Source organism: Stenotrophomonas sp. ATs4 (assembly GCF_051861585.1).
Classification (GTDB): Bacteria; Pseudomonadota; Gammaproteobacteria; order Xanthomonadales; family Xanthomonadaceae; genus Stenotrophomonas; species Stenotrophomonas maltophilia_AS.
Genome location: NZ_JBLYPK010000014.1, coordinates 57,672 through 111,841, shown reverse-complemented (window position 1 = coordinate 111,841; position 54,170 = coordinate 57,672). Strand labels below are relative to the sequence as shown.

Annotated in this window: 47 protein-coding genes, 1 tRNA gene and 1 pseudogene (1 of these 49 only partly in view); 20 read left to right on the top strand and 29 right to left on the bottom strand. The window is 66.0% G+C overall.

Features of this window, described 5'->3' with window-relative positions:
* Positions 1–131 precede the first annotated feature (131 nt).
* Positions 132–506 (top strand): hypothetical protein, encoded by a 375-nt coding sequence (locus ABR323_RS20650; protein WP_005411574.1) that lies wholly within the window; start codon positions 132–134, stop codon positions 504–506.
* A gap of 93 nt (positions 507–599) precedes the next feature.
* Here ABR323_RS20650 and ABR323_RS20645 read toward each other — a convergent pair whose 3' ends face one another.
* From ABR323_RS20645 to ABR323_RS20635, 3 genes are all read right to left on the bottom strand, one after another.
* The gene (locus ABR323_RS20645) at positions 600–1,139 is read right to left on the bottom strand and encodes a pseudouridine synthase (RefSeq protein ID WP_135275599.1); all 540 of its coding nucleotides are present in this window, start codon (positions 1,137–1,139) and stop codon (positions 600–602) included.
* A 187-nt stretch (positions 1,140–1,326) separates the two neighbouring features.
* A complete protein-coding gene (locus ABR323_RS20640) occupies positions 1,327–1,578 on the bottom strand; it encodes a hypothetical protein (protein WP_439450648.1) in 252 nt (83 codons plus the stop codon).
* Between the two features lie 147 nt (positions 1,579–1,725).
* The gene (locus tag ABR323_RS20635; protein WP_439450645.1) at positions 1,726–2,583 is read right to left on the bottom strand and encodes a class I SAM-dependent methyltransferase; all 858 of its coding nucleotides are present in this window, start codon (positions 2,581–2,583) and stop codon (positions 1,726–1,728) included.
* A 169-nt stretch (positions 2,584–2,752) separates the two neighbouring features.
* Here ABR323_RS20635 and ABR323_RS20630 point away from each other — a divergent pair, with 169 nt between their 5' ends.
* The 4 genes from ABR323_RS20630 (at position 2,753) to ABR323_RS20615 (ending at position 7,187) form a co-directional block, all read left to right on the top strand.
* A complete protein-coding gene (locus tag ABR323_RS20630; RefSeq protein WP_439450644.1) occupies positions 2,753–3,709 on the top strand; it encodes an aldo/keto reductase in 957 nt (318 codons plus the stop codon).
* Positions 3,710–4,356: 647 nt separating this feature from the next.
* A tRNA-Thr gene (locus ABR323_RS20625) sits at positions 4,357–4,429 on the top strand.
* 356 nt (positions 4,430–4,785) lie between these two features.
* On the top strand, positions 4,786–5,910 hold the full coding sequence (locus tag ABR323_RS20620; RefSeq protein ID WP_439450643.1) for a slipin family protein: 1,125 nt from the start codon (positions 4,786–4,788) through the stop codon (positions 5,908–5,910).
* 56 nt (positions 5,911–5,966) lie between these two features.
* Positions 5,967–7,187 (top strand): RtcB family protein, encoded by a 1,221-nt coding sequence (locus ABR323_RS20615; protein ID WP_439450642.1) that lies wholly within the window; start codon positions 5,967–5,969, stop codon positions 7,185–7,187.
* Between the two features lie 112 nt (positions 7,188–7,299).
* Here ABR323_RS20615 and ABR323_RS20610 read toward each other — a convergent pair whose 3' ends face one another.
* The gene (locus tag ABR323_RS20610; RefSeq protein ID WP_439450641.1) at positions 7,300–8,205 is read right to left on the bottom strand and encodes an NAD(P)/FAD-dependent oxidoreductase; all 906 of its coding nucleotides are present in this window, start codon (positions 8,203–8,205) and stop codon (positions 7,300–7,302) included.
* Positions 8,195–8,650 (bottom strand): Rrf2 family transcriptional regulator, encoded by a 456-nt coding sequence (locus ABR323_RS20605; RefSeq protein WP_439450640.1) that lies wholly within the window; start codon positions 8,648–8,650, stop codon positions 8,195–8,197. Before ABR323_RS20605 ends, ABR323_RS20610 begins: the two co-directional genes overlap by 11 nt.
* Positions 8,651–8,833: 183 nt before the next feature.
* Here ABR323_RS20605 and ABR323_RS20600 point away from each other — a divergent pair, with 183 nt between their 5' ends.
* Positions 8,834–10,954: a methyl-accepting chemotaxis protein gene (locus tag ABR323_RS20600; protein WP_439450639.1), complete on the top strand. Its 2,121-nt coding sequence runs from the start codon at positions 8,834–8,836 to the stop codon at positions 10,952–10,954.
* A gap of 202 nt (positions 10,955–11,156) precedes the next feature.
* On the opposite strand, the gene ABR323_RS20595 is transcribed toward ABR323_RS20600, so the two are convergent.
* Entirely contained in the window at positions 11,157–12,059 is a 903-nt protein-coding gene (locus ABR323_RS20595) for a LysR family transcriptional regulator (RefSeq protein ID WP_135275521.1), read from the bottom strand.
* Between the two features lie 106 nt (positions 12,060–12,165).
* Between ABR323_RS20595 and ABR323_RS20590 the strand changes: the two genes are divergently transcribed.
* On the top strand, positions 12,166–13,380 hold the full coding sequence (locus tag ABR323_RS20590; protein ID WP_439450638.1) for an MFS transporter: 1,215 nt from the start codon (positions 12,166–12,168) through the stop codon (positions 13,378–13,380).
* A 125-nt stretch (positions 13,381–13,505) separates the two neighbouring features.
* Positions 13,506–14,315 (top strand): 2,5-didehydrogluconate reductase DkgB, encoded by an 810-nt coding sequence (gene dkgB / locus ABR323_RS20585; RefSeq protein ID WP_439450637.1) that lies wholly within the window; start codon positions 13,506–13,508, stop codon positions 14,313–14,315.
* 110 nt (positions 14,316–14,425) lie between these two features.
* Here dkgB and ABR323_RS20580 read toward each other — a convergent pair whose 3' ends face one another.
* On the bottom strand, positions 14,426–16,159 hold the full coding sequence (locus tag ABR323_RS20580; protein WP_439450636.1) for an ATP-binding response regulator: 1,734 nt from the start codon (positions 16,157–16,159) through the stop codon (positions 14,426–14,428).
* A 1-nt stretch (position 16,160) separates the two neighbouring features.
* The gene (locus ABR323_RS20575; RefSeq protein WP_439450635.1) at positions 16,161–16,487 is read right to left on the bottom strand and encodes a hypothetical protein; all 327 of its coding nucleotides are present in this window, start codon (positions 16,485–16,487) and stop codon (positions 16,161–16,163) included.
* A gap of 387 nt (positions 16,488–16,874) precedes the next feature.
* Here ABR323_RS20575 and ABR323_RS20570 point away from each other — a divergent pair.
* Positions 16,875–17,489, top strand: a pseudogene (locus tag ABR323_RS20570) (YdcF family protein); the annotation flags it as partial.
* Positions 17,490–17,613: 124 nt separating this feature from the next.
* Here the strand turns inward: ABR323_RS20570 and ABR323_RS20565 are convergent.
* On the bottom strand, positions 17,614–18,315 hold the full coding sequence (locus ABR323_RS20565; RefSeq protein ID WP_439450634.1) for an alpha/beta fold hydrolase: 702 nt from the start codon (positions 18,313–18,315) through the stop codon (positions 17,614–17,616).
* 139 nt (positions 18,316–18,454) lie between these two features.
* On the opposite strand from ABR323_RS20565, the gene ABR323_RS20560 reads away from it, so the two are divergent.
* Positions 18,455–18,835, top strand: a complete 381-nt coding sequence (locus ABR323_RS20560) for a YbjQ family protein (protein ID WP_439450633.1) — start codon at positions 18,455–18,457, stop codon at positions 18,833–18,835.
* Positions 18,836–18,870: 35 nt separating this feature from the next.
* Here ABR323_RS20560 and ABR323_RS20555 read toward each other — a convergent pair whose 3' ends face one another.
* Positions 18,871–21,597, bottom strand: coding sequence for a bifunctional acetate--CoA ligase family protein/GNAT family N-acetyltransferase (locus ABR323_RS20555; protein ID WP_439450632.1), 2,727 nt, complete (start codon positions 21,595–21,597; stop codon positions 18,871–18,873).
* 192 nt (positions 21,598–21,789) lie between these two features.
* The gene (gene mgtE, locus ABR323_RS20550; protein ID WP_439450631.1) at positions 21,790–23,160 is read right to left on the bottom strand and encodes a magnesium transporter; all 1,371 of its coding nucleotides are present in this window, start codon (positions 23,158–23,160) and stop codon (positions 21,790–21,792) included.
* 347 nt (positions 23,161–23,507) lie between these two features.
* On the opposite strand from mgtE, the gene ABR323_RS20545 reads away from it, so the two are divergent.
* On the top strand, positions 23,508–25,286 hold the full coding sequence (locus ABR323_RS20545) for a monovalent cation:proton antiporter-2 (CPA2) family protein (protein WP_135275527.1): 1,779 nt from the start codon (positions 23,508–23,510) through the stop codon (positions 25,284–25,286).
* Between the two features lie 189 nt (positions 25,287–25,475).
* On the opposite strand, the gene ABR323_RS20540 is transcribed toward ABR323_RS20545, so the two are convergent.
* The 12 genes from ABR323_RS20540 to ABR323_RS20485 all read right to left on the bottom strand — a co-directional run bounded on the left by ABR323_RS20540 (position 25,476) and on the right by ABR323_RS20485 (position 38,177).
* Positions 25,476–28,814 (bottom strand): ankyrin repeat domain-containing protein, encoded by a 3,339-nt coding sequence (locus ABR323_RS20540; RefSeq protein ID WP_439450630.1) that lies wholly within the window; start codon positions 28,812–28,814, stop codon positions 25,476–25,478.
* Positions 28,807–29,067 (bottom strand): YcgL domain-containing protein, encoded by a 261-nt coding sequence (locus tag ABR323_RS20535; RefSeq protein ID WP_135275600.1) that lies wholly within the window; start codon positions 29,065–29,067, stop codon positions 28,807–28,809. The genes ABR323_RS20540 and ABR323_RS20535 overlap by 8 nt, the downstream gene beginning before the upstream one ends.
* Positions 29,068–29,218: 151 nt before the next feature.
* On the bottom strand, positions 29,219–30,232 hold the full coding sequence (gene cydB, locus ABR323_RS20530) for a cytochrome d ubiquinol oxidase subunit II (RefSeq protein WP_439450629.1): 1,014 nt from the start codon (positions 30,230–30,232) through the stop codon (positions 29,219–29,221).
* A 1-nt stretch (position 30,233) separates the two neighbouring features.
* Positions 30,234–31,631, bottom strand: a complete 1,398-nt coding sequence (locus ABR323_RS20525) for a cytochrome ubiquinol oxidase subunit I (protein WP_439450628.1) — start codon at positions 31,629–31,631, stop codon at positions 30,234–30,236.
* A 129-nt stretch (positions 31,632–31,760) separates the two neighbouring features.
* Complete coding sequence (locus ABR323_RS20520; protein ID WP_439450627.1) at positions 31,761–32,960, bottom strand: ABC transporter permease; 1,200 nt, start codon at positions 32,958–32,960, stop codon at positions 31,761–31,763.
* A 1-nt stretch (position 32,961) separates the two neighbouring features.
* Positions 32,962–34,260, bottom strand: a complete 1,299-nt coding sequence (locus ABR323_RS20515; protein ID WP_439450626.1) for an ABC transporter permease — start codon at positions 34,258–34,260, stop codon at positions 32,962–32,964.
* Between the two features lie 33 nt (positions 34,261–34,293).
* The gene (locus tag ABR323_RS20510; protein ID WP_439450625.1) at positions 34,294–35,112 is read right to left on the bottom strand and encodes a hypothetical protein; all 819 of its coding nucleotides are present in this window, start codon (positions 35,110–35,112) and stop codon (positions 34,294–34,296) included.
* On the bottom strand, positions 35,109–36,320 hold the full coding sequence (locus tag ABR323_RS20505; RefSeq protein WP_439450624.1) for a hypothetical protein: 1,212 nt from the start codon (positions 36,318–36,320) through the stop codon (positions 35,109–35,111). The genes ABR323_RS20510 and ABR323_RS20505 overlap by 4 nt, the downstream gene beginning before the upstream one ends.
* 52 nt (positions 36,321–36,372) lie before the next feature.
* Positions 36,373–36,678 (bottom strand): hypothetical protein, encoded by a 306-nt coding sequence (locus ABR323_RS20500; protein ID WP_439450623.1) that lies wholly within the window; start codon positions 36,676–36,678, stop codon positions 36,373–36,375.
* A gap of 266 nt (positions 36,679–36,944) precedes the next feature.
* Positions 36,945–37,160 carry a hypothetical protein gene (locus ABR323_RS20495; protein WP_439450622.1) on the bottom strand — a complete coding sequence of 72 codons (216 nt, stop codon included), beginning with the start codon at positions 37,158–37,160 and terminating at the stop codon, positions 36,945–36,947.
* A complete protein-coding gene (locus ABR323_RS20490; RefSeq protein WP_439450621.1) occupies positions 37,157–37,810 on the bottom strand; it encodes an RNA polymerase sigma factor in 654 nt (217 codons plus the stop codon). The genes ABR323_RS20495 and ABR323_RS20490 overlap by 4 nt, the downstream gene beginning before the upstream one ends.
* 37 nt (positions 37,811–37,847) lie before the next feature.
* Positions 37,848–38,177 carry a hypothetical protein gene (locus ABR323_RS20485; RefSeq protein WP_005414880.1) on the bottom strand — a complete coding sequence of 110 codons (330 nt, stop codon included), beginning with the start codon at positions 38,175–38,177 and terminating at the stop codon, positions 37,848–37,850.
* Between the two features lie 167 nt (positions 38,178–38,344).
* On the opposite strand from ABR323_RS20485, the gene ABR323_RS20480 reads away from it, so the two are divergent.
* The 7 genes from ABR323_RS20480 (at position 38,345) to ABR323_RS20450 (ending at position 47,101) form a co-directional block, all read left to right on the top strand.
* Positions 38,345–40,717: a prolyl oligopeptidase family serine peptidase gene (locus ABR323_RS20480; protein WP_439450620.1), complete on the top strand. Its 2,373-nt coding sequence runs from the start codon at positions 38,345–38,347 to the stop codon at positions 40,715–40,717.
* Entirely contained in the window at positions 40,714–41,133 is a 420-nt protein-coding gene (locus ABR323_RS20475) for an NUDIX hydrolase (protein ID WP_439450619.1), read from the top strand. Before ABR323_RS20480 ends, ABR323_RS20475 begins: the two co-directional genes overlap by 4 nt.
* A 30-nt stretch (positions 41,134–41,163) precedes the next feature.
* Positions 41,164–41,721, top strand: a complete 558-nt coding sequence (locus ABR323_RS20470; protein WP_439450618.1) for a hypothetical protein — start codon at positions 41,164–41,166, stop codon at positions 41,719–41,721.
* Positions 41,722–41,756: 35 nt separating this feature from the next.
* Entirely contained in the window at positions 41,757–42,878 is a 1,122-nt protein-coding gene (locus ABR323_RS20465) for a hypothetical protein (protein ID WP_439450617.1), read from the top strand.
* Between the two features lie 37 nt (positions 42,879–42,915).
* Positions 42,916–44,532, top strand: coding sequence for a hypothetical protein (locus tag ABR323_RS20460; protein WP_439450616.1), 1,617 nt, complete (start codon positions 42,916–42,918; stop codon positions 44,530–44,532).
* A 54-nt stretch (positions 44,533–44,586) separates the two neighbouring features.
* The gene (gene hemF, locus ABR323_RS20455) at positions 44,587–45,483 is read left to right on the top strand and encodes an oxygen-dependent coproporphyrinogen oxidase (RefSeq protein WP_439450615.1); all 897 of its coding nucleotides are present in this window, start codon (positions 44,587–44,589) and stop codon (positions 45,481–45,483) included.
* 97 nt (positions 45,484–45,580) lie between these two features.
* On the top strand, positions 45,581–47,101 hold the full coding sequence (locus ABR323_RS20450) for a hypothetical protein (RefSeq protein ID WP_439450614.1): 1,521 nt from the start codon (positions 45,581–45,583) through the stop codon (positions 47,099–47,101).
* Between the two features lie 49 nt (positions 47,102–47,150).
* Here ABR323_RS20450 and ABR323_RS20445 read toward each other — a convergent pair whose 3' ends face one another.
* Together ABR323_RS20445 and polA are read right to left on the bottom strand one after the other, a co-directional pair.
* Positions 47,151–47,630: a DUF421 domain-containing protein gene (locus tag ABR323_RS20445; RefSeq protein ID WP_439450613.1), complete on the bottom strand. Its 480-nt coding sequence runs from the start codon at positions 47,628–47,630 to the stop codon at positions 47,151–47,153.
* 328 nt (positions 47,631–47,958) lie between these two features.
* The gene (gene polA / locus ABR323_RS20440; RefSeq protein WP_439450612.1) at positions 47,959–50,733 is read right to left on the bottom strand and encodes a DNA polymerase I; all 2,775 of its coding nucleotides are present in this window, start codon (positions 50,731–50,733) and stop codon (positions 47,959–47,961) included.
* 98 nt (positions 50,734–50,831) lie between these two features.
* Between polA and ABR323_RS20435 the strand changes: the two genes are divergently transcribed.
* Positions 50,832–51,116: a DUF2782 domain-containing protein gene (locus ABR323_RS20435; protein ID WP_100474755.1), complete on the top strand. Its 285-nt coding sequence runs from the start codon at positions 50,832–50,834 to the stop codon at positions 51,114–51,116.
* A 223-nt stretch (positions 51,117–51,339) separates the two neighbouring features.
* Here ABR323_RS20435 and ABR323_RS20430 read toward each other — a convergent pair whose 3' ends face one another.
* Complete coding sequence (locus ABR323_RS20430; RefSeq protein WP_005411629.1) at positions 51,340–51,786, bottom strand: universal stress protein; 447 nt, start codon at positions 51,784–51,786, stop codon at positions 51,340–51,342.
* 185 nt (positions 51,787–51,971) lie between these two features.
* On the opposite strand from ABR323_RS20430, the gene ABR323_RS20425 reads away from it, so the two are divergent.
* Positions 51,972–52,118, top strand: a complete 147-nt coding sequence (locus ABR323_RS20425) for a hypothetical protein (RefSeq protein WP_439450611.1) — start codon at positions 51,972–51,974, stop codon at positions 52,116–52,118.
* Positions 52,119–52,205: 87 nt separating this feature from the next.
* On the opposite strand, the gene ABR323_RS20420 is transcribed toward ABR323_RS20425, so the two are convergent.
* The 3 genes from ABR323_RS20420 to uvrD form a co-directional block, all read right to left on the bottom strand.
* On the bottom strand, positions 52,206–52,760 hold the full coding sequence (locus tag ABR323_RS20420; protein WP_439450610.1) for a hypothetical protein: 555 nt from the start codon (positions 52,758–52,760) through the stop codon (positions 52,206–52,208).
* A gap of 109 nt (positions 52,761–52,869) precedes the next feature.
* Positions 52,870–53,196: a low molecular weight protein tyrosine phosphatase family protein gene (locus ABR323_RS20415; protein WP_439450609.1), complete on the bottom strand. Its 327-nt coding sequence runs from the start codon at positions 53,194–53,196 to the stop codon at positions 52,870–52,872.
* Between the two features lie 62 nt (positions 53,197–53,258).
* On the bottom strand, positions 53,259–54,170 hold the final stretch of the coding sequence (gene uvrD / locus ABR323_RS20410; protein WP_439450608.1) for a DNA helicase II. It continues 1,281 nt past the right edge of the window; the window shows 912 of its 2,193 coding nt (coding positions 1,282–2,193); the start codon falls outside the window, past its right edge; the stop codon is at positions 53,259–53,261.

Genomic DNA, 54,170 nt, shown 5'->3' with positions numbered 1-54,170 from the left:
CACTACCCGTTGCAGACCCTGCCTGATCCTGAATGGCTGCGTTAAAGTCACACCACGTGCGTCCCCGGCTGACATACCGTTTACGGGCAACGCGCGACACTGGACTTCGACCCGAGGCAAAGGACCCCCGCATGAGCAAGCTGACCGTAATCACCGACCGCGCTCTGGAGCGCGCCCTGGAGCTGGCCCACACCGCCGGCGATGGCCTGAAGAGCGCCGGTGGCAGCCTGCGCAATGCGGACTGGATCAAGACCGGCGCCGCCCTCGGTGCAGTCAAGACCGGCGGCAAGGTCGCCACCAAGTTCGCCCGCCGCAACCCGGCCGTGACCATCGCCGCAGCTGCCGTCGGCGTTGGGCTGCTCGGCTATGCGCTGTACCGCAAGCAGCAGAAGAAGAAGGCCGCCAACGGCCATGTGGTGAACGGCCAGGCCCAGCGCATCAATGCACGCGACCGCCGCAACGACACCGTGGTCGACGAACACAGCGACATCGGCAGCGACGCCTGAGTCTGCCGGGGTCGGATACCTTCCGCAGGAAGGGCTCTGACCCTGCACGTCGCATGAGGGTCGGACGCCGCAAGGCCTCCGGCCCTTTTCATTTCAACCGATCTGTCGCCATTGCCCGGGCTGCAGGTCATCCAGCCGGTAAGGTCCCATCGCCACCCGCACCAAGCGCAGGGTCGGCAGGTTCACCGCAGCCGTCATCCGCCGCACTTGGCGGTTGCGGCCCTCGCGGATCGTGATCGCCAACCAACTGTCAGGCACAGTCTTGCGAAAGCGGACCGGCGGATCACGCGTCCACAGCGACGGCGCCGGATCGAGGCGCTCGATCTTCGCCGGCAGGGTCAGCCCGTCATTCAGCTCGACGCCGTCGCGCAACTGCTGCAGCTGCGCGTCGCTGGGCATGCCTTCCACCTGCACCCAGTAGGTCTTGTCGGCCTTGTGCTTCGGATCCGTCAGCTTGTGCGCCAGCGTACCGTTGTCGGTCAGCAGCAGCAGGCCCTCGCTGTCATGATCGAGCCGACCGGCGGCATACACGCGCGGCGGCAGACCGAACCCGGCCAGCGTCGGCCGCGGCGGCAGGCTGCGGTCGGTGAACTGGCAGAGCACGTTGAAGGGCTTGTTGAAGGCAATCAGCATCGCGGGCATGGCAAGCGGCAGGTGGAGCATTGTCCCACGCCGCGCTACGCGCCACTCAGCTGTAGAGCCGAAGGCAGCGGCAGGAGCCGCTGCCAACGTCGCGTGCAACGGCCCGAAAGGTGCCGGTCAGGACGGCCTGCATAGCCGTGCTCGGCTGCTCTTTCCCGCCGCCACGATCACCACGGGCTCAACCGGAAACCTTCCACTCCAGCAGGAACGAACCCAGGACCAATGCGATGCCGCACGCGGCGGTGACGTTGGCCCGGCGCCGCAGGCGGACCGTAGGCGGACTGGCGTTGCGTGCACGTTCCTCCAGCAGGATGCCGGCGAACAGCACTCCAAAACCAACGGCCGCGACCAGGTCATGGGCATGGCCACCGTAGAACACGAAATCAATCAGCCGGGTCAGCACAAAGACTGCCACGGCGATGTACAACACCTTCTTCAACGTTCCACGTCCTTGAATGAGATTGAATCTCCGCGTGTGTCCGGCCCTTGGGCCAGCCACACGCCGCGCTGCCCGCGATGAGCCGAGCATGGCTCGGCTCTGCAAAGTCAACGCATGCACGCCATGCGGCGTGCCGCCTTACGGCTTGATGAAGCGCAGGGTCATGCGGTCGCTCTCGCCGATGGCCTGGTACTTCGCATCGTCGGCCTTGTCGTGCTGGTTGGTCGGCGGCAGCGTCCACACGCCGTTCGGGTGGTCCTTGGTGTCACGCGGGTTGGCGTTGACCTCGCTGCGCGCATCCAGCCTGAAGCCGGCGGCCTCGGCCATCGCGATCACCTGCTGCTGGCCGACATAGCCGGTGTCATCGTCGTCGGCCACATCGGCCTTGGCGCGATGCTCGACCACACCCAGCACGCCGCCCCGCTTGAGCACGTTGAAGAAGCCCTGGAACATGCCCTGCGCCTGCCCGGCCTTGCGCCAGTTGTGCACGTTGCGGAAGGTCAGCACCACGTCGGCTGAACCGGCCGGGCCGAACACCGGCTTGGCCGGGTCGTAGGCAACCACGGCGGTCTTGTCGAACTGCGCCGGCGTGCCGGCGTACTTCTTTTCCAGGCTGTCGCGGCTGCGCTGCTGGTAGTCACGACCGCGCCCTTCAGCAACGGCCATCGGGTCGACCACGGCAGCGACGTAATGGCCCTTGTCACGCAGCAGCGGTGCAAGGATCTCCGAGTACCAGCCGTTGCCGGGGGTGATCTCGATGACCGTCTTCTCCGGTGCCACCTTGAAGAACGCCAGTGTCTGCGCCGGATGACGGTAGCCATCACGCTTGACGTTGTTGGCATCACGGGTCGACGCCTTCACCGCCGCATCGATGGCCGGCGACACCTGGATCTTTGCCGGTGCCACCGTGGCCGGTGCAGCGAACGCGGGAACAGCGGCAAGCAGGGCCGAGGCAAGCAGCAGGCGGCAACCACGCAGGGACGAAGCAGGCATCATCGGGACGACTCCAGCGGAAGATGCGGCGAGACTAGCAGTCGCAGCGCCCCAGGTGTTCACAAAACGTTAGCCGCACGCCTGTCGCGGAACACTGTTTTGTGGTCACCGCCGCAGCGCGGTAACACGACGCGTTCTATTCTGGAGTACTTCCCCCAAGGAGCCCGTGTCCATGACGGCAACCCGTGAACTGGGCCGTTCCGGCCTGCATGTACGTCCGCTCGCCTTCGGTGGCAACGTGTTCGGCTGGAGCGCTGATGAAAAAGCCAGCTTCGCCCTGCTCGATGCCTTCGTCGACGCCGGTTTCAATCTGGTCGACACCGCCGATGTGTACTCGGCCTGGGTACCGGGCAATGTCGGCGGCGAATCGGAAACGCTGATCGGCAAGTGGTTTGCCCGCAGCGGCAAGCGCGACAAGGTGGTACTGGCGACCAAGGTGGCCAAGTGGGCCGAGCGCCCCGGCCTGACACCGGACAACATCAATGCCGCAGTCGAGGATTCGCTGCGCCGCCTGCAGACCGACGTGATCGATCTGTACCAGGCCCACGAGGATGACGAATCGACGCCGCTGGAAGCGACCCTGGCCGCGTTCGGCCGGCTGATCGAAGCCGGCAAGGTACGTGCGATCGGTGCCTCCAACTACAGTGCCACGCGCCTGGCCGATGCGCTGAAGGTGTCCACCGACTACAAGCTGCCGCGTTACGAAACCCTGCAGCCCGAATACAACCTGTATGACCGCGCCGGCTACGAGAAGGAACTGGAACCGCTGGTGCAGCGCGAACAGATCGGGGTGATCGGCAACTACGCGCTGGCCAGTGGCTTCCTCAGCGGCAAGTACCGCACGCCCGGCGATGCAGCCAAGAGCCCGGCGCGTGGCGAAACGGTGGTGAAGCGCTATCTGAACCCGCGCGGCCTGCGCATCCTGCAGGCGCTGGATGACGTGGCCAGCAAGCACAGTGCCAGCGCCGCACAGATCGCGCTGGCATGGCAGATCGCACGGCCGTCGATTACCGCACCGATCGTCAGCGCCACCAGCGTCGAGCAGCTGCACGATCTGCTGGCCGCAGCAAACGTATCGCTGAGCGTGCAGGATGTCGCACAACTGGACGCCGCCAGCACGGAAGCTTGACCAGGTAGTGCCGGCCGCTGGCCGGCATTGCACGCGCCCCGAAGAAAATAATTGAACAAAATGGTTGCGCACGACTAAATCGTGGTTTATCGTGCGCACCTCGTTTCACCAACCACTGGATACTTCCCTTGAACGCGCATTCCGTCGCCACCGCCAAACTGCTGCCATGCCTGCGCATGGACGTGCTGGCGCGCGCGTTCGGCAAGGAAGACCAGCTGACAACGGCCTGATACTCGCCCTGCGGAGATCGGCCACCCCGATCTCCGAGGCCTGACGACGCCCTCGGAACGCAAGTCCCGGGGGCGTTTTCGTTTGCGTCGGCACAAGGACCCGCGATGCCAGAACTGCACCCCGCGCGGCGACCCGCCGCTCACTGACCCAGGCTTTTCCCGCCCCGCCGAAGGATTTACTTCGCGCGATCGGCAGCGTCTGGACATTATCTGCATCGCATCAAAACATTATCGCTCGCCGATAATGTCGGCGGCCTGCACCCTCGATTCTCCAACGGTCCCGTTTCAACCACGGGCTGGTGCGCGCGGCGTTGCCGTGGCGTATGCCGGAGGTCGCGGACACGCCGTCGCCTGGATCGCCTGCTGGAGTCAGGCGCCGGTTCGCCGGTACGCGGTTCGATTCCGCGCGGTCCCCAACTGGATAGCTCAGTAGGGTAGAGCAACGGATCCGTAATCCGTCTGTCGTGGGTTCGATTCCCACTCCAAACCACATGACCTCTCACGTCATGACTTGAAGCAACACCCGGGGCGCAAGCCCCAGCGGCCATCGTCGCCGTCCATCGTCATCGCCTTCGGGCGGGGCGTGGAAGGCAACGGACCGCACGCCGGGCCCCGGCCCGCCGCCACTGCCAGCCACGTTCCGCACCGGTGCTTCCTGCCGGGAACGACGATGGCAGCAGTGCCGGTGCACCGAAGGCTCCGCGCGCGGACCGTCCGCCGATGGCCGCCCTTTTCCGCTGACTGCACGTGGTGTGCAGCCGGCTCTGCCACGACCTGATCGACCCGGGTCATGGCGATTCATCTGCAACGGGTCGAACCACCAGAGCCATACAAGGAGAGACTCCCATGTTCTGGACCATCAAGGTCGTGATCGGCGACGGCGAGCGCGGCCTGGTGTATCGCAACCGTCGTTTCCAGCAGATCCTGCTGCCGGGCGTGCACCGCCTGTCGCCATTCGGCGGCCGTCCGCACGTGGACATCCACAACGCATCGAAGGGCACGGCCTACACCGGCAGCGACCAGGACAGCCTGATCGAGGCACTGGGCGCACGGCTGGACACGCACTTCGTGCTGGCCAACGTCGGCGCCAGCGAGGTCGGTCTGTTGCTGCGCAATGGCCGCATCGATGAGGTGTTGCCGCCGGGCAGCCGCCGTCTTTACTGGCGCGGTTCGGTCGACACCCAGGTGCAGGTGATGGCGCTGGGTGACGAGCCGCGCATTCCGGCGAGCGTACAGCAGCGTCTGGGGCAGCTGGGCGTGCTGCCGCGTGTGGCGGTGATCAGCACCGTGCCGAGCGAGTCGGTCGGTCTGCTGTTCATCGATGGCACGCTGCGGCAGACGCTGGACGCCGGCCTGCACGCCTTCTGGAACTTCAACGGCAACGTGTCGGTGGAGCGCGTGGAGCTGCGTGCGCGTTCGCTGGAGGTCTCCGGCCAGGAACTGCTCAGCCGCGACAAGGTGACCCTGCGGGTGAACCTCGCCGCGACCGTGCAGGTACTCGACCCGGTGCGTGCACACCGCACGCTCAGCAATGCCGATGAGTTCGTCTATCGGCAGCTGCAGTTCGGCCTGCGCCAGGCGATTGCCACGCGCAGCCTGGATGAGCTTCTGGGCGACAAGGCAGCGCTGGACGGCGAGATCGCCGCCCATGTGCAGTCGGCGATCGAAGGCCATGGTGTGCAGCTGCTGGGCGTGGGCATCAAGGACGTGATCCTGCCGGGTGAGATGAAGGAGATCCTCAACGGTGTGGTGCTGGCCGAGAAGCAGGCCCAGGCCAGCGTGATCCGTCGCCGCGAGGAGGCCAACGCCACGCGTTCGCAGCTCAACACCGCAAAGCTGATCGAGGACAACCCGGTGCTGATGCGCTTGAAGGAGCTGGAGGCACTGGAGAAGGTCACCGAGAAGATCGACAAGCTCACCGTGTTCGGCGGCCTGGATGGCGTGCTGAAGCAGCTGGTGACGATCAGGTAGGGGGTAGCGGCGGCGCAGGGACGCGCCGGCGGCCCATCAAGGACATACACGAAGACATGGATACTCAACAGAACTATCAATGGCTGCACGCCGAGGGCACCACGCCGATCAAGGGCTGGGTCAACGGTGTGCCGCTGGAAGCGCAGGCGCATGAGCAGCTGCGCAACATCGCCGCGATCCCGTTCGTCGGGCCGTGGGTGGCCGTGATGCCGGACGTGCACCTGGGCAAGGGCGCGACCGTCGGCTCGGTGATCCCGACCCGCGGTGCGATCATCCCGGCCGCGGTCGGCGTCGACATCGGCTGCGGCATGGCGGCAGTACGCACCACGCTGCGCGCCAACGACCTGCCCGATGACCTGCGGCAGCTGCGCAACAGCATCGAGCGCAGCATCCCGGTCGGCAATGGGCGCGGCGGCGAGCATCACCGCATGCCCGACAGCATCCACACCCGGCTGGTGCAGTCCGGGCTGGCCGACGGCCTGGAGAAGATCAAGGACAAGCACCGCAGGATCCGCACCGACAAGCTCGACCGCCAGCTGGGTACGCTGGGCGGCGGCAACCACTTCATCGAACTGTGCCTGGACGAGACGGACACGGTGTGGGTGATGCTGCACAGCGGCTCGCGCGGCACCGGCAACCTGATCGGCACCTACTTCATCGAGAAGGCACGCGAGGAACTGGCGCGGCGCGTGCTGGGCTTCCACCTGCCGGACAAGGACCTGGCGTTCTTCATGGAAGGCGAGCCGCTGTTTGATGATTACGTTGAAGCGGTGTCGTGGGCGCAGGACTACGCGCGACAGAACCGAGAGGCGATGATGTCGCGCGTGCTGGCCGAGATGCGCCATCGTCTGCCGAAGTTCCAGCTGGCGGCGATGGCGGTGAACTGCCACCACAACTATGTGCAGAAGGAGACGCACCAGGGGCAGGAGCTGCTGGTGACGCGCAAGGGTGCGGTCAGCGCCCGCGAGGGCGAGCTGGGCATCATTCCCGGCAGCATGGGCACGCGCAGCTACATCGTGCGCGGCAAGGGCAACGCGGACAGCTTCCACAGCTGCAGCCACGGCGCCGGCCGGGCGATGAGCCGTGGCACTGCACGCCAGCAGATCACGCTGGCCCAGCACCGCGAGGCCACCGCGCACGTGGAATGCCGCAAGGACAGCGGCGTTCTGGACGAGTCACCGGCGGCGTACAAGTCGATCGACGATGTGATGGCCGCGCAGCTCGACCTGGTCGACGTGGTGCACACGTTGCGGCAGGTGCTGTGCGTGAAGGGATGATGGAGCGGTGCCGGCCAAGGCCGGCACCCACCGCTCCCGATTGCAGTAGATCCACGCCATGCGTGGATGAAACGGCGCTGACCAAGGCCGGCATCTACCGGAACACGCGCATTCAACGCGGCACGCTGTCCTCGCCCACCAGCGCATGATGCACACCAATGCCCGCACGCACGCCCTCGCCCATGGCCAGGGTGATGTTGCCAACGGTTGTCGCATCGCCTGCGGCATACACGTTCGGCACCGAGGTCTGCTTCATCGCATCAACCTCGATCAGAACGCCCAGCGGGCTCTCGGCCAGCGCGCAGCCCAGCTGCTGTACCAGCGGTGTGGCCATCGCCTGGGTGGCCGGCACGAACAGCGCACGCTGGGCGATGCGGCGGCCATCGGCCAGCTCCACTTCCAGCCAGGTCGGCTGGTCGCCTTGCACGCCCAGCACGGGTGACGTCTCGATCTGCACGCCGCGCTGCTGCATGGCGGCGCGCTCCTCATCCGTGATGTCCAGTCCCATGCTGAAGAACGTGACATTGCCCCAGTCGGCAAACAGCGGCGCCTTGCTGGCGGACATCGGATGACCGCCAAGCAGGCCGATGGCACCACCACCCACTTCGTAACCGTGGCAGTACGGACAGTGCAGCACGGTGCTTCCCCAGCGCTCGGTCAGTCCCGGTAGGTCGGGCAACTGGTCGGCAATTCCGCTGGCCAGCAGCAGCTTCCGCGCGGCCAGCACCTGGCCGTCGGCGGTGCGCACTTCCACGCCCTCTGCGCTGGCGGTGGCCTGCACCGCCTCTGCATGCACCCAGCGCACGCTGGGGTAATCCAGCAGCTGCTGTCGCGCAGTCTTCAGCAGCTCGGCGCCGCTGATGCCATCCAACCCCAGGACGCCGTGCGAGTGGCTGGCGAAGCGGTTGCGCGGTGAACCGGCGTCGATGATCGTGACCGGGCGACGGGCACGGGCCAGGATCAGGCCGGCGGCAATGCCGGCATAGCTGCCGCCGACGATGAGCACATCAGGATTCATGGTGACTTTCCAGGGAACGGTGATGGGCGAGATGGCGGGCGAAGTCGGCGCCGAGCTGGTCCAGCGTGGTCGCCTGCAGGCGCGCTTCGAGCAGGCGCTGCGCTTCGCGCGCCCCTTCGAGCAGGGCACTGTTGACCAGCTGCTGGATCGGGCAGCCGCCACCGGAATCGCGGGCCCCGACCTGCACCAGCGGCGGTGCGCCCACGGCCAGATAGATGTCATGCAGGGTAATTGCCGCGGCATCGCGTGCCAGCACGCTGCCGCCGCCGTGGCCACGCATGCTGCGCACCAGGCCGGCCTTGTGCAGCTGTGCCAGCAGCCGGCGGATCACCACCGGATGGGTCGGCAGGCATGACGCCAGCTGATCGGAGGTGCGCGGTGCGGCGTGGCCGACCAGGTGCGCCATCACATGCAGGGCGTCGGAAAGCGGGTTCGCGGATTTCATGTAACAACAATAGTTACATTTAATCCACCTGTCGAGGGTCCGTATTCGTTCCATATGGACACATTTGTCCTATGAAATGATTCCTTCACATCGCTAAACGAAACGCGAATGTGATGCGCGTCGCACTTCAGCGCGTGCGCAGCGGGTCGATACCGCAGTGCCCCTTCCCGAGAGTGCTTTCCCATGAATGCGTCTGTCCGTGCTCCGCGCCTGCAGTCCAAGCTGCTCGGCGCGGTTTCCGTTGGTCTGGCCGTGGTCCTGCTGTGCGCACTGGCGGGCCTGGCCTCCGCCTGGTTGAAGTTGTCCACCGAGGTTCCGCCCGAAGTCGCCCACAGCCGCGACGCCGAGCGCCTGCAGCGGGAGTTCCGCGGCCAGGTGCAGGAATGGAAGAACGTACTGCTGCGCGGCCGTGACGACGCGCTGCGCCAGCGCCATCTGGAGGCGTTCGACAGCGAAGGCCGCCTGGTCGAGCAGCTGGCCAAGGGCCTGACCCGCAGCCCGGATGCCCGCACGCGTGAGCTGGCACAGGCATTCATCGGCCTGCACGCACAGCTGCAGCAGGACTACCACGGGGCGCTGCAGGCGTTCGCCGAGGCCAGCTACGATCCCGCCGCCGGCGATAGCCTGGTGCGCGGCAAGGATCGCCCGGTGGCAACCGCGCTGGATGCGTTGAGCATGCACGCCACGCAGGTGGCCGAGGCGGCGGTGGCGGCCCGTTCGCAGCAGGCGCGGCAAACGCTGCTGCTGTGCGCGGCGCTGACCGTGCTGGCTGCCGTGCTGCTGCTGATGGGCCTGGGCTGGTGGCTGCGGCGTGCGGTGGTGCAGCCGGTGCTGGCGGTAGAAGCCGCTGCACGTGCAGTGGCCGCCGGCGACCTGCAGCACGTGGTGCAGGTGCGCAGCCGCGACGAGATCGGTCGCCTCGCGCAGGCGATGCAGGCGGTGCAGTCCACGCTGCGCGGCGTGCTGGATGCACAGGCCACGATGGCACAGGCGCATGAAGCCGGCAGCATCAGCCACCGCATGGACGCCAGTGCGTTTCCCGGTGCGTTCGGCACGATGGTGGCCGACAGCAATGCGTTGGTCCACGCGCATATCCAGGTAAAGCTGCGTGCGATTGCGATCATGGGCCGTTACGCGATCGGTGACCTCAGCCAGGACATGGAACGCCTGCCCGGCGAGAAGGCCGTGATCACCGACGCATTGGATACCGCCAAGGCCAATCTCGGCATGATCAATGGCGAGATCCGCCGCCTGGCCGAGGCCGCTGCCGCCGGTGACTTCAGCCAGCGCGGCGACAGCGCGCGTTTCGAGCATGATTTCCGCGCGATGGTCGACGGCTTGAACCGATTGATGCAGACCACCGAACTGAACCTCGGCGAGGTCTCCAGCATGCTGCGTGCGATTGCCGATGGCCGCCTCGGCGCGCGCATGCACGGTGATTTCCAGGGCGTGTTCGCGCGCATCGCCGGCGATGCCAACACCACCGCCACGCAGCTGGCAACCATCGTCACCGACATCAAGCACGCCTCCGGCAACATCCACACGGCGGCGGCGGAGATTGCCGCCGGCAACAACGATCTGTCACGCCGCACCGAACAGCAGGCCGCCAACCTGGAGGAGACGGCGGCATCGATGGAGGAACTGACCTCCACCGTGCGCCAGAACGCCGAGCATGCGCGCCAGGCCAACCAGCTGGCGATCGGCGCGCACACCGTTGCCTCTCACGGCGGCAGCGTGGTCGGCCAGGTGGTGACGACGATGGGTGCGATCGAGACCTCGTCGCGGCAGATCGCCGAGATCATCAGCGTGATCGACGGCATCGCCTTCCAGACCAACATCCTGGCGCTGAACGCTGCGGTGGAAGCGGCCCGCGCCGGCGAGCAGGGCCGTGGGTTCGCCGTGGTTGCCAGCGAAGTGCGCACGCTTGCACAGCGCTCGGCCGCAGCCGCAAAGGAGATCAAGGCGTTGATCGAAACGTCGGTGGAACAGGTCGGCCACGGCGCGCAGCGCGTGCGCGAGGCCGGTGACACCATGGCCGAGATCGTGGCGTCGGTGCAGCGCGTGACCGACATCATGGCCGAGATTTCCGCAGCTTCGCAGGAACAGAGCGCGGGTATCGAGCAGGTCAGCCAGACCGTGATCCAGATGGATGGCACCACCCAGCAGAACGCCGCGCTGGTGGAAGAAGCCAGCGCCGCCGCACGCAGCCTGGAGCAGCAGGCGAACCGGTTGATCGACGCGGTGGATGTGTTCGACCTGTCGACCACGGCGACATTGAAGGGAGCACTGGTGCGCGCGGCCTGACTGATTCGGCTGCCGGCCAGCGGCCGGCACTGCCGTGGAACGCGGATACGGGTAGTGCCGGCCGCTGGCCGGCAGCGTCCAGCGCCAGGTGGGTAGCGCCCGACCGTTGGTCGGGCGATGGCAGGGGCAGTGCGGACCAACGGTCCGCACCCACCGTAACCTGCGGTAGTGCCGGCCGCCGGCCGGCAACCCCACCACGGCCTCAGCGCACGTAGTCGCTCTGCGCCATCGCGTCGGCCAGGTAATCCACGAACGAGCTGATCCGTGCCGACACCGCGGTGTTGCGGTAATACACCGCATGGACCGGTTGATACACATCCAGCGTCTGCGCCGCCAGCACCGGCACCAGGGTGCCGGCCGCGCGGTCGCGGTCGGTGACGAAGTCGGACAGGCAGGTGATGCCCACGCCTTCCACCGCCAACCGGCGCAGCGTCTCGCCACTGGACACAGCGATGTCCGGCCGCACCAGCAGCAGCCCATCCGACTCCCCGGGCAGCGGCCAACGGTTGAGCGACTCCGGCTCGTTGAAGCTGAGCAGCGTGTGCTGGCCCAGTGCCGCCACACTTGCCGGTTCGCCGTGCGCAGCCAGATAGGCCGGGCTGGCCACCAACCGCAACTGGCAGCGGCCCAGCAATCGCGCATGCAATGTGGAATCGGCCAGCGGGCCGATCCGGATTGCCAGATCGGTGCGCCGCTCCAGCAGGTCGATATAGCGGTCGGAGCTGTTCAGTTCCAGCTGCACTTCCGGATAACGCGCACGGTAGCCGGCCACCAGCGGTGCAATCACGTGCAGCACGAAGGGCATCGCCGCATCCACGCGCAGGCGCCCTGCCGGGCGATCGCGGCGCGCTGCCATCTGTTCCTCGGCCGATTCCACTGCATCGATGATCGCGCGCGCATGGCGCAGGAACGCCTCGCCTTCGGCGGTCAGGTGCAGGCGGCGGGTGGTGCGGGTCAGCAGGGTGATCCCCAGCTTGTCCTCCAGCCGCCCCAGCGCACGGCTCACACCCGAGGGCGTCTGCCCCAGCTGCTCGGCGGCGGCACTGATCGTGCCGCTGTCGATCACCGAAAGAAACGCCTGCAATTCATCGAGGGTGGTCTTCATGCCGCCATTATTGACTGAATGGCAATAGTGATTGGCGTGAAGAGCGGTTTTTCAGCAAAGGTTGGCCGCGCACACTGCGCGCCTTCCTTCCCCCTTGGAGCCGGCCATGATCCGTGGCATCCCCCTCGCTCTGCTGGCGTTGACCCTCGGTGCCTTTGCCATCGGCACCACCGAGTTCGTCATCGTCGGCCTGATCCCGACCATCGCCGCTGACCTGCAGGTCAGCCTGCCCTCGGCCGGCCTGCTGGTTTCGCTGTATGCGCTGGGCGTGGCCATCGGTGCGCCGGTGCTGACCGCGCTGACCGGACGCGTACCGCGCAAGCAACTGCTGGTGGGGCTGATGGTGTTGTTCACGCTCGGCAATATCGTCGCCTGGATGGCACCCGGCTATACCTCGCTGATCATCGCCCGCATCCTCACCGGCCTGGCGCACGGCGTGTTCTTCTCGATCGGCGCGATCATCGCCACCGCCGTGGTGCCGAAGGAGAAGGCAGCCAGTGCGATCGCCATCATGTTCACCGGCCTGACCGTGGCGCTGGTGACCGGCGTACCACTGGGTACCTTCATCGGCCAGCATCTGGGCTGGCGCGCGACCTTCCTTGCGGTGGCCGCCCTCGGCGTGATCGCGTTGCTCGGCGCGCTGCTGTTCGTTCCGCGCAATCTGCCGCAGAACGCACCGGCCAGCCTCCGCCAGCAGCTGGCAGTGCTCGGCCAGCCACGCCTGCTGCTGGTCTATGCAATGACCGCGCTGGGCTATGGCGGCACCTTCCTGGCCTTCACCTATCTGGCGCCGATCCTGCAGGACGTCACCGGCCTTCCAGCCAACGCCGTGAGCCTGGTGCTGCTGGTGTACGGCGTGTCGGTGGCGATCGGCAACCTGTGGGGTGGCCGCATGGCCGACCGCATGGGCCCGGTGCCCGCGCTGAAGCGCATCTTCGCCCTGCTGGCCATCGTGCTGTTCGTGCTCACCTTCACCGCCTACAACACCTGGCTGATGCTGCTGACGGTGCTGGCACTGGGTGCGGTGGCCTTCGGCAACGTGCCCGGCCTGCAGGTGTATGTGGTCAAGCAGGCGCAGCGCTATGCACCTCAGGCCACCGACGTCGCCTCGGGGCTGAACATCGCCGCCTTCAACATTGGCATCGCGCTGGGCGCCTCGCTCGGCGGTTTGGTAGTGGAGAACATCGGCCTGATGCACACGCCGTGGCTGGGCGCGCTGGTGGTGGTGGGCGCGTATGCATTGACCGTGCTCAGCGGCCGCCTGGACCGCCGCGACGGCATCGATGACCGCGCCGATGGCATCGCCGCAGCCGCGCACTGAGATAGGTCATGCCGTGCCGGCGCCCTGCCGGTACGGTGGTGCAATGCACCGTTGCCGGCACGCATGCGGCCACTGGCCTACCCTTTGCCGGATATTCGCATCCCTTCCCTCTGCTGGAGCTCCCCATGACTGTCCCCGCCTTCGGTCTCGGCACCTTCCGCCTGAAAGACCAGACCGTGATCGACTCCGTGCGCAACGCGCTGGATGTCGGCTACCGCGCCATCGATACCGCACAGATCTACGGCAATGAAGCCGAGGTCGGCCAGGCCATCGCCGATTCCGGCGTGCCGCGCGAAGAGATCTACCTGACCACCAAGGTCTGGATCACCGAGTTCAAGCGTGAAGCGCTGCTGGCCAGCCTGCGCACCAGCCTGGAGAAGCTGCGCACCGACCACGTCGACCTGGCACTGATCCACTGGCCGTCGCCGAACGACAAGGTCGACGTGCCGATGGAGGAGTACCTGACCGCACTGGCCGAGGCCAAGGCGCAGGGCCTGACGAAGGAAATCGGCATCTCCAACTTCACCATCGCGCAGACCCGCAAGGCGATCGGCATCCTCGGTGCAGGCGCCATCGCCACCAACCAGATCGAGATCCATCCGTACCTGCAGAACCGTCTGCTGGTGAAGTTCCTGCAGGACAACGGCATCCACATCACCGCCTACATGAGCCTGGCCTATGGCGAGGTGATCAAGGACCCGGTGATCCAGGCCATTGCCGGCCGTCACCAGGCCACTCCGGCGCAGATCGCGCTGGCCTGGGCGCTGCAGCAGGGCTTCTCGGTGATCCCGTCGTCGACCAAGCGCGAGAACCTGTCGGGCAACCTGGAAGCGGCAGCGATCCGCCTGACCGACGAAGACATGGCGCAGATCGCCAAGCTGGACCGCGGTCATCGCCTGGCCAACCCGGAAGGTATCGCCCCGGCTTGGGATTGATCCCAACCGCGGTTACGGATCGGAATCGGTAGGTGCCGACCTTGGTCGGCACTGACCTCTGATCACTCTTTGAAACACCGTGCGGACCAAGGTCGGCACCTACCGGACGGTCAGCGCTCGGCAACACCGCGCAACATATCCAGGACGCTCTCGATGTCCAGTGGCTTGCACAGAAAGCCAGCCGCACCCAGCGCCTGCGCCCTGTCGATCACCTCCACCCGGGTGTCTGCGCTCATCACCAGAACGGGAGGCGCCCCAGGGTCCCTGACCAGCGCCTCCAGTACATCCCATCCACTGCAACCTGGCATGTGCAGATCCAGCAGGACTACGTCGGGCGCCAGCGCCTTGATGACGGCCTGAGCATCGTGACCATCTTGCCGGGAGCTGAGGCGATGGCCTGCACACTGCAGCAGGTGCTGCACCACCTCGCGGTTGGTCTCCACGTCCTCGAACAGCAGGCAGTGCAGCGGACGAACCACCTCCGCGTGCGATTGGAAAAGCTCATCCAGGGAAGGAAGCGGGTCAGCCTCATCGGCCACGGCAGCAGCGAAGCACCAGACGAATGAGGCACCGCCGGCGTCGCTGCGGCCGACGCTGATCGTTCCGCCCATGGCATCGGAAATCAGCCGGACGATGTACAGCCCGAGCCCGACGCCTTGTTCGCAACGCGCTTCGCCCTGACTGACCTGCACGAAAGGCGAGAAAATCATGTCTCTCTGGGCATCGTCGATGCCCGTCCCGGAATCGCAGACCGAGATCCGCACCTGCCAGTCATCCACCGCGCGAACGGCGCCAACCGAGACCCTCGCCTCGCCCGCCATGGGGCTGAACTTGATGGCATTGCAGAGAAGATTGGTCACCACCTGTTCGATGCGACCGCCATCTGCCAGCAGCCATACGTCCGCTCTCCCTGCATCCACTTGCAGCACCACGCCTTTGTCGGCAGCCGCAGGCATGCAGCTCGCCTGCGCCGCCTCGATGATGGAACGCAGCGAACAAGGATGTGGCCGCAGTTTCAGCTTGCCACCATCAATGCTGGCAACATCAAGTACATCATCAATGCGATGCCGGAGCGCCTGGGCCTGCCCCGCAACGGTGGCCAGTGCGTGTCGCTGGGCAGTATTTGCCGTGTTGACCTCCAGAAGCTGGATGCCGCTGATGATGGCATTGAGCGGCGTGCGAAGCTCATGACTCATGGTGCCGACGAATCGTCCCTGCGCCTCACGCGACGCAATGGCACGCAACGCAATCTCGCGCATCGCTGCCACCAGTGACGCCACGACCAGCGGCAACAGGATGGTCAGCGCCAGCGCATAGGCCAGATAGGCGGGCCGCGAGAACCAGTAGCCTTCGGGGGCCGCCCACAGCAGCGCCACGGCCGTTACCGCGATTGCCGGCGCCATGGCCTTGCGTCCGTAAGCCACCGTCGCGGCGATGACGAGGAACGGCAGGAGTGCATTGAGTGCCATCAACAGGATGAAGGCCGAGTGCACCTGGATGGCCACCATCGCCAGACTGAGCAGAAGACCCGTCGCGTCGTACCACGTGTCGTAACGCGCCCTGCGAAGGTTTACAAGGAGTGCCCACGCCACAGATACCGCCAGAAGTACAACGGCGGCCGGCAGCACCCGCGCTGCCTCATCGGCCAGAACAGGCTGTGGGCCATCGATCCAGAGCCAGCACCACAGCACCGCAAGCGCCTGCAACAGCACCCGGAACCCACTGGCGCGCGGCTCCTGGAAGCATGACAGCAGTAGCGCCAGACGATGCATTTCCAGCACGCGCGCAGCATGCAGCAGCGCTGCCGGGGACGACATTGGAGAGGATGTGTACGGATCATGCATGTCAGCGTCCCCCGTTCAGTGATTGACCGGTCGTGCGTCCCAGAAGGCGCTTTGCCGAGATTGCCAGCGCGCAGCCGCGCAGCCGCACGCTGCCGATGACTTCACCGGAGCGGAGAGCATCAGCCAGATCTTCGCAGGCATCGGCAATCCTGCTGCTGCCCAACGCCGAGGTCACACTTTTCAAGGCATGCATGCGCGAAAGCTCCTGTTCCAGGCAACCCGGGGATTCATTCTCCGCAGCGCTCATCCAGCGCGAAATCGCCTCGTCCAGGGCGACGGCAAACGATGAGAACTGGCCTGGCGCAGTCGCTGCAATCAGGCTGAGCATCGATCGCTCCCCAAGCTCAGGACCGTCTGCAGGATGTTGCCGCGGCTGTACGCCTTGCGTTGAGTTCAAGCGTCGCATTGCTTTCCTCTGCCTGTCGCATTCAACACCTGAAGAGATGCGCTTCCACGTTCCGCGACGCCCAAACAGAGGCCTGAAGCGACAGCGTGCGCGGCGTACGGACTACTGCATTCGTTGATGGATCTGCAGGAACAGCTGCGGAAACGTGCTACCCAGCAGATGCCCAGCAGCAGCCGCGAGCAGGATGGCGCCCACGATGGCAATACATCTGACCGGGAGTGACATTCGCTTCAGATCCATGGCATCCAGCATGGAAGCAACGATCGCGTAACGCCATCGGATTTCTTTCAAATTTTCCTGAGGTTCGTCATGCTCGCCCTGACACTCTTTCTGCTGCTCTCGTGTGCGGTTCTGGTTCGAAAGCGACACGTGCGTAGCGGCGCCCTTCTCGCCGCAGCGCCCCTGGCCATCCTGGCCAGCGCGAGCGCGCCCACCACTCAACTGCTGCTGGACCTGGCACAGGACGCGCCGCCAAGCACTGCAACAGCGCACCATCCCCGCACGGCGATTGTCGTGCTGGGCGCTGGCATCGATCAGGACGCTCACGGCTCCCGGCCCGGCCTGGCTGGCTATAGCCGGTTGATGGCCGCAACGCAGCGCTACCTCGCCTGCGAACGCACCGGCGAATCCTGCGTGGTGCTGGTCAGCGGAGGCGCTACTGCGCCAGACAATGCCGCAGAAGCCAACGTCTACGCGCGTGAACTGATCGCGCTGGGCGTACCTGCGGAACACATTGTCCGCGAGCACGCCAGCGTGAACACCTGGCAGAACGCCAGGAACAGCAGCCGATTGATCAAGCGCGACAGTGTCCGGGTAGTGCTGGTGACCTCTGGCCTGCATCTAAGGCGCAGTCTGATCTACTTCCGGCACTTCGGTGTCGTGGCCGAGGGCTTGCCCAGTGATCGCCTCCGCGCCTCGGCGGGGTGGCTTCCCTCTGCGTACAACCTGTTGCTGATCGAAGTGATGCTGCACGAGTACATCGGCGTCCTGCGCTACCACGTCTACAACGGCATGGGTTGGAACGAGGAATCCATCAGGCTGGACAGTGTCACACCTGCAGCAACCACCCACGCATCGCCGCACTCACTTCGTCCGGTTTCTCCATCGGTGCCAGGTGCCCGCAGTCGGGCACCACCACCAGTTGCGAGTGCGGCACCATCGCGTGCATTTCCTCGCTCACCGCGAGTGGCGTAATACGGTCATTGGCGCCACATACGATCAGCAGCGGGTCGCGGTAACCAGCCAGCACATCGTGGCCATCGCGGCGTTCCAGCCCGCTCTGGCGCAGGAAGACTTCCGCGCCCAAGCGAGCGGTCATGTCGCGAACACGCTGCACCAGCACGTAGTCATCCAGCCGCGAGGCGTCGATGTAGCTGCGCATCAACACATCGCCGAAGCCGTGGAACTTGCCGGGCAGGCGCACGCTGGCGCGCTGGCTGCGGCGTTGTTCGGCCCGCTCGAGTGAGTCGGCATGGATCGACGTATCGATCAACGCCAGCTGCAGCACGCGTTCCGGCGCGATGCGCAGGATCTGCTGGGCGACGAAACCGCCCAGCGAGAACCCGGCCAACGCAAAGCGCTCCGGCGCCTGCGCCAGCACGTCCTCGGCCACCGCCTGCAGGGTCTCGCCACGGGTCTGGTCGCCTACCGTGCAATCGGCGATGTCGGCAAGATCAGCCAACTGTGAGCGCCACAGCTCAGCGTCGTTGAGCAGGCCGGGCAGCAGCAACAGGGGGATACGGTCGGTCATGGGGGTATTGTCGCGCCATCACGGTGACGGAGCCATGCCGCAACGGGCGGTTGCATTGTAGAGTCGAGCCATGCTCGACTGCTGCATAGCCAGTCGAGCATGGCTCGACTCTACAGAAGGCAGCGACACGGACGCGACCATGGCAGACCCCTACAACAGTGGCTCCCCTTCCCCACCAGCACTGCGCTTCGACGATTCACTGGTCACCACCGCCTTCGAGCTGCCCGGCCATCGCGTCGTGCGCAATCTGGGCGTGGTACGCGGCATCACCGTGCGCTCGCGCTCGATCGTCGGCAACTTCCTGGGTGGCATCCAGACGCTCTTCGGCGGCAACATCACAATCTACACCGAGCTGTGCGAACAGGCCCGCGAGGAAACCTACCGCGACATGGTCAAGCACGCGCGGCAGCTGGGCGCCAATGCCATCATCGGCATGCGCTACGACGCCACCGATGTGATGACCGGGCTGACGGAGGTGCTGTGCTATGGCACGGCGGTGGTGGTGGAACCGTTGCGCTGACGAGGCCGCCGGGCATGGCCCGACGCTACCCGGAATCACGCCGCTGGCGGGATCTCGGGCACCTCGACCTGCTGCACCGGCAGGGTCACCATCATCACCGTCGGGTCGTCCGGGTCCAGCTTGGTCTTGAAGCCCAGGCTCTGGCACATCGCCAGCATGGTGCTGTTCTCGCGCAGCACCTGGCCTTCGACCACGTCCAGGCCCAGCCACTTGGCGTACTCGATCATGATCGCCATCAGCCGCCAGCCGATGCCGTGTCCCTTCAGGTCCGAGCGGATCAGGATGCCGTACTCGCCACGGTGGTAGTCGGCGTCGGCGTGCAGGCGCACCGCGCCCAGCATTTCGCCGCTGCGCGGTTCGATCGCCACCAGCGCAATCGAGCGTCCGTAATCGAGCTGGGTCAGGCGCGCGATGAACTCGTGGCTGAAGTGCTTCACCGACTGGAAGAAGCGCAGGCGCAGGTCCTCGTCGCTGACGCGGGCGAAGAACGCGCGGAACAGCGCGTCGTCCTCCGGCCGCACCGGGCGTACGAAGGCACGGCCGCCATCGGACAGTTCGATGGTGCGCTCCCACTCCTTCGGGTACGGGAACACCGAGAAGCGTGGATGGCCACGGCCCTTGTGCAGGATGCGCGAGGGTGCGATGGCCACACGGGCGTCGAGGGCGAGGATGCCCTTGCCGTCGACCAGCAACGGATTGATGTCCAGCGTGCGCACTTCGGGAATGTCGGCGGCCAGCTGTGCCAGCTTCACCAGGGCCAACGCGAGTGCACGCTCGTCGGCGGCGGGCACATCGCCATAGGCCTTGAGGATGCGCGAGGCCCGGGTCTGGCCGATCAACTCGTGGGCCAGGCGTAGATCCAGCGGCGGCAGCGCCAGCGCCTTGTCATTGATCACTTCTACTGCGGTGCCGCCGCGACCGACCACGATCACAGGACCGAACGTCGCGTCATCGGCAATACCGACGATGATCTCGCGTGCCTTCGGGCGGACGATGGTCGGCTGTACCAGCAGGCCATCGATGCGGGCATCGGGACGCAACTGGCGCGCGCGCGCCAGGATCGTGTGGGCCGCGCTCTGCACCGCCGGCAGCGTCGCCAGATTCAAGCGCACACCGTCCACTTGCGACTTGTGCGGAATATCCGGCGAGAGAATCTTCAGTGCGACCGTAGCACCGCGTTCCAGCAGCGGTTGCGCCAGGTCCATCGCCTCGTGTGCATCGCGCGCATGCATCACCGGTGCGGACGGAATGCCATAGGCCTTGAGCAGTTCATGCGTGGCCAGCGGGTCCAGCCACTGCTGGCCGTTGGCCAGGGCTGCGTCGACCAGCGCGCGCGCGGCCGCCGCATCCACGCTGAAGTCCTGAGGCAGGCTGGGCGGCGTTTCCATCAGCGCGTTCTGCGCTTCGCGGTAGCGCACCAGATGCTGGAAGCCGCGCACCGCTTCGGCCTCAGTCGGATAGGTCGGCACCCGCGCCGCGTTCAGCGTGGCAGTGGCCTGGTCATCGTTGCCCAGCCAGACCGCGAACACCGGCTTGTCGCGGTGATGGCGCGGGCGCAGGCCCAGCGTGCGCGTCAGCGCCTGTGCCGCGTCTGCAGACGAGGTGAATGCGGTCGGCACGTTGACCACCATCACCGCATCGTTCTCGTTGTCGGCCAGCAGTGCTTCGATGGCAGACGCGTATCGTTCGCCATCGGCGTCGACCACGATGTCGACCGGGTTGCTGCGCGACCAGCCCTGCGGCAGCACCGCATCGAGCTTCTGTACCGTGCTGTCGGACAGGTTGGCCAGCGTGCCGCGCAGCGCGATCAGCTGGTCCACGGCAAGGCGGCCGACACCGCCACCATTACTGAGGATGGCCAGGCGACGACCCGGGAACGTCCCCAGCCGCCCCAACGATTCGGCGGCAGTGAACAGTTCGTCCAGCGCGCTCACACGCAGCAGGCCGGCACGGTTGAACGCCGCACCGTAGACGTCGTCGGCACGGGCCAGGGCCTGCACATGGGTATCGCGGCTGCCCGGCTGCACGCGCTCGGCGCGACCGGATTTCACCACCACCACCGGCTTTGCGCGGGCAGCGGCACGCGCCGCCGACATGAACTTGCGCGCGTCCTTGATCTGCTCGACATAGAGCAGGATGGCGCGGGTGCGATAGTCGGTGGCGAAGTAGTCGAGCAGGTCGCCGAAGTCGACGTCCAGCGTGTCGCCCAGCGACACTACGGCAGAGAACCCGACCGAGCGCGCCACGCCCCATTCCACCAGCGCGGCGGCAATGGCCGAGGATTCGGAGATCAGCGCGAGGTCGCCGGCCTGCGGGAAATGCGCGGCGATGCTGGCATTGAGCCGTGCATGTGGCGCGATCACGCCCAGGCAATGCGGCCCGAGAATGCGCAGGCCATGCTTGCGCGCCACCGCTTCGACCTGCGCCGACAACGAGCCCGGGCCTTCGCCAAGGTGCGCGGTAAGAATGATCGCCGATTGCACGCCGCGTTCGGCGGCGGTGCGCACCACCTGCGGCACGATCGCCGCCGGCGCGGTGATCACCACCAGCTCGGGTACCCAGTCCAGGTCCTTCAGTCGCTTGACCGTGCGGATGCCATCGATCTCGGCATGCCGCGGGTTGATCCACGCCACCTTGCCGGGGAAGCCGGTGCCGCGCAGGTTGCGCATCACCGCGCGGCCGGCCGAGCGCTCACGCGGGCTGCCGCCGATCACCGCGACCGACTGCGGACGGAACACAGACTGCAGGTGGTAGGTACTCATGCGCCTACGGTACACGGACTGGCGCTGCAGCGGCATGATCGTGCGCAAGCACCCAGGCACACCGCATCCACGCATGGCGTGGATCTACTGCCGGGCGTGTTGCGCGACCCTGGCATGGCATCCACGCATGGCGTGGATCTACTGATGCCGGCAACTACAGTAGATCCACGCCATGCGTGGATGTCGACCCGCTTACAGCAGCGTGCCGTGCAGGATCATCGCGGCGATGCTGAAATAGATCACCAGCCCGGTCACATCCACCAGGGTGGCCACGAACGGGGCCGAGGCACTGGCGGGATCGAAGCCCAGCCGCTTGAGGATGAAGGGCAGCATCGAGCCGGACAGCGAGCCGAAGGTGACGATGCCAACCAGCGCGGCGCCGATGGTGATCGCCAGCAGGATCCAGTGCTCGCCGTAGTCATGCAGGCCACCCAGCTGCCAGATGACGATGCGCACGATGGCCAGGCAGCCGAGGATCGCGCCCAGCACCATGCCGGTGGGCACTTCGCGCAGGGCCACCTTCCACCAGTCGCGCAGGCGCAGTTCGCGCAGCGCCAGGCTGCGGATCAGCAGCGAGGTGGCCTGTGAACCGGAGTTGCCACCGGAACTCATGATCAGTGGAATGAACAGGGTCAGCACCACCGCGCGGGCCAGTTCGTCCTCGTAGTGCTGCATCGCGCTGGCGGTGAGCATCTCGCCCAGAAACAGCACGCTCAGCCAGCCGGCGCGCTTACGCAGCATCTCGAAGAAGCCGATCTGCATGTACGGCTTGTCCAGCGCTTCCATGCCACCGAACTTGTGCGCGTCCTCGGTGGATTCCTCGATCAGCGCATCGAGCACGTCGTCGACGGTGACGATGCCGAGCATCTGCTGCTGGTCGTCGACCACGGGAATCGCCAGCAGATCGTGGCGACGGATCAGCCGCGCCACTTCCTCCTGGTCCATCAGTGCATCCACCGTTACCGGCGGATTGACCTGGGCCACGTCCAGGATCGATTCCTCCGGCAGCCCGGTGATCAGCCGGCGCATGGTCACCACCTGCTGCAGCTGCTGGCTGGCCGGGTCGAGCACGTAGATCGCGTACACCGTCTCGCGGGTGCGCTCGACCTGGCGGATGTGCTGCAGGGTCTGCGCCACGGTCCAGCTGGCAGGCACCGCCACGTACTCGGTGGTCATCAGCGCGCCCGCGGTGTTCGGCGGGTAGCTGAGCAGTTTCTGGATGGCCTGGCGGGCGTCGGTGCCCAGCAGCGGGATCAGCCGCGCGCGTTCTTCCTCATCCAGCTCGTGGACGATGTCGGTGGCGCGGTCATCGGCCATCAGCCCGAGCAGTGCGGCGGCGCGCGCTGGTGGCAGCGCGGCCACCAGTTCGCCGCTGCGGTGCAGCTCCGGTGCTTCCAGCATTTTCACTGCACGCGGCAACGACAGCGCGGCCAGCGTTTCCGCGGCGCGGGTCAGTTCCAGCGTGTTGAGAAATTCCACCGCATCGGCGGTGTTGTAGTTCGCCAGTGGCGCGGCCAGTGCGGCGGCATCGGCCACCGGGCGCAGCAATTGCTTCTGGTTCATCGGGTTTGCCTTGTGGGGGTGCGACCTCGCGCAACGCCAACGCAGGCAAACCGTCCCGATGTCAGGCGGTGGCCATCGCTGGCGTCGAACGAGGTCGACTTCTACTGTCGCTGGACATGGGTTGGGGACTCCGGGATGCGTGTGCCGGCGGACGCGCCACCAGCGGCGGGCAGTCTGGACCCGGGGGCGATGCAGGTCAACCCGGCGGTCACAGCGGCGCGGGCCTTCCGGGCAGGCCGTTCTCGTGCGTACACGGGCGGGCGCGCATAATGAGGTGGTGGTGTTCACCACGCCTTTTCCCACCCGAACGGACGCATTGCGGGCACCGACGATGATCAGGAATTCCCATGCATAGCGGTGGTCTGGAACTGGCCCTGGTACTGCTGCTGGCAGCGGTCATCGCCGTGCCGGTGTTCAAGAAGTTCGGCTTCGGTGCGGTGCTGGGCTACCTGGCGGCCGGCGTGGTGCTGGGCCCGGATGGGCTGGGTTTCGTGCAGGATGCCGATCGCATCCTTGGCGCCGCCGAGATCGGCGTGGTGATGCTGCTGTTCGTGATCGGGCTGGAGCTGTCGCCAGCGCGCCTGAAGGTAATGCGGCGTTCGGTGTTCGGTGCTGGTGCGGCACAGGTGGCGCTGTCCGGGCTGGTGCTGGGTGGCCTGCTGCTGCTCGACCACTTCCAGTGGAAGAGCGCGCTGGTGGTGGGCGTGGCACTGGCGCTGTCATCGACTGCGGTCGGCCTGCAGCTGCTGTCCGAACACAAAGCGATCAACAGTGATCACGGCCGGCTGGGCTTTGCCATCCTGCTGTTCCAGGACCTGATCGCGATCCCGTTGCTGGCGGCCATCCCGCTGCTGGGCGGGGTGAAGAACGAGACCCTGCGCTGGGAGGATGCGGCCGTGGCACTGGGCGCACTGGCGGTGGTGATCCTGTGCGGGCGACCGGTGCTGCGCAGAGTGTTCAGCATCATCGCGCGCACCCGCAGCCCGGAAGTGTTCACCGCCACCGCCCTGCTGGTGGTGCTCGGCACGGCCTGGTTCATGCAGGAAGCGGGCCTCAGCCCCAGCCTGGGTGCGTTCCTGGCCGGCGTGCTGTTGTCCGATTCGGAGTTCCGGCACGAACTGGAAGCGCAGATCGAACCATTCAAAGGCCTGCTGCTGGGTCTGTTCTTCATCGCGGTGGGCATGGGCATCGACCTCGACCGCATCGTTGCCGAGCCCTGGCTGATCGCCGCTGGCGTGGCGATCCTGCTCGTGGTGAAGTTCAGCCTGCTGTATGTCATCGGCCGCATCGCCAGGCTCAGTTCAAGGCACTCGCTGCTGCTGGGCAGCGTACTGTGGCTGGGCGGCGAGTTCGCCTTCGTGGTGTTCAATGAAGCACAGCGCGCGCACCTGCTGGGCAACGCCAACCACGACCGGCTGGTGGCGATCGTCGGTCTTTCGATGGCGATCACGCCGCTGCTGATGATCGCGCTGCTCAAGCTGCTCGGCCAGGAGAAGGCCGCACCGCGCGAAGCAGCGGAGGCCGACAAGGTGGCGCCGGACAACCGGCCGAAGGTACTGATCGCCGGCATGGGCCGCTTCGGCCAGGTCATCGCGCGCCTGCTGACCGCGCAGAAGGTGCCGTTCGTGGCGCTTGAAGCGAACCCGGATACCGTGGCCGACCTGCGTCGCTTCGGCAACCAGCTGTACTACGGCGACCCGACCCGGCCGGAGATGTTGCGTGCGGCCGGCGGCGAGCACATCGATGTGTTTGTGATCACCGTGGATGACCCGGAGACCAACCTGCGCGCGGTACGCATGGTGCGCCGGCTGTACCCCGACGCGAAGGTGCTGGCCCGCGCACGCAACCGACAGCATGCGTGGCGCCTGATGGACATGTCGGCCGAGCCATTCCGCGAAGTGTTCGGCACCAGCCTGGAGATGAGCGGGCGCGTGCTGACCGCGCTGGGCGTTGCAGCAGACGTGGCCGAACGCCATGTGCAGCGCTTCCGTGAGCACGACGAACAACTGCTGCGTGACCAGTACCTGGTCTACGACGACGAGGCGGCCGTGATCCAGACCTCGCGCGATGCACGCAATGACCTGATGCATCTGTTTGAGGCCGACGCAGAGAGCGACGACAAGTAGATCCACGCCAACGCGTGGATGCTTTGGATTCGATCATCCACGCATGGCGTGGATCTACCAGGAGAATCCTGCCGACCAATGGTCGGCACTACCCACTGCGGATTCCGGCAGTAGATCCACGCCATGCGTGGATGGCGCGGTGTCGGGGTCAGAGCCCTTTCCGTTGGAAAGGGATCCGACCCCGGCCCGTCAGCCGTTGTCGCGCAGGAACCGGGCCATCGACGAAACGCCCGGCACGCGCGGTTCGAACTCGCCGGCCACGTCGATGAAGCCACGCATCACCGCGATCTCGCGCGGGCTGCGGTTGAGGCTGTCGCGTACTTCCGGATCGGCACCGGCACGCAGCAGGCGCTGCACCAGCAACGGCAGGCCATGCAGGGCGGCCAGATGCAGCGGACCGAAACCACGCGGATCACGCACCTCCAGGCTTACCTCCTCGTCCAGCAGGCGCTCCACCGCGGCCATCACCACCTGCTCGTCGCAGGCGGTACCCGGCTCGGCGCGTGCGCCCAACAGCAGCAGCAGCGGCGTGACCGACCCAGCAGCGGCCTGGTCCGGTTCGGCACCGGCCAGCAACAGGGTGTCGAGCAGGGCCAGCAGGCGCGAGCGGTCGCGGGCACTGAAGCCGTACAACGCGGCACAGTGCAGCGGACCCAACTGCTGCGCGTCACCGGCGTGCACGTCGGCGCCGGCGGTAAGCAGGCGCGCGACGATGTCCGGAAGACCCAGCGCAGAGGCCAGCATCAGCACGGTCACCCCGCCCGGCAGGCGGTGTTCGAGCTTGGCGCCCGCATCGAGCAGGGCCGAAACGATATCCACCTGGCGCATGCTGACCGCGGCCGACAACGGCGTCGCACCACTGGCGGCGGCGTGCTGCGGATCGGCACCACGTGCCAGCAACAGGTCGGTCACGGCCAGATGACCACCGCCGGCCGCTCGCAGCAGCGCGGTGCAGCCCTGCGCGTCAACCGCGTCGACGGCAAACCCCAGATCAATCAAGCGGCGCACCGCATCGACGTCACCGGCCATCGCGGCGGCCGGCAGATCGGCCTCGCGCAGGGTGCGGCGCGGCAACGGCCATACCCGCCAGTCCAGCCAGTCGGCCAGATCACGGCGACCGATCGACAGCGCCACGCCCAGCGGCGTCTGGCCGTCGGCGGCACGGGCTTCCGGCGAGGCACCGTGCTGCACCAGCAGCTTCAGCGCGCCTTCGCGGGCCAATGCGGTGGCCAGATGCAATGCGGTCATGCCATGGCTGTCGCGCGCTTCACGATCGACACCGGCCTTGAGCAGGGCCTGCTGCAGGCGCAGCCAGCCCAGGCGCACCGCCAGCGACAACGGCGGATCACCGGCCGGCGAAGCTGCGAACGGATCGGCGCCGCGCTCCAGCAGTTCCAGCGCCAGCTGTTCCAGGCCACGGGCGGCCTGGTCGTGCTGCGCACAGGCCGCGAGGAAACGCGCCAAGCCACCGCGTCCGGCCGGTGACAGGCCACGCTGCAGCATCACCTGCAGCGCCGGCACCGCATCGATGCCGCGCGACAGCAGCGCGAACATCGGCGTGTCCGAGCAGGCATCACGTACGTATGGATCAGCACCGTGCGCCAGCAGCCAATCGACCGCGTCCGGCTCCAGCGCCAGTTCGGGATCAAGCAGCAGGCTGCCCAGTTCTTCCGGCTGGCACAGCTTGGCCAGCGCGGCCATGCCGTCGGTGTTGCCGAAGCCCAGCGCCTCGCGCAGCAAGGTCAATGGCGGGCGATCCGGCAGCAGGCCGCTGGCCGCGGCCGCTTCGCCGCGCTCGGCCAGACCATCGCTGACCGCAGCCGGCAACGGATAGGAGGGATCCAGCAGCGCGACGATCGCCCAGCGGCCGGCTTCGGCGGCGTAATCCACCGCACGGCGGCCGACCGGATCGGTCGCATCGGCGGCAATGCCCAGATCGACCAGGCGCTTGATCAGCAGCGGCGAGACATCCTCGGCCATGACGGCCAGCTGCACCGCATTGCGGCCTTCGCCGTCCACCGCGACCAGGTCGGGCTTGTGCGGCAACAGATGTTCAATCACACCGGCGCGACCGGCGCGGGCCGCCTCCAGCCAGGGCGTGCGACCGAGCGCATCGCGCGCTTCCAGATTGGCGCCGGCGGCGAGCAGCACACCGATGATTTCCACGTGGCCGGCCAGCGCCGCCTCGTGCAGCGCGCTGCGGCGCTGGCGATCACGGGCGTCGGCGCGCGCCTTGTGCTTGAGCAGCAGCTGCACGCCGGCCGGATCATCGTCTTCGGTGGCGGCAGCGGCCAGCAGCACCGGCGTGCCCTCGGCCGGTTCGCTGCGCGCACCACGCTCGAGCAGGAAGCGGGCCAGGCGCCAGTTGCCGACCTGGCAGGCCACCGCCAGCGGCGACCAGCCATCATTGTTGAGCGCATCCACTTCGGCGGCGGCATCGCGCAACAGCGCGGCCACGCCTGGATCGGAACTGCGCGCGGCATGGTGCAGCGGGGTATTGCCATCGCTGTCGGTGGCACGCGAATCGGCACCGTTGGCGAGCAGTGTCATCACCGCCTCAGGGCGGCCATGCCAGCTGTCACGGGTGGCGGCCAGCAGTGGGGTCATGCCCCGTTGCGGCGCGTTCACGTCGACGCCGCGGGCGATCAGTTCGCGCAACAGACGCAGGTCCGGCAACACCGCAGCCAGCACCGCCAGGCTGCGCTGGTCGCGCCAGTTCGGGTCCGGCAGCGCATAGGGATCGGCGCCGGCCTGCAGCAGCTGCAGGCCACGGTCGATGCGGCCGTGGCGCGCAGCTTCATACAGCGCCGGGGTCAGCTCCTGCGGTGCCATTGCCTCCAGCGGCACGGTTTCGGCCGCAGCGGCGAACATCGGTTCGTGTTCGCTACTGGCTGTGGCCAACGGGCCCGCGCGCAGCGATACCAGCGGCGCCGGCGCCACCCGCTGCAACAGCAGGTGCAGCAGCGGCGACAGCACCACCACTGCCAGCGCGGCCGGCAGGCGTGCGCTATCCGGCAGCAGCCCCGGCCAGGCCGGCAGCACCACCAATGCAGCCAGCGCGATCACCAGTGCGGCCACGCCGAGGCCACGCCAGGCGGTCAGGTCGCGGCCGGCCAGTGCCTGCCAATGCTGGGCCAGGCTGCCATCGAGGCGCTCGACATCGTTCCACAACGGCCAGGTACGCCACGCCGCCAGCAGGCCGGCACTGACCAGCACGCTCAGGCCCAGCACCGCGGCGAGGCTGCCGCTGTCACGCAGCGCCGCCAGCGGCCAGGCCAGCAGCAACGCCAGCAGCAACGGCGCGGCCGCCCATAGCGCCAGCAGCGCAGGCAGGTCCTGGCGTGCAACCACCTTCAGCGGAAGCAGCGCACGGCTGCGCCGCCACCACGACACGCCCAGCGCGAATGCCGGCTGCGCCAGTGCGGCGAGAAGAGCTCCCGCGATACCGCCCACGGCGGCGCCCAGGGCCAGCACGGCGCCCACGGCGAAGGCGATCGACAGGGCGCGTGGACGAGAGGGGTCAGTCATAGTGGCGCGGCATCAGGCTGGCCACCGATGGCGGCACCTGCAGGTAGAACCCGCGCTCGCTCATTTCGCTTCGGACCTTGTCCGGGTCAGCCTGGGCCAGGCGGCGCTGCCCCTCCAGGGCCACCTCCAGAACGAAGGCAAGCGCCCCCAGCGAGGTGAGCAGCGGCGCAGGCAGCGCGCTGAAATCATCACGTTGGGGAACGTAGACGTAAGTGTCCGGCTTGAGTTGGCTTTTATAGACGTAGGCGTGCATGTCCGCGGGACGATAACCCGGGAAGAGCCATGATTGTGTCGGAAAGCCGACACCGGGGAAAGCCGTCAGCCGACGATGGCGGCGTGATCGACGGCGTTTCCCCCGGCGGGGTTCAGCAATGTAGCGGCGGCGTTCAGCCCCGACCCGGTGCTCAGTGATATCCGGCGTCGGCGTGCACTTTGCCGCGGAACACCCGATAGGACCACGCCGTGTAGCCAAGGATCACCGGCAGCAGAACGACCAGCCCGACCAGCGTGAAGCCGAGCGAAGAGGCTGGCGCCGCGGCCTGCCACAGGGTCATCGACGGCGGCAGCAGGTACGGCCACATGCCCAGCACCAGGCCGAGGAAACCCAGCACGAACAGCGCCAGACTGAGCAGGAACGGCGGCAGGTCGCGGCGCGGGTGCGTGGCACTGCGCCACAGCGCGACGGCCACTGCCAGGGTCAGCAGCGGTACCGGTGACAACCACCAGAAGTTGCCGTCACTGAACCAGCGGTCCATCAACCGCGAATCGAGGAACGGCAGCCAGCTGCTGACCAGCCCCATCGCCGCGATCACTGCCACCACCAGCGGCCGGGTCATCTGCCGCGCCAGCGCCTGCACGCGGCCTTCGGTCTTCAGGATCAACCAGGTGCTGCCCAGCAGCGCATAGCCGGCCACCAGCGCGGCACCGGTCAGCATCGCGAACGGGCTGAACCAGGCAAACGCACCGCCCTGATAGACACCGTCCACCAGCGGGATGCCCTGCACCAGGGTGCCAAGGATCACGCCCTGGGCGAAAGTTGCCAGCAGCGAACCGAGGCCGAACGCCACGCTCCACAGCCGACGCGAACGATGCGCCTTGAAGCGGAACTCGAACGCCACGCCGCGGAACACCAGCGCCACCACCAGCAGCAGCACCGGCAGGTACAGCGCCGACAGCAGCACCGCATACGCCTTCGGGAACGCCGCCAGCAGGCCGGCGCCACCGAGCACCAGCCAGGTCTCGTTGCCGTCCCAGATCGGCGCGGCCGTGTTCATCATCAGGTCCAGCTGCTCCTCGTCCTCCGCGAACGGGGCAAGGATGCCGATGCCGAGCACGAAGCCGTCCAGCACCACGTACATCAGCACGCCGAAGCCGATCACCGCGAACCATGCCACCGGCAGCCAGGTCATCAGGTCCATGTCAGCGCTCCTCCAGCGGTTCGTCGGCGGCCGACAGCGGGCGTGCCGGGGTATGGCTGCCGTGGTCCAGCGACGGGCCTTCGGCATAGGGCTGCGGCCCATGGCGCAGGATCTTCACCAGGTACCAGATACCCCAGCCGAACACGAAGGCGTAGCCCACCACGTAGACGCCCAGCGACAGCGCGGTCATCCACGCGCTCTGCGGGCCCACTGCATCGGCGGTGCGTAGTACGCCATACACCACCCACGGCTGGCGCCCCATCTCGGTAACGAACCAACCCGACAGCAGCGCGATGAAACCGCTGGGCAGCATCCAGTTCCAGCCGCGCAGCAGCCACGGCGAATCGAGCAGCTTCTTCCGCCACAGCTGGAACGCCGACACCCAGGCCAGCACCAGCATCAGCGTGCCCAGCCCGACCATGATGCGGAAGGCAAAGAACACCGGCGTCACCGGCGGCCGCTCGCTGGCCGGCACCGAGGTGAGCGGATCGAAGGTGCCGTCCAGGCTGTGGGTGAGGATCACGCTGCCGAGCTTGGGAATGGCCACCTCGAAGTCGTTGCGTTCTTCCTTTTCGTTCGGCAGCGCGAACACCACCAGCGGCACGCCCTCGCCTTCCTTGGTTTCATGCCAGTGCGCTTCCATCGCCGCGATCTTCATCGGCTGATGCTTCAGCGTGTTGAGACCATGCATGTCGCCGACGAAGATCTGCACCGGCACCGTCAGCGCGGCGAACGCCACCGCCGCGATCAGCATGCGCCGGCCCGCTTCCACGTGCGTGCCCTTGCGCAGGTACCACGCGCCCACGCCACCGATCACGAAGCAGGTGGTGATGAACGAGCCCAGCGCCATGTGCGCCAGGCGGTACGGGAACGAAGGATTGAACACCACCTTCCACCAGTCCACCGGATGCACGATGCCGTTGACCATCTCGTAGCCGGCCGGTGTATGCAGCCAGCTGTTGGACGACAGGATCCAGAACGTAGAGAACAGCGTGCCCAGCGCCACCATGCAGGTGGAGAAGAAATGCAGGCGCGGCGAGACCCGGCCCCAGCCGAACATCATCACGCCGAGGAAGCTTGCTTCCAGGAAGAACGCGGTCAGCACCTCATAGGTCAGCAGCGGGCCGATGACCGTGCCGGCCACCTCGCTCAGCCGCGGCCAGTTGGTACCGAACTGGAAGGCCATCACGATGCCACTGACCACGCCCATGCCGAAGGACACTGCGAATATCTTCTGCCAGAAGAAATACAGCTCGCGCCACACGGGCAACTTCGTGCGCAGCCAACGCCATTCGATGAAGGCCAGCCAGCTGGCCGTACCGATGGTGAAGGCGGGGAACAGCACGTGGAAACTGATGACGAATCCGAACTGGATCCGGGACAACAACAACGCGTCCAAGGGACGCCTCCTGCCAGCTGCCGGTGGGATACCGCACCACTTTAGGGGGATATTGTTAAAGCGGGATGCGACCGGGTGACGCGCTGCTTCACTTTGTCGCAGGTGAAGCTGGGTGACAGGATGAATGGGCTACAGGGGTTTCAGCAAGGTCAAGGGCGGCTCCTTGGCGATTCGCAGGGCCCGGGGTACCAGTGCAGTCAAGCAGGCCGCCATCACCAGCACGGTAGCGGTCAATATCGAGACCCAGGGTGAACCTGCGATGTCGTCCTGTGGTGACCCTATCCACTGCAATGACATCGCGCCAAGCAAGGCCCCCGACGTGATGAAAAGTGAAACCTCGAACATGATCTCGGAAAAAATTACCGATCTGCGGGCACCCAATGTCCGTCGGACCCCAATGGAGTGCCGACGCTGATCAAGCCACGCGCCTACAACTCCGGAAACTCCGGCCATCAGCACACCGAGAACAATGGCCGTCATGCTCACGAGCACGGTTGTAGCGAAGCGATCAGCTTTGACGTACGCGTCGCGATATCCCGCCAGCGTGTCGACACCGGACGGATTCACGATCCGATAAGGTCGCTGCAGCGCATCGACAATGCGATCAAGCGATGAGCGATCAACCTCCGACCTCCACTTCGCCAGATAATAGCGACTCGCGCCCATGGGAAGGCCCGGAAGCAGCGCCCACTGCGAGTCTCGCTCATTCCCTACTGGTGCCGGCCCGGAAACAGAGGCGAACACGCCCACGACGACCCGACTGCTGCCGGGGCCGAAATACAGGTGGCGGCCAACAGCACTCTCCCTTCCGAACAGACGTGCAGCCAGCGTTTCGCTGATCAGCACCACCGAAGCGCCTTCAAGCATGTCGTCCTCTGCGGCATCCCGCCCCAGGACGATTCCCGCGTCCAGCATCGCCAGCAAGCCAGCGCTGGCAGTGACCACGGGAATGCGATCACATCCAGCAACGTCTGTCGTGCCCGCGTTCATCGAGTACGCCATGGCTGACTCGCTGGTGCACACACCGTATCGATGGGCTCTTCCTCCGAACGGAACAGAGTCGCTCACAGCCGTGTCCTGAACACCGGGCAGCCGGATCGCGGACAGGTCTGCCCGCAGCACTGCCGCATCAGCGCCTTCTTCGACATCCGAGACCCTGACCACACCAATCGATACTGCCTCCCGGATGTTCCCGGTGTTCAATCTGGCGAAGCTGTCCAGCGCAGATTGCACTGCGAACGCACATGCCAGGCTTGCAAGCGCTGCCTGCACTGCAAGCAGTGCGGTGCTTCCCAAGTGTCGTCGGGTCTCCCTCATCGATTCGAACATCTCAGGCAGCTCCCTTCGCGAAGGCACTCGACAGTGAGCTGACCCTGCAGATTTCAAACGATGGGACCAATGAACAGAGCAACGTCGTGACGACTCCCAGGCCAGCGGCCATCAGCATTGCCCCAGCATGCATCGCGGTTATCGCGCTGGGCAGAACGTCTCCCGCAGCAACCACCCGGATTCCCAGCATATAGGTGACGACAGCGAGCGCACTGCTTGCGGCTCCCGCCGCGATGGATTCCCACATGAGCTGGATGAACACGTCCCGGCGTCGGGCCCCCAGTGCACGTCGTATCGCGAGCTCCCGCCGACGGCGCCCCAGACTGAAGCTCAACAGCGCCGCCGCGTTGACAATGCACACACCGAGAAGGATCAGTGACAGCCGAAGCTGCATCCTGGCCCGCTCCGGGACCAATCCCAGCCTGTCCAGCCAATCCATCAACGGCCAAAGTGCCACCTGCTGGGTGCCTGGTTCGATCCGAAGGCCCTTTGCCTGTGCATAGGCATTCAGACTGGCGCGGTAGGCGGAGACATCATCTGCGGTGGGCAGCCACGCCCACAGTTGAAGCCATGAAACGTTGGCCCCTGCAAGATGCGTGTCCTGGTCACCACCCCAGATCGCCGTCCCGTCCACAACAGTCAGCTTGTCTGCGATTGCGGTTTCAACCGGCAGGTAGATCTCGTCAGGTTCCACAAACGGCCGGCGTGTGAGATCTCCCTGAAACATCGGCACCGGATGCCAATCCTCCGCCACACCCACAACGGTGTAGGTGCGTCTGCCCAGTTCCAACGGATGACCAACGCAGGCCTGTGCACATTCGCGCTCGGCGAGCGCACGCGACAGGACCACCATTCGACTCGCAGCATGCCCTTCCTCGGCGGTCCATGCCCGCCCTTGAACAACGGCAATGCCAAGGACACTGAAGACTTCGGACGTGGCGAACCTGGCGCGCAGTCTTGCGCTGGACGCTCCCGGCCGGGAGAGCGTCACTGCCCCCCCTGCCATGGCTGCCTGCTTCCACGTCCAGCCTTGGTTCAGAAGCGCCTTAGCGTCTGGCCAGGTCATTGGCTGCCCAGGATCCGGAGAGCCACTGCGCAGTGCATCTGGACGCGCGTCAAGGTACGGGCGGAACAATGCCGAGCTCCGGCCTGGCGCGGGATCCGACGATGCCTGGAGAACAATGGAGAGCATCACGGTCGTGATCCCTACCCCCGCACCCAGCATGAGAGCGATTGCCAGATGAGTGCCGACTCTCTGCTTGAATCGGATCAACGACATCTTGATGTAATAACCGTGCACGTACCCTCCTTGGACTTTGCAGAGCCCTCAACTTCAACTCGACGGAACTCCCCGTAGAAGAAGTTGCTCTCTTTCTCTCAGCTCACCTACTCCAGCCATGTATGGGCTGCAGGCGCAGAAGGTCAGGCTTTCGTCCTCTTGGTACACCAGAATCTCGCCCATCCTGCTGTCGAACAGTTCCCGGCATGCGTACACGAGAGCTGGAAAAGCCTCAAGATCGACCTTGGGTCGCCCCCTTGGGAAACTCAGTGCGAACGCTTCTCCGTGATAACTACATATGATTGGGATGCCTTGCGGCTGTTCGACGAAGAATGGATGCCACTGCTGCTCCCCTTCTGCGACATCAGAATCACCATTCCACCGGAAGTAGGACCAGACTGACTTCTGTACGAATTTGTCCAGATGCGACATATCAGGCATTCGATGACCGAACCCAAAAGCGAACCGCGGCGTTTTGATGTCTGGGATACGCTCGGAAAGAAGCTTCCACTGCACATTCAAGGGGAGAAGCGATCTACTCACTCCGCGAGGACCAATTCCGTGTGCCAGCGCGTGCGCTCGCGACAGAACCGAACCCAAAGCCGTGTGTGCCCAGTTCTCATGCAAACCGAATGCACGAAGACGCTTGCCAATCTCGGTGCAAGAGAGATCGAAGACTCTGTTGATGATGTAGGCGGAACACATGCTCGGGATGGATTTTTCCAGTACGGGTTCAATGATCTCAGCCTCCTGAACGCACCAGTTTCGAGTCAGCTCGTCCAGATGGATCACACTCACACCCCGAACATCTCCGAGCACGGCTGCGACGACGTCTTCCGGATCGGAGTGGATGACAATGGTTGGAATCTTCATGCCGCGCTCTCCAGCATTTCCCTTGGCACTCTTTGGCTGTACTCGGCCCTGATCTCCTCCTGAATTTCATCCACGACCGCCATCAGCTGCAACGAGGCGGGTGACTCCAGTACGAATAGCGTCGATATCTTCCGTTCGATGAAGAATCCTCCTGCTACGTGCATCAGTCGTCGTTTCATTCTCCTCCCGGCTTCTTCTCCAATCCCAGCACCGATACCAACCAACCTCCCGAGAAGCTGGTGGATGGCGTAGTAAACAAAAACCGCGTGAGCCAGTGAATGGTTCGGAATGAAGTTACCTGACCATGGTGAAACCGGGCGAACTCTGATTGCACCTGACATGAACTTCCCATGCACCTCTTCATAGGCGGAGAGGTACGAGTGGACGGACTCATGCAGAATTGCCTCTGCGCAGATATCCACGGTCATTTCCGGCCTGTGGACATTGAGGATTCGGATACAACCCGCATGAATCGGCCGATACTCGGATCCAAGATTCAGAGGTGAAGCCTGATCACCCGACTCGATCGACTTCCTCACGAGCACACGCCTTGTGAATGTTCGAATCAGGAGACCCAGATGTGGAGTGGCTTCGTCCACAAGCCTTATGGCCGCTTCCAGCTTCTCATGGATTACGACAAGTTCTTCTGATGAGATGCTCAGGAATGGATTGCAGAACGTTCCACTCTCTGGCTCGTTTCGACGCGCCAGCCCACTATCCACGTCCAGAGCGATCACACCTCCCACCTTTGCGCGCTCGACCTTCTCAAATCCGGATTCATTCCGCCTGATCACCCACTCCCCAAGGGGGCTTTCGACTCCCCTCCCTTGGTGAAGTTCGCCCATTTCGTCATGGATGGGAGCAACTGGACACTCCGCCATTGCGGCGAGATGAAGCGCTTCGATGGTCGTGACAGGCCTTCCATCTGAATCTTCATGGGAGACTCCATCTGGATCATCCATGAATCCGGAAACCCACGGGGAGCCAAGCAATCTTCTTCTCGCCGCGGGATCCAACTGCTTGAATGTTCTTTCAAAATTCTCAACACGCTCTTGATTCTCAAGCCGCTCATCTCTGAACTTTGAAAGAGCCTCACCCAAACGACGCGGAGTTGTTTCAAACCATGCATCCAGCAGCACCGAGCAAACGTCAACCGATCTGCACGGATCTTCAATTGCTCTCCTGAGATCCTCTATGGAAGTTCTCATCAACCTCTCCTTGGTGACGGACGGCCACCCCCATGGGCGACCGTCCGCGTTCTTAGACGTTGAACTTCTGGGCGTCAGGAACTACGTGCACAAACTGGAGATCTTCACCTGACGAGTAGTGACCGCAGTGGGTACCACCGCTTGAGTAGTTGGTACATTGAACACCTGCGATCTCGCTATCGCCGGTTCCTTCTTGCAACTCCGCCCCACTGACGAGAGTGATGTCCAGCACAGAGACGTTCTGGATCTGCGTGAGATCATTGGACGCACTTTCCTGCGACGCAGATGCGATTCCAGATAGACCAAGCATTGCAATGAGTGCCGGAGGAAGAAGCACGGACTTGCAGATCTTCGACATTATTCAGCTCCTTTGAAGTTGATACTGCTGGATATGGCTGTGAGCTTGCGCGGCTCCTGGCCAGGTCAGCGATTGCTGACGATTTAGACTTTTCCAGCAGAGTCATCGACATCAATAGCAGCAGATTCCTTTGCAACTATCCTCAGTGCGGGGATCTTCAAGTAGCGTCTGGAGATGACGCAATCCGCCGGGGGCGGGGGATTCTCCGAATCAGCGACATTGGGAATGGCGGAAGAAAATTCACGCCGGATACGACTGACAATCGATTAATGCCAGAAATACCAGACAGCCGCAGCCAGCAGCGCCCCCAACAACAACACCTGCACCACCACATAGCCCACGCCACTGTCGCGCGACTCAGCGGCAATGCGCTTCTGCAACGCCTCGCTCACGTCCGGCGTTTCTTCCTGCTGAACCTGCTCACGCAACGCCTGCGCCAGCGCGCGCTTTTCCGCATCGCGAGGGTCGGTCGATGGGTTCACAGCAGTTCTCCGGCAGTGGCATGCCGCGTCAGTTCCTGCTTCAGGACCTGACGCGCGCGGTACAGGTGGCTCTTGATGGTACCGCGCGCCAGCCCAGTCACCTGCTCGATCTCGGCCAGATCGAAATCCTCCAGGTAGTGCAGGCCGACGATCAGGCGCTGCGGCGCACTCAGCCGTTCGAGTGCCGCGCCAAGCTGGCGCCCGGCCTGCAGGGCCTCGCTCAACTCGGCCGGGCCTGGGCCTTCATCGCCGATCCCAAGTTCCTCCGGCACCTCAACGGCCACCATCCATTGCGCCTCCAGCCGCCGCCGGCGCAGGTGCTGCAGTGCCGTGGTGTAGGCGACCCGGGAAACCCAGGTACGCAGCGAGCATTCAAAACGAAACCGGTGCAGCTGGCGGAACACCGCAAGGAAGGTTTCCTGCAGCAGGTCCGCGACCTGGTCGCGGTCGCCGACCATGCGCCCGATCACATGCGCGCAGGTGCGCTGGTGGGTTTCAACCAGTTGCGAGAACGCCGCCTGCGAACCGTCGATGATGGCCCGCACCAGCGCCTGGTCCGCATCCAACGGTTCGGCGGGGGCCGCCGTCGCCGCTGCATCGTGGCGGCGACGGCCCCGCAGTGCCGACAGTGCTTCGCCCAGCAGGCTCATGCGCGGGGCGCCCCCTGTGCCCGTGGCATGTCCTGGCTCAGCCCTTGCGCGCAGCAGGACGGGTGAAGTGCCAGGCCAGCAGCTGGCCGAGGCCCGCACTGCCGACCAGCGCGGCGGCGGCACCGAAGGTCAGGTCACGCGCACCGATGGCTTCCAGCAGGGCCATGGCCAGCGCCAGGCAGACCAGGCTGATGCCCCAGCGCAGCGCGCCCTGGCGGCGGCGTTCTTCTTCCAGCACGGCCAACGAGCGGATCACCTCCTCCGGCACGTGCGGGGCCACCAGCTTGCTGCGGGCGCGGGCATCGGCAATGGCATGGATCGCGTAGGCGATGCAGATGAAGAGGGTGATCGGGATCAGTTCCTGCATGGTCGGGCTCCTGTTCGGTGGATGATGCGGGTTCAGGAGAATGGATGCGCGACCACGGCAACCGGTTGCAGCATTTTGCCGATTCCGCTGCCATGACCTGTGGCCCCTGCCCCCGGCCCTTGCGGCTGCTACGCTTGGCCGGTTTCCTCTACTGGTGCCGTCCGCCCATGTCCCGAGTGCTGCCCCTGTCCCTTCTGCTGTCGGCCGTGCTGGCCGCACCGGCTGCGCATGCCGCGCCGACGCCGATCACCATCGAACAGGCCATGGCCGACCCGGACTGGATCGGTCCGCCGGTCGAGAAGGCCTGGTGGTCGTGGAACAGCCAGCAGGTGGAGTATCAGCTCAAGCGCAACGGCAGCCCGGTGCGCGATACCTTCCGCCAGCCGGTGGCCGGTGGCGTGGCCGCGCAGGTGGCCGATGACCAGCGCGGCACCCTGGACGTGGCCGAGCCGGTCTACGACCGCAGCCGCAGCCGCAGCGCTTTCGTCCGCAACGGTGACGTGTTCGTGCGTGACCTGCGCAGCGGCGCGCTGACCCAGCTGACCCGCAGCAACGAGCGCGCGGGCAACGTGAACTTCGCCGCCGACAACGGCGTGATCTGGCGGGTCGGCCAGAACTGGTTCCACTGGACCGCCGCCAGCGGCGTGCAGCAGGTGGCCAGCCTGAAGGCCGAGAAGGACCCGCGTACGGCGCCGAAGGCGGACGTGCTGCGCGACCAGCAGCTGCGCACGCTGGAAACCCTGCGCCGCGACCGCGACCAGCGCGAAGCACTGAAGGACCAGGACCAGCGCTGGCGCCAGGCCGACCCGACCCGTGCGCCGGGCCCGGTGTACCTGGGCGCCGACGTGGAGATCGGTGACAGCGTGCTGTCGCCGGACCTGACCCACCTGATCGTGGTGACCAAGCCGAAGGACTTCGACGACGGCCGTGGCGGCAAGATGCCGCTGTACGTCACCGAATCGGGCTACGAGGAAAGCGAAGACACCCGCACCCGCGTCGGCCGCAACGGCTTCGAACCGCACACCCTGTGGTACGTGGACGTGCGCACCGGCAAGGCCGAGAAGGTTTCGCTGAGCGCCCTGCCGGGCATCAGCACCGACCCGCTGGCCGAACTGCGCCGCAAGGCCGGCAAGGACGCGCTGAAGGGCGAGCGCAGCCTGCAGGTGATGAGCGACTTCATGGGCGGTGGCATCCGCTGGAGCCCCGATGGCCAGCAGGCCGCGGTGATGCTGCGTGCCAACGACAACAAGGACCGCTGGATCGTCAGCATCAACGCCGCCGACGGCCGCGTGCAGAACCGTCACCGGCTGACCGACAACGGCTGGATCAACTGGGGCTTCAACGATTTTGGCTGGATGGCCGATGGCCGCACGCTGTGGCTGTTGTCTGAAGAATCCGGCTTCTCGCACCTGTACACCCAGGCCGGCACGGCCAAGCCGCAGGCGCTGACCAGCGGCAAGTGGGAAACCTCGGCGCCGGTGCCGTCGGCCGATGGCAAGGGCTTCTACTTCCTGTGCAACCAGCAGGCGCCGCACGACTACGAAGTCTGCGCGGTCGATACCAGCGCCCGTCAGGTACGCGAGCTGACCAGCCTCAACGGCGTGGAAGACTTCTCGCTGTCGCCGGATGGCCAGCAGTTGCTGGTGCGCTACTCCGGCGCCTATCTGCCGGCGCAGCTGGCAGTGGTACCGAGCACCGGTGCAGGCCAGGCCCGCGTGCTGACCGACACCCGCACTGCCGAGTTCAAGGCACGCGAGTGGATCCAGCCGAAGCTGGTGGCAGTACCGTCCAAGCACGGCGCCGGCGTGGTCTGGGCCAAGTACTACGAGCCTGCGAACAAGGAACCCGGCAGGAAGTATCCGATCGTGATGTTCGTGCACGGCGCCGGCTACCTGCAGAACGTGCACCAGCGCTACCCGGCCTACTTCCGCGAGCAGATGTTCCACAATCTGCTGGTGCAGAAGGGCTACATCGTGCTGGACATGGATTACCGCGGCAGCGAGGGCTACGGCCGCGACTGGCGTACGGCGATCTACCGCAACATGGGCCACCCGGAGCTGGAAGACTACAAGGACGGCCTGGACTGGCTGGTCGACACCCAGCAGGGTGACCGCGACCATGCCGGCATCTACGGTGGTTCCTACGGTGGCTTCATGACCTTCATGGCGCTGTTCCGCTCGCCGGGCACGTTCAAGGCCGGCGCCGCGCTGCGGCCGGTGGTGGACTGGCACCAGTACAACCACGGCTACACCAGCAATATCCTCAATACACCGGACATCGATCCGGAGGCGTACCGCGTGTCGTCGCCGATCGAATACGCGCAGAATCTGCAGGACAATCTGCTGATCGCCCACGGCATGATGGATGACAACGTGTTCTTCCAGGACTCGGTGAACCTCACCCAGCGCCTGATCGAACTGCACAAGGACAACTGGTCGATCGCGCCGTACCCGCTGGAACGCCACGGCTACGTGCGCGCCGATTCCTGGCTGGACCAGTACAAGCGCATCCTCAAGCTGTTCGAGCAGAACCTGAAGTGAGCAACGCCGCGGCCACGATCCACATCGTGGCCGCGGTCATCCTGGATGACCGCGGCCGGGCGCTGGTGGTGCGCAAGCACGGCGCGACCCGCTTCATCCAACCGGGTGGCAAACCCGAACCCGGCGAAGCACCGCTGCAGGCGCTGGCCCGCGAACTGGGCGAAGAACTCGGCGTGCAGCTGTGCGCCGAGACCGCCATGGTGCTGGGCACCTTTGAGGATTGGGCGGTGAACGAGCCTGGCCATCGCGTGCAGGCACAGGCGTGGTGGGTGCAGGTGGACGGCGCGCCACAGGCGCACGCCGAGATCGCCGAACTGGCCTGGGTGCCGCTGCAGCCGCCGCACGGCCAGCCCTTGGCACCGTTGAGCGAACACCATATCCTGCCGGCCGTCGCCACCCGGGTGACGGTCCGCTGATCGCGCGGGCACCGATTGCAAGGACACCGGATGTCAGTGCCGCTCCCGCCACCCTCGTTGCAGCCTTCGCCCTACCATGCGTGGATTCGACCACTGGTCCAGGCGTCCTTCTGGCTGTCCGCGCTGCTGACCGGCTATTTCGTGCTGCAGGGGCTGCTGGCGTGGCCGCTGCACGACGCTCCACTCTGGCAGCTGCTGGCGGGTGAAGCACAGCATCGGCAGATGCACAGCCTGACCTGGCTGCTGGGGCACCCGGTGGGTGCCTCGATGATCACTGCACTGCTCTGCCTGGTCTCGGCCGTGGCCAGCTGGGGGCTGCTGCGCGAGCGCCGCTGGGGCTTGTGGAGCTTCGTGGTGATGCTGCTGTTGAGCGCGCTGGCCAATTTCGCAATCACCTGGTGGCTGGACGTGTTCATGCGCGACATGATCGTGCTGCTCGCCGATGAGCCCGACATGCAGCAATCGCTGCAGCCGCGTCGCTGGATGATGACCTTCACCCTGCTCGGCACGTCGGTGCTGTTCCTGGGTCTGCAGGGCTGGCTGGCCTGGCGCCTGTTGCGGCCGGACATCCGCTCGCGCTTCCACTGAGCCCCATCCCCTTCTCGCACGACAAGGACCGTCGCATGCGCTTGCTGACCCTTCTCCCCGCACTGCTGCTGTTGGCTGCGCTGCCCGCTGCCGCCGATGCGCTGCAATGTGGCGAATACCGCAGCGCCGATGGCGGCATGGCGCTGGTGTTCACCACTCCCGGCAGCGGCTACCGCCACGATGACGGCAGCGAACCGCAGCCGCTGTGGGTTGATCGCAGTGCGGCACAGACCCGGTTGGTCATGCTCGACGATGGTGTGGCGCAGCCGATCCGGATCAGCGCCGATGGGCAGCGCATCGAGGACGACGTGGTGGTGACCTACACCCTGCGCCAGTCCCGCGCCTGCGCCGTCGAGCCCAGCGCGGTTGCCGGCAGCTGCCGCGCTGCTGGCAGCTACTGCATCGCGCAGCTGCCCACGGCCTCGCCCGGCCAGGCCCAGCGCGCGTGCAGTGAAGGCGTTGGTGCGGCCTGCTCGACGCAGCTGCGACAACTGCGCGATGGAATAACTGCGGTCGGACGCGATGACATGCGCCCCGCGCTCTTCGAACGCCCGCCCATCTGCCGCGAACACACGCCCGGGCATGACCTGCAGGCCTGCGAGGCGCTGACCGGTGATGCGCTGGCTGCCGCGATGCAGCGGGTGGGTGAACGTCTGCAACAGGAAGACGAAGACACGCTGGATTCACCGCTTCCGGCCGCTGCACGCGATCAGCTGCAGCAGCTGTGCCTGCGGCATCGCAGTGGCCGCTTCTGCATCGAGGTGGCCGAACAGCAGTTGATCGCACGAGAACCTGCGTTGGCGGTGCAGGCGCTGCAGGTGGTCTGCGACGCAGGCCGCATCAGTGCCTGCGAACGTACCGCGCCGTTGCATGCACTCGGTGCTGATCTTCGCCTGGTCCCGACCCAGCAGGTGCCGTGCGGCCGCTACCAGGCCGACGGTGGCGTGATCGACAGGCTCGACTTCGGCGATGGCACCCGGGCCCGCCTGCATGACGGTGCCATTCATCTGCAACAGAACAGCGAAACCCTTGTGTTGCGCCAGCTGGACAACGGCGACCTGCTTGGCATGGATGCGCAGACCGCCTACCAGCGTTACCAGCCCGTTCCCGACACGGCACAATGCACGCCCCCGCGCGAGGGCCGTGGTTCGCCGTAGCGCCTGGAGTTTCCCGTTCGATCGTCAAGGAGACGACATGCTTTCACCTGCATCGCGCCGCCGTTGGCTGGCCTTGGCGTTGCTGCTGGCCGCGCCGATGGCCGCCGCACAGTCACCGCAATGCGGCCTGTTCAAGGCCGAGGAAGGCAGCAGCACGCTGCGCATCAGCTCACCCAACCGCGGCGAGCAGAAACACTTCGGCAGCGCGCCGTCTCCGGTCGTATTCCAGCAGATAGACGGAAAGCTGCAACTGGTGAGCCTGGAATACGGCCTGCCCAGCGCGTTGCAGGTACGCGACCGCGGCCGCACCGTAGAAGTGGATGGCACGGTCTTCACGTTGCAGGCGCCGGCAGCGTGCGCCGTAGCGGCCGTGCCGGCTGAAGGCAGCTGCCTGGCCGATGCGGCGGCGTGCCTGGACAACCGCCGTGAAGCGCCCGCGGCCGCGCTGGAAGCAGGGTGCCGGGAAGGCGTGCCCGGCATGTGCCTGCAACTGGCTGATCGTTGGCACGAGGAGGCCAAACCCACGGTCGAGGCCGATCCCTCCCTGGCAAAGGCAACGCTGGACGCTGCCCTGTCCGGCATCAAGCTCCCCGCCGCCTGTGACGACGGTGGCTTCGAACAGGGAACCCCGGCGTGTGCCGCCGCACTCGAGGCCGATCCCGCAGTGCAGGAGCAGCTGGTCAAGGCGGCGATGACGGCAGCCATGACCGAAGCCATGGTGACGATGACGGCGCCGACCGTGCCGGTGATCATTCCGGCTGAGCGGCGGCAACAGTTGTTGCGGCTGTGCCACGAGGTACCGCACGGTGGCTTCTGCACCCGCGTGGCTGAGCTGTCCTGGGACGCGGGAGACCCCCAGCAGGCGGTGCAGGCCCTGGCTGCGGCCTGCACCCCCGGCAATGACACCGCCACCTGCGAGCGCCTGCCGGCGCTGCAGGCGGTGGGAACATCGTTGCGACCGCAGCCTGCATCCACCTTGCCCTGTGGCAACTACCGGGCCGATGGCGGCCTGATGGACACGCTGGACTTCGGCGATGCGGGCCTGGTCGGTGTGGGCTGGGGCAGCCATCTTCGCGCGCGTGTCGAAGAGGGTGACATCCGCATCCGCCACGACAAGGGCGGCGACTTCGTGCTGCGCCCGCTGCCTGGCGGCCAGTTGCTGGGCCTGGATAACTGGACCCGCTTCCAGGTGTTCATCCCCACCGGCGATGGCCCGACCCGTTGCAGCGCACCGAAGCAGTTCAAGGTGCTGCCACTGCCACAGGATTGCCCGCTGGCACTGGCCAACGAGGGCGGTGCCGAAGCCTGCTGCGCGCAGGGCAAGCTGCAGGGCTGCAACATTCTGGGCAACCGCCTTGCGCTGTCCGGGAACTGGCTGCAGGCCGCCGAGCACTACATCACGGTCTGCCGCGCCGGCGTGCGCGAAGGGTGCGAGAACCTGGTCACCGCGCAGAGCAACGGCGCGGAGGTGGACGCACGGGCAACCCTGGAGCAACTGTGCAAGGCCGACCGCAGCGGCCTGCACGTGGCATGCGACGTGCTCGGAACCCAGAACTGGGAGCTGATCACGCTGGGCGGTGCCCTGCAGAAGGCGGCTGACGAAGCGGCAATGGACGACACCCCGGCAGCACGCAGTTCCAACCGCAAGCGCTGAGCCCGCCAGGGCCTGCCCGCAGCTTTGGGCAGGCCCTGCGGTAAAGTACGCGCCATGAACGAATTCGAGCGCGTGCGCGCCTACCTCACCGACCTGCAGGACCGCATCTGTGCGGCGATAGAGGCCGCCGATGGCCGCGCCCGCTTCCAGGAAGACCTGTGGCAGCGGGCCGAGGGCGGTGGCGGGCGTACCCGCGTGCTGCGCGACGGTGCGGTGTTCGAACAGGCCGGCATCGGCTTCTCCGACGTGGCCGGCAGCCGCCTGCCGCCGTCGGCCTCGGCCAACCGCCCGGAACTGGCGGGCGCATCGTGGCGTGCCACGGGCGTGTCGCTGGTGTTCCACCCACTCAACCCCTACGTGCCGACCACCCACGCCAACGTGCGCTTCTTCCAGGCGCAGCGCGACGGTGAGGTGGTGGCCAGCTGGTTCGGCGGCGGCTTCGACCTGACCCCGTTCTATCCGTTCGACGAGGACCTGCAGCACTGGCACCGGGTCGCACGCGATCTGTGCGCGCCGTTCGGCGACGAACGCTACGCCGCGCACAAGCGCTGGTGCGACGAATACTTCTTCCTGCGCCACCGTAATGAAACGCGCGGGGTCGGCGGCCTGTTCTTCGACGACCTGCATGGCGACTTCGAACGCGATTTCGACTACCTGCGCGCCGTCGGCGATGGCTTCCTCGATGCCTACCTGCCGATCGTGCAACAGCGCAAGGACACCGCGCATGGCGAACGCGAACGCGAGTTCCAGCTGTACCGCCGTGGCCGTTACGTGGAATTCAACCTGGTCTATGACCGCGGCACCCTGTTCGGGCTGCAGAGCGGTGGCCGCAGCGAAAGCATCCTGATGAGCCTGCCGCCGCGGGTGCGTTGGGAGTACGGCTTCAGTCCGGAAGCGGGCAGCGCCGAGGCGCGTCTGGCCGATTACCTGGTGCCGCGCGACTGGATCTGATCTTCCGGCGGCACGCCTGACGCGTGACGCCCTTCCCTGCCTGTGGTGCGCCCTGCACCGGACGGGCCCTGCCCCCACTTCCTTCAAGGATGACCTCATGCCTGCTGCTGTTTCCCTCCGCCCCCGCGCTGCGGGCTGGCGCTCCCTGCTGCTGCTCGCGCTGGCCTCGGCCAGCCTGCCGGCCGCCGCGCAGTCGATGGCCTGCGGCACCTACAAGGACAACAGCGGCAACACCACCCTGACCCTCGAAAGCGAAGGCCACGGTTTCCTGTCCGGCCCCTACCAAGCCACCGAGGAACTGCGCGTTGCCCGCCAGGAAGACGTGCTCGGCACCGGTAACCTGTCCACGGGCCAGCTGGAAAACTGGTACTTCTCGGACGATGACCGCACGATCAGCACGCCCTATCGCGAGTTCACCCGTGAGCACGCCACGGCCTGCAAGACGATGCCCGAACCCATCGAGGGTGGCTGCGTGATGAACACCTCCGAGTGCCTGGAGGCGCTGCCAGAGGCCGCACCCGTGAAACTGCACGCCTGGTGTGCCGAGGGCGTGGGCGCAGCCTGCACCCAACTGCTGGAGACCTACCAGCAGCAGGCCAAGGATGCCGCGCCGGCAGCTGCACGGGCGGAACCGCCAATGCCGGAGATCTGCAAGGAGGGTTCGCCGTCCTTCAATGCCGAGGGCTGCAGGGCGGTCGCCGAGGTGGTCGCCTCGGAGATGATCGGCAAGTCCCTGCTCGGCCTGCAGCATTCGGTCGATCCTGTGCTGCCATCCACGCAGCTCGATGAACTGGCCACACTGTGCCGGCAGCAGCACGGCGAGACGTTCTGCGCCGACGTTGCCGAGGTGCTGTGGAGTGGCGGGCGCCTGTTGCAGGCCCACGAAGCGCTGCAGCTGTCGTGCGCGCAGCGCGCGGATGGCGTGGCCTGCGGCCGCGCCAAGGCACTTGCCAGCCTGGCCGCTGCACCGGCCGCTGCACTGGCCCCGGTACCGGCCACCGTACTGCCCTGTGGCCGCTTTGAAGCCGAGTACGGCGTGCTCTCGCAGCTGCGCTTCCTCGACGGCGGCCTGATCGAAGTGGAGGGCCTCGACCAGCGCCTGCGCGCGAGCCTGCAGGACGGCCGCATCCTCATCCGTCGCGATGTCGGCAGCGACTTCGTGCTGCAGCTGCTGCAGAACGGCAACCTGGCCGGTATCGATAGCGGCAACCGCTTCGCTTACTACGAGCGCAAGCCTGCGGCTGGCACGGCCAGCTGCAAGCCGCCCGTGGCCTTCGTGGAGATTCCGCTGCCGCTGGATTGCCCGACCCTGGGCCGCAAGGACGGCGCCAAGGCCTGCTGCACCGATGGCAAGCTGCTCGGCTGCAAGGTGGCCGGCGAAGCGCTGTTCAAGTCCGAAAAATGGGCCGCGTCGCTGCCCTACTTCGAGACGCTGTGCAGTGCGGGCGTACGCGAAGGGTGTCTGGCATTGGCAGCGGTGTATTCGCACACCGCAGACCCGAAGATTCCGCAGTCCATGGCCGCGATCTGCGCGAAGGACGGCAAGAGCACGCACGTGGCCTGCGATGTGGATGCCACCCGCAACTGGCCGGCGCTGAAGGCCGAAGCCGCGCCCTGAGGGCGCGGGAAGGGGTACCCGTAGAGTCGAGCTTGCTCGACTCTACAAGTCAGGTGTTCTTCCTCGGAATGATGGTGATGTGCCCGTTGATCTCCAGCAGGGCCAGCTCGACATCCTCCACGCCCAGGCAGCCCTGCTGGCGCATGGCGGCCTCGAAATCGGCACGGGTGACCTGCTCGCGGCGAAGAACGGCGTCGAACAGGCGACCATCACGCGCGATCACCACAGGTTCTCCTTCAACCAGGCGCTCAACCTTCCGGTTGCGGGTACTCAACCAGCCGACCCCGTAGTTCAACAGAATCAGGGTCGCCGCCAGCAGCAGGCCGCCGCCCAGCGAGGTATCGGTGCCCAGCAGCGCGTTCTGCACCGCATTGCCCAGCAACACGATCAGCAATACATCGAACGGGGTGATCTGGCCCAGCGCACGTTTGCCGCTGAGCCGGACCATGCCCAGCACCACGACGTAGACCACCACCGCGCGCAGGATGAACTCCCACCACGGCATTGCCAGTGCGAACAGGTCAGGCATTGTCTTCCCCTGCGGAGCGGTGGCCCAGCGTGGCGCAGGCCATGGCGTCTGGCAACGGCACAAATAAAAAGCCCCGCTGACCAGGGGGAGGTCAACGGGGCCGGGGAACGGGCACTTGGGGAGGAGTCCCCGTTCCGAGATCTGCTCCAGGGGATGGGAGAGATCCACAACAGGCGTTGCGCCTGTCGAGAGTTATAGAAGCACTCCGAACACTAACGGTTCGTGAAGGGGCCCAATTTAATGAACATCGATCAGGGCAACATTCATGATCGAGTCAGAAACCTCTGACGAATGAACGAATTCACGTCGTTTTCGGCCTGAAACACCCTCAGTGCGCTTCGTCCCAGTTGTTGCCGATGCCGGTATCGACCACCAGCGGCACCCGCAGTTTGGCCGCTTGCGACATGCGCTCGACCACCTGCAAACGCAACTCCTCGACGAAACTGCTTTCGGTTTCGAACACCAGTTCATCGTGCACCTGCAGGATCATCCGCGCCGGTGCGCCGCTGTCACGCAGCCACTGGTCCACGTCCACCATGGCGCGCTTGATGATGTCGGCGGCGGTGCCCTGCATCGGCGCGTTGATCGCGGCACGCTCGGCACCGGCACGCAGGCCCTGGTTGCGGGCATGAATGTCGTTCAGGTACAGGCGGCGGCCGAACAGGGTTTCCACATAGCCCTGGTCACGCGCCTGCTGGCGCATCCGCTCCATGAAGTCGCGCACGCCCGGGTAGCGGCTGAAGTACAGCGCCACGTAGTCCTGCGCCTGGCCGCGGTCGATGCCCAGGTTGCGGGCCAGGCCGAAGGCGCTCATGCCGTACATCAGGCCGAAGTTGATCGCCTTGGCAGCGCGGCGCTCGTTCGGGGTCACCTCTTCCAGCGTACGCCCGAACACCTCGGCGGCGGTGGCACGGTGCACGTCGGCGCCCTGTTCGAAGGCACGTACCAGGCCCGGGTCCTCGGACAGGTGGGCCATGATCCGCAGCTCGATCTGCGAGTAGTCGGCTGCCAGCAGCTGGAAGCCCTCCGGGGCGATGAACGCGCGGCGGATGCGGCGACCATCTTCGGTGCGGATCGGGATGTTCTGCAGGTTCGGGTCCGACGAGGACAGGCGGCCGGTGGCGGCGCCGGACTGGTGGTAGCTGGTATGCACGCGGCCGGTGTCCGGATTGACCATCTCCGGCAGCTTGTCGGTGTAGGTGCTGCGCAGCTTGGCCAGCCCGCGATACTCCAGGATCACCCGCGGCAGTTCGTGCTGGTCGGCAATGGCCTCCAGCGCCTCTTCATTGGTACTCGGCTGGCCCTTCGGGGTCTTCACCACCGCCGGCAGCTTCAGCTCGTCGAACAGCACGGCCTGCAGCTGCTTGGGCGAATCCAGATTGAAACTGCGCCCGGCCAGCTCGGTGGCCTTCTGCTGTGCGGCCAGCATGCGCGAGGACAGGTCCTGGCTCTGCCGGCGCAGTTCGGCGGCATCGATCTGCACACCATTGGCTTCGATGCTGGTCAGCACCGGCACCAGCGGCATCTCGATGTCGCGGTACACGCTGTCCAGCGCCGGCTCGGCCAGCAGCTGCGGTTGCAACGCGCGGTGCAGGCGCAGGGTGATGTCGGCGTCCTCGGCCGCATAGCGGCTGGCTTCGTCGATGCCGACCTGCGAGAACGGAATCTGCTTGGCGCCCTTGCCGGCCACGTCCTCGAACTTGATGGTGTTGTAGCCCAGGTAACGCAGGGCCAGCGAATCCATGTCGTGGCGGGTGGCGGTGGAGTTGAGCACGAAGCTCTCAAGCATGGTGTCGTCGTGATAGCCCTGCACGTCCACGCCATGGCGGCGCAGCACGTGCAGATCGTACTTGCCGTGCTGGCCCAGCTTCTTCTTCGCCGGGTCCTGCAGCGCCGGGCGCAGCGCGTCCAGCACCTGCTGCATCGGCAGCTGGGCCGGCGCGCCTGGATAGTCGTGGCCGACCGGAATGTAGGCCGCCTTGCCCGTCTCGACCGCCAGGCTGATGCCCACCAGGCGCGCACGCATCGCGTCCAGCGCATCGGTTTCGGTATCGAAGCTGATTAGCTCGGCCTGCTGCAAGCGCTCGACCCAGGCCTGCAGCTGCTCGGTGGTCAGCACGGTCTCGTACTCACCCGGTGCCGCCAGCGCCGGATCCAGCGTGCCCGCTGCCGGTGCCTCGGCGCTGCCACGGGCAAAACCTGCTGCCGTGCCGCGCAGGCTCGGCGTTGCTTCGCTGGCGGCGGTCGGCGCCGGCAGCGGTGCACCCAGCTCCTTCAGCGCCTGGGTGAAGCCGTAACGCGCATACAGCTCGGTCAGCTCCGGCACGTCCTGCTCGCGCAGGGCCAGCGTGGTCGGGCTGGCGTCCAGCTCCACGTCGGTGCGGATGGTCACCAGCTCGCGGTTCAGTGGCAGGCGTTCCAGCGCCGCGCGCAGGTTCTCACCGATCTTGCCCTTCATGGTCGGCGCAGCCGCCATCACGCCGTCCAGGTGCTGGTACTCGGCCAGCCACTTGGCGGCGGTCTTCGGCCCGCACTTCTCCACACCGGGTACGTTGTCGACGGTGTCGCCCATCAGCGCCAGCAGGTCGACGATCTGGTCGGCACGCACACCGAACTTGTCCATCACCGCGGCGTCCGAATCCATGCGGCTGCCGGTCATGGTGTTGACCAGTTCGATGCCCGGGCGCACCAGCTGGGCGAAGTCCTTGTCGCCGGTGGAAATGGTCACCTTCAGGTCCTGCGCCACGCCCTGCAGGGCCAGCGTACCGATCACATCGTCGGCTTCCACGCCGGGAATGCGCAGGATGCTGATGCCCAGGGCTTCGACGATGCGGCACATCGGCTCGACCTGGCTGCGCAGCTCGTCGGGCATCGGCGGACGGTTGGCCTTGTACTGGTCGTACAGGTCATCACGGAAGGTCTTGCCCGGCGCATCGACCACGAACGCCACGTAGGCCGGGCGCTCCTTCAGTGTCGAGCGCAGCATGTTGACCACGCCGAACAGCGCGCCGGTGGGTTCGCCCTGTGCATTGGACAGGGGCGGCAGCGCGTGGAACGCGCGGTACAGGTAACTGGACCCGTCGATCAGGACTAATCTGCTCATGGGTCGATTCTACGCGCCCGTGCCTGCATCGCGGCGACACGGCAGGCACCCGGCGATGGGGCATAATCAAGGCTCTTTCCAGGCAAAGGCCCCCGCCGATGAAGACCCTGATGCTGGCTTCCCTGCTCCTGCTCGCTGGCTGCGCCAGCATGGGTGGCGCGGGCGCTCCCCCCGTGGACGTCAAGGGCGCGGATGTGTCCAAGCGCACCATGGACAACGGCGACACCATCGAGGAATACCGTGTCTCCGGCCAGCTGCGCATGGTCAAGGTGACCCCGTCGCGTGGCGCCCCGTTCTACATGTACGACAAGAACGGCGATGGCCGTTTCGACAACGACAAGGACGGCGTGTCGCCGGTGTACTGGAAGCTGTACAGCTGGTGATGTGACCGGGGTCGGATCCCTTTCCACAGGAACGGGCTCTGACCCCATCAATGCGATCGGCACCGCCCATCCACGCATGGCGTGGATCTACACGCCATGCGTGGATGACCACCTGTCAGTAGATCCACGCCATGCGTGGATATGGCCCTCCCGGCCCCACAGAAGATGACGCCGGCGCGCATCCTGCGGCCGGCGTCGGGTCCCCTCCCCGGGAACGCTTGAATCAGCGGATGACCAGCACCGGCAGCGTGCTGCGCGCCAGCACTTCGGCGGTCTGGCTGCCCAGCAGCACACGGGTCACGCCACGGCGGCCATGCGAGGTCATCACGATCAGGTCGCTGTTGCGCTCGCCGGCGGTCTCGATGATGCCGTCGGCCGCATAGCGGTCCAGCACATGCACCGGATTGGCGGTAATGCCCTGCTCGGCGGCCTTGGCCAGCGCCGGCTGCAGCACCTTCTGCGCGCCTTCCTCGCGGTCGGCCTTGTACTCGGGGCTGTTCATGTAGCCCACGCTCCAGCCCATGGCGTCGTACATGCCGACGGCCCACGGCTCGGAAACGGTCACGATATCGACCTCGGCATTGAGGTCCTTGGCCAGCTCCAGGCCCTTGGCCAGGCCCTTGTCGGCCAGCTCGGACCCGTCGGTGGCAATCAGGATGCGCTTGTACATGGTGAGGCTCCGTGGCGGTCTGCCAGATGGGAACACCACCATTGCACACCGGATGTGCAGGGCACGCCTTGAGCAGGATCAATCCGGCGCCGCGCAGCGGCGTGTGCGCACCGTCGGCTTGCGTACCCGAACACTGCGGCGCATGCTCGACGGGAGGCGCACCGCCACGCTCAAGGATGACCGACATGCAGGACAACAAACCGCCCGTCTGGAGTCCCCAGAAATCCATCCTGGTCGCCGCGATCGTCGCCTTGGCGATGCTTTTCGGCGGCTACCAGGTCGGCAAGGATATGGCCTTGCGTGACAATGCCCGCCAAGCAGCCGACCGATAACCTGCTGTCGTAAAGTCGAGCTTGTTCGACTGCTTCTGCTCACAAAAGGCAGCCGAGCATGGGCTCGGCTCTACATCAGGCCTGCGCTCAGGCGATCTGCACCACGCGTGCGTTCCGGCACAGCGGGTAACTGGCCACGAATTCGGCAATCGCATCACGCATCGCCTCGAACGATTGGCCGTACATGTACAGCGCGGTTTCGGTCGGGCCCTGCCACCAGCTGCAGATCTCGCCCAGGCCATCGATGCGCTCGGACAGCTGCTCGAACACGTGGTTCGAATCGCACTGTTCGTAGACTTCGTCCGGCAGGGTCAGGCCATCCAGGTAGATCCCCAGACCCTCGGTCACGCCGAAGCTGCGGTCGGCCTCGCCCGCGCCCTGCAACTGCGAGCCCTTCGGCGCGCCCAGTTGTTCCAGCAGATCGATCAGCTTCGGCACGCCGGCCGCATCGACCAAGGCCACTTCGATGTCGCCGTATTCGACCTCGCCGTCGTCGGACATCGCGGTGCCGCCGCCGGTGAGCTCGCCCACCTCGGCCGCCTGCAGCAGCGCATCGAGCGGATCCTCGAACAGCTCATGGCGATGCTCGGGCTGCAGCTTGGCATTCAACTTCACGGTGACGTGCAGCGCGGGTTCGGTCATCGGGGCATTCCTGGAGGATGTCAGGCCCCATTGTAGAGTCGAGCTTGCTCGACTGCTTCTAGCGCAGCACAAGGCAGCCGAGCATGGGCTCGGCTCTACAACACCACGGTCAACACAGGAACGGCGCCACCTTGCGCTTCAGCAGCTCCACCAGCACCGGGTCCATGTAGTCGTAGTCATCCGGGATGTCCAGACAGATCACCCGCTTGCCGTTCAGCCATGCCTTGTAGCGGCTGGACAACCGGTTGCGGTGGGCGCGCTCCATCACGAACACGATGTCGGCCCACTGCAGCAGCTCGGGGCTGAGCACTTCCTCCGCGTCGGCCAGCAACCCGGCCGAGGCGGTCTCGATGCCCGGCCAATCGGCAAACACCTGCTCGGCCGTCGGGCTGCGCAGGCGGTTCTGACTGCAGGGGAAGAGCACGTTGCGGGTCATGAGCGCAGCCTAATCGGGGTCAGAGCCCTCCCTGCGGGAGGGATCCGACCCCTCGAAGGTGATCAGATCACCGTCAGGTTGGCATACGCCATCACCAGCCACTTGCTGCCAGCATCGGCGAACTCGACCTGCACGCGGGCGTGGGCGCCGTTGCCTTCGTAGTCGGTCACCATGCCTTCGCCGAACTTGGGATGGGTGACCAGCGCGCCGAGCTTCAGCGGCGGCGCCTCGATCGAGGCGTGTCCCATCACCCGGCTGGCGCCCATCGATGCCGGTCGCGAGACCTGCACCTTCGGGCGCACTTCGTGCAGCAGCTCGCGCGGGATCTCGCGCAGGAAGCGCGACGGCAGGCTGTAGTTGTCCTGGCCATGAATGCGGCGCGACTCGGCATAGCTGAGCACCAGTTTCTGGCGTGCGCGGGTGATGCCCACGTACGCCAGCCGGCGCTCTTCTTCCAGCCGCCCGCTTTCTTCCAGCGAACGTGCGCTGGGGAACAGGCCCTCTTCCACGCCAGCCAGGAACACCAGCGGGAATTCCAGGCCCTTGGCCGAATGCAGGGTCATCAGCTGCACGCCCTCCTCGCCCGCCTGTGCCTGGCCCTCACCGGCCTCCAGCGCGGCATAGCCCAGGAAGGCCACCAGCTCATCCATATCCTCGCCCACTTCCTCGATATCGTCTGCGCGGCGCACGAAGCGCGAGGCCACCGAGACCAGTTCGTCGAGGTTGTCGGTGCGCGATTCGGAGTCCAGCGCGTTGCGGCTTTCCTTGCTCCAGTGCTCGCGCAGCTGCGAGCGGGCCAGCACGTGGTCCACGCGCTCGGCCAGGGTCATGTGCAGGGTCTGCGCCTGCAGCTCGTTGACCAGCACCAGGAAGCCGGCCAGCGCATTGCGCGCGCGTGCGGCCAGTGCGCTGCCCTGGGTGACCAGCATGGTCGCTTCCCACAGCGAAATGCCCTGCGCGCGTGCCTCGCGGCG

Bases quoted from the DNA above. Each gene is read 5' to 3' on its own strand.
- ABR323_RS20450 (WP_439450614.1), top strand. From the start codon at position 45,581: ATGCCTGCTGCTGTTTCCCTCCGCCCCCGCGCTGCGGGCTGGCGCTCC.
- ABR323_RS20430 (WP_005411629.1), bottom strand. From the start codon at position 51,786: ATGTACAAGCGCATCCTGATTGCCACCGACGGGTCCGAGCTGGCCGAC.
- ABR323_RS20445 (WP_439450613.1), bottom strand. From the start codon at position 47,630: ATGCCTGACCTGTTCGCACTGGCAATGCCGTGGTGGGAGTTCATCCTG.
- ABR323_RS20485 (WP_005414880.1), bottom strand. From the start codon at position 38,177: ATGCAGGAACTGATCCCGATCACCCTCTTCATCTGCATCGCCTACGCG.
- ABR323_RS20470 (WP_439450618.1), top strand. From the start codon at position 41,164: ATGTCAGTGCCGCTCCCGCCACCCTCGTTGCAGCCTTCGCCCTACCAT.
- ABR323_RS20415 (WP_439450609.1), bottom strand. From the start codon at position 53,196: ATGACCCGCAACGTGCTCTTCCCCTGCAGTCAGAACCGCCTGCGCAGC.
- ABR323_RS20460 (WP_439450616.1), top strand. From the start codon at position 42,916: ATGCTTTCACCTGCATCGCGCCGCCGTTGGCTGGCCTTGGCGTTGCTG.
- ABR323_RS20610 (WP_439450641.1), bottom strand. From the start codon at position 8,205: ATGAATCCTGATGTGCTCATCGTCGGCGGCAGCTATGCCGGCATTGCC.
- ABR323_RS20420 (WP_439450610.1), bottom strand. From the start codon at position 52,760: ATGACCGAACCCGCGCTGCACGTCACCGTGAAGTTGAATGCCAAGCTG.
- dkgB (WP_439450637.1), top strand. From the start codon at position 13,506: ATGACTGTCCCCGCCTTCGGTCTCGGCACCTTCCGCCTGAAAGACCAG.
- ABR323_RS20425 (WP_439450611.1), top strand. From the start codon at position 51,972: ATGCAGGACAACAAACCGCCCGTCTGGAGTCCCCAGAAATCCATCCTG.
- ABR323_RS20505 (WP_439450624.1), bottom strand. From the start codon at position 36,320: ATGAGAACTTCCATAGAGGATCTCAGGAGAGCAATTGAAGATCCGTGC.
- ABR323_RS20535 (WP_135275600.1), bottom strand. From the start codon at position 29,067: ATGCACGCCTACGTCTATAAAAGCCAACTCAAGCCGGACACTTACGTC.
- ABR323_RS20590 (WP_439450638.1), top strand. From the start codon at position 12,166: ATGATCCGTGGCATCCCCCTCGCTCTGCTGGCGTTGACCCTCGGTGCC.
- ABR323_RS20605 (WP_439450640.1), bottom strand. From the start codon at position 8,650: ATGAAATCCGCGAACCCGCTTTCCGACGCCCTGCATGTGATGGCGCAC.
- ABR323_RS20540 (WP_439450630.1), bottom strand. From the start codon at position 28,814: ATGACTGACCCCTCTCGTCCACGCGCCCTGTCGATCGCCTTCGCCGTG.
- ABR323_RS20650 (WP_005411574.1), top strand. From the start codon at position 132: ATGAGCAAGCTGACCGTAATCACCGACCGCGCTCTGGAGCGCGCCCTG.
- ABR323_RS20500 (WP_439450623.1), bottom strand. From the start codon at position 36,678: ATGTCGAAGATCTGCAAGTCCGTGCTTCTTCCTCCGGCACTCATTGCA.
- ABR323_RS20595 (WP_135275521.1), bottom strand. From the start codon at position 12,059: ATGAAGACCACCCTCGATGAATTGCAGGCGTTTCTTTCGGTGATCGAC.
- ABR323_RS20635 (WP_439450645.1), bottom strand. From the start codon at position 2,583: ATGATGCCTGCTTCGTCCCTGCGTGGTTGCCGCCTGCTGCTTGCCTCG.
- ABR323_RS20520 (WP_439450627.1), bottom strand. From the start codon at position 32,960: ATGTTCGAATCGATGAGGGAGACCCGACGACACTTGGGAAGCACCGCA.
- ABR323_RS20435 (WP_100474755.1), top strand. From the start codon at position 50,832: ATGAAGACCCTGATGCTGGCTTCCCTGCTCCTGCTCGCTGGCTGCGCC.
- ABR323_RS20575 (WP_439450635.1), bottom strand. From the start codon at position 16,487: ATGCTCAGCCTGATTGCAGCGACTGCGCCAGGCCAGTTCTCATCGTTT.
- ABR323_RS20645 (WP_135275599.1), bottom strand. From the start codon at position 1,139: ATGCTGATTGCCTTCAACAAGCCCTTCAACGTGCTCTGCCAGTTCACC.
- cydB (WP_439450629.1), bottom strand. From the start codon at position 30,232: ATGGACCTGATGACCTGGCTGCCGGTGGCATGGTTCGCGGTGATCGGC.
- ABR323_RS20480 (WP_439450620.1), top strand. From the start codon at position 38,345: ATGTCCCGAGTGCTGCCCCTGTCCCTTCTGCTGTCGGCCGTGCTGGCC.
- polA (WP_439450612.1), bottom strand. From the start codon at position 50,733: ATGAGCAGATTAGTCCTGATCGACGGGTCCAGTTACCTGTACCGCGCG.
- mgtE (WP_439450631.1), bottom strand. From the start codon at position 23,160: ATGAACCAGAAGCAATTGCTGCGCCCGGTGGCCGATGCCGCCGCACTG.
- ABR323_RS20615 (WP_439450642.1), top strand. From the start codon at position 5,967: ATGGATACTCAACAGAACTATCAATGGCTGCACGCCGAGGGCACCACG.
- ABR323_RS20565 (WP_439450634.1), bottom strand. From the start codon at position 18,315: ATGACCGACCGTATCCCCCTGTTGCTGCTGCCCGGCCTGCTCAACGAC.
- ABR323_RS20465 (WP_439450617.1), top strand. From the start codon at position 41,757: ATGCGCTTGCTGACCCTTCTCCCCGCACTGCTGCTGTTGGCTGCGCTG.
- ABR323_RS20510 (WP_439450625.1), bottom strand. From the start codon at position 35,112: ATGAAGATTCCAACCATTGTCATCCACTCCGATCCGGAAGACGTCGTC.
- ABR323_RS20545 (WP_135275527.1), top strand. From the start codon at position 23,508: ATGCATAGCGGTGGTCTGGAACTGGCCCTGGTACTGCTGCTGGCAGCG.
- ABR323_RS20490 (WP_439450621.1), bottom strand. From the start codon at position 37,810: ATGAGCCTGCTGGGCGAAGCACTGTCGGCACTGCGGGGCCGTCGCCGC.
- ABR323_RS20580 (WP_439450636.1), bottom strand. From the start codon at position 16,159: ATGCATGATCCGTACACATCCTCTCCAATGTCGTCCCCGGCAGCGCTG.
- ABR323_RS20620 (WP_439450643.1), top strand. From the start codon at position 4,786: ATGTTCTGGACCATCAAGGTCGTGATCGGCGACGGCGAGCGCGGCCTG.
- ABR323_RS20560 (WP_439450633.1), top strand. From the start codon at position 18,455: ATGGCAGACCCCTACAACAGTGGCTCCCCTTCCCCACCAGCACTGCGC.
- ABR323_RS20630 (WP_439450644.1), top strand. From the start codon at position 2,753: ATGACGGCAACCCGTGAACTGGGCCGTTCCGGCCTGCATGTACGTCCG.
- ABR323_RS20555 (WP_439450632.1), bottom strand. From the start codon at position 21,597: ATGAGTACCTACCACCTGCAGTCTGTGTTCCGTCCGCAGTCGGTCGCG.
- ABR323_RS20600 (WP_439450639.1), top strand. From the start codon at position 8,834: ATGAATGCGTCTGTCCGTGCTCCGCGCCTGCAGTCCAAGCTGCTCGGC.
- hemF (WP_439450615.1), top strand. From the start codon at position 44,587: ATGAACGAATTCGAGCGCGTGCGCGCCTACCTCACCGACCTGCAGGAC.